The following is a 57,351-nucleotide window of genomic DNA, read 5'->3' on the forward strand; positions in this document are numbered from 1 at the left end:
GTCTCTACCCATCCTCCGTGCTGCCACTGCCATTCTCGGTGCCCTCCCGCACCCGGCGCTAGATTCTGAATGCGGGCGCCTGGAAAGCCCCGGAATGTCGGCCGGACGGTCCCCACCGAGGCTGCGACGGGGTGGGTGTGGGAATCCTCAGCGTGGATGTTCGTCAACGATCCAATAAAACCCCGCGTGTCCATCGTGCTGCCGACTTTTTGGTCGGCGATGGTCAAGCCGTCCACGATCATAGCGCCGGCGCCGAAGCACCGGAAAGCACTGTACCCCTCCGTACCGCCATCCAACAGCACCAGCCGCATACGCTGGATCGTCATCCGCCCGCCAAATTGAGTGGCCTGGAACGGTGTCCCACGCGACGTGCAGATCACGTTGCTGAAACTCCAGTTTCGAGCCGGCGTGGGTGAGGCGGACACAGCCACAGCGGTGAGGGATTTGGTGGCGAAGTTACAATCGGCGATATGCACGTCGTTGACGTAGTGAATGGTGTCGTTTGGGGAAAGGAGTGCATGCGCCGTCGCATCAGCGGCGACCCGCGCCCCGGTGATAGTCACTCCGCCGACCTCAGCGCTAGCGCCTTGCAACAAGATACCAGCCTTGGACGCCCCGGCGCATTGCACGCCCTCGACACGGACATTGGCCCCACTGCCGCGGATTCCGAGATAGAGGTCCGTCACGTTGTTGTTGAACGTTCCGCCTGAAATCACGACGTTTCGGACGCTGTTTATTGAGATCCCGGCCTTGGGCAATGTCCAGTCGGCGGTGCTGGTCTGTCCGCGCACCGCCGCGTTCTGGATGACCAGGCCGGAGCCGTTGGCCGCGTAGATGCCATTGTCACGCGGCGATATCAGAACGGGATCCGTGACGTGTATGTTGCGGTTGTTGGCGCCATAGATCTGCAGCGCGTAGCAGCCGGTGTCGTCATGGCCTCCCATCAGTCCGGCATTGTGGACGACGGCGCTGCGGATCTCGCTGTCGTGGACATTGTTGTCGAAGATGATGCCTTGCTTGATGTGCGTCGCTTCGGCGTAGAAGCCGGTGACGATGGCGTCACGAACGATCGCCCGGGCTGCATCGGCGGCTTCGGACGCCACGCTGCTGATGTTGACGACGGCTGAGTTGGCGCCACGGTTCGCCGGGTCGAGCGAGTTGCCCGGCCGCGAAATGCCCCGCACGCCGTTGATGCGTATATGCCGCACCTCGAGACTGGAAGGATTTTCATTGCAGACGAAGACCCACCACGGCGCCTTAAAATTCTGAAGTTCGACAGTGTCCATCGTGAACGTATCGATGCTGGCCGTTGCGGCCGGGCTAAGGGCGAACTTCATGAAGGCGCCGTTGTTGTAGCCGTTCGACATGCTATTGCCGATGACGGTCAGATCGGCGACGGAGACGTTGGAGACGTCGACAGCGCTAAAAACGTAGAAGGTATGTTCCGATCCGGTAATGTTGATGATCGATCCGTTGCCGTCGATGGTGCAGTTGGCCGGTATCGCGATCCCCGGATGGCCCAGCGCTTTCAGGTCCGTCGAGGACCAGTTATAGGCCCTGCGGCGGAACATTAGGGTGCCACCTCCCATGGATTCAATCCGGGCCATGGCGCGAACGCAAGCGGCGACGTCCGTACCATCGTCGCCGAAGACGACAAGGCCGCCGGTCGCTGTCGTGTTTCTGGCCCGGGGGTACCCGGTATTACCGACGGGCGAGGCGGTCGACCCGGCAGCAAAGACAGTCGCGGCACCAAGCGCCAAGGTTCCTGTCACGAGACGGCGGCGGGACAGGGAGAACTTTTCATTGGGAATCATGCGACGCCAATGCCTCTCTTCAATCGCGCTTTCATTCGTCATCTATGGTTATCAATTGAGGGGCTCTCATGGCGACGGTTGAGTCGACCGGTCCATCCGACGGAACGGCTGGGCCCGCGCTTCCTGCCGGCGAACCTTTCCCGGAAGGTCCCGAGATTGCGGCGAGCTGAAGGCTTGCGAATTGTCGCCACCGCTCGGTATCCGGTTTCGCCAGCGAGTTTTGTGGTCGAAATCACTCGGTTCGAATTCTCGTGATCTGAACTTGACGAGTCCGGAAACGGTAGCGTAGCTGAACGCTCAGAACAACCTCCTGACCAAAGCGTGATCGACGCGTTGCTGCAAAAGTGACAGAGGCTTGAGCCGTGCTTCTCACCGACGCTGAAAACTATCCTGGAACGGTGAAAGGGCGAAGCATGCGGGCTTATGACCGAAGCGCTATCTCACTCGTCGAGCTATGCCTTGGCGGTGGCCGTCGTGGGCAATCTGATCTGGCGGGAGAGCGAGATCATTGTGATCAAGAACGCGCCACCTCACGCAGATGTCGCCGGAAAATCAGGGAGATGATCCAGCATATGGTTTCTCTCGATGGCTGAAGCGGCCATGACTTGGGAAGACGCTGTCCGCTGGTGCATGAGCGAGCCTTCGATGAAAGAGCTCGCCCGCGCTGCCTATTTCGACGATCCGGTCGTGGCCGCGCAGCGCTATCACGAAAGCGCGGAGTTCGACGAGGTCCGCAGCATGATCCCGCGCAAGGCAGGCCGTGCCCTCGACCTCGGCGCTGGCAACGGTATCCTCTCCTATGCCCTGGCGCGCGAAGGCTGGTCGGTAACCGCCGTCGAGCCCGATCCAAGTGCACTGGTAGGTGCCGCTGCAATCCGGGCGCTTGCCGAAAAGACCGGCACGCACATCGATGTGATCGAAGCCTTCGGTGAGGCGATCCCGTTGTCCGCCGCAGGCTATGATTTGGTCGTCGCACGGCAGGTGCTTCATCATGCCCATGACCTGCCGGCTTTCTGCAGCGAAGTTGCGCGGCTCTCCCGCGATGGCGCGACGTTCCTGTCGTTGCGCGACCATGTGATTTCCGGACCGGAACAGCTGGAGCCGTTTCTGCGCGCTCATCCGTTGCATCATCTCTACGGCGGGGAGAATGCCTTCACGCTAGCAGACTACCGCGCTGCGCTCGAAGGGGCGGGGCTGACGATTGATCGTGAAATGAACTCTTTCCAATCAGTTGTGAATTATGACCCGATGACAGCATCCGAAATTCGCGAGAGGCTCGCCAAAGTCTTTGGTCGGTTTTCCTCGCTTGTTCGCTTGGCACTTACGCCTGTGCCTTTTGGTGCAGTCGCCAGTGTCGCGGCATCACTTGATCGTCGGCCTGGGCGCCTGGTCTCTTTCCTTTGCCACAAACACGGGAAGGACTGACTTCTTGACGCAATCAAAAGAGTCTAAGCCTGTCTGGGTGACTGGCGCCGGCGGCTTCATCGGCCTGCATCTGTCGCGATTTCTTGCCCAGCAAGGCCAGCTTGTCCTCGGCTTCGGCCGAAGCGAAGCGCCTGGCTTCGCCATGGCAACTGGCGGAGCTTTTTTCGCCGGCGGCGTGACCAAGCAAACGATGGGCGCTGCTCTGTCCGCATATGGTCGCCCGGCGGCCGTATATCATCTTGCGGGCGGTGCAACGGTTGGCCAGTCGATCGCCGAGCCGCTGAAAGACTTTGAACAAAGCGTCGGCTCCACGGCTTGTGTCCTCGATTTCTTGCGCCGTCACGCACCCGATGCACCTGTCGTTCTTGCATCTTCCGCTGCGGTCTATGGCGGCGGGCATATCGGCTCGATCAGGGTCGACGCCACGCTCGATCCGTACTCCCCCTACGGCTACCACAAACGCATGGTGGAGGAGCTCGGCCGGTCATATTGCGCGGCATACGGGCAGCCGGTCTCGGTAGCCCGGCTTTTCTCTGTCTACGGCGAGGGGCTGCGCAAGCAGCTTCTCTGGGACCTCTGCGGCAGGCTCGCGGCCGGCGAAACCGACATTGTGCTTGGTGGCACCGGAGCGGAAATGCGGGATTGGCACCATGTCTCGGATGTCGTGCGATTGATCCATCGCGTCTTGCCCGCCAATGCAGCAAGCTTCGCCGTCTATAATGGCGGTGCCGGCGCCGCTGCATCCGTCAGAACGATTTCCAGCATGGTCCTGAAGGCCTGGCGAGGGAACCATCGCCTCTCGTTTTCTGGAGAGTCCCGGCCCGGCGACCCTGTCAATCTGATCTCCGATCCCTCCGGCGTCCCGGACGGGCTCCAGTTGCAGGTGCCGCTCAGCAGGGGCATTGCTGGCTACGTCGATTGGTATCGTGCTGAAATTCTCGCCGAACCGGTCGACCGTCTGCGACGCGCCGCGCCTTGATTACCGTCGGCTTCACGCTCATTGGCCGCGGATCCTGGTCAGGCGGCGAGTCCTATCTGCGCAACATGTTGAGCGTCATCGCCTCCGAGTTGGGCGGTAAGGTTCAGGCGAAGCTGTTTTTGACGCCCGAGCAGCACGCGAGCGTCGGCGCATCCTTTGATCACATGTTGGCCGCGCCGGCTATCGTCGACGACCGGGTCACTGGCGCTGGGCTCGGCAAGCTAGGGCTGATCGCACTTGCTGGCGGAAGTGACCGGGCTTTTGCCGATCTTGTGGTCGCACACGCCGTCGATCTCGTATTTGAAGTCGCTCAATGGTTCGGCAACCGATTTCCGCTGCCCGTCATTTCCTGGATACCTGACTTTCAGCACCGTCGCCTGCCGCATCTCTTTCCGCGTCGGGCCTGGTGGCGCAGAGATCTCGGCTTCCGTCTGCAGACGTCCGGCAATCGCACGATAATGCTCTCGAGCGAGGACGCGCTCGCCGATTGCGAAACATTCTACCCGGCTTCGCGCGGCAAGACCGCCGTGGTGCGCTTCGCCATCGATCTCGATCCAGGCGCCGTCATGGCGCGCACCGAAGCCGCACGCCGGGCGCACGATCTGCCCGAGCGCTTCTTTTTCCTGCCCAACCAGTTTTGGATGCACAAGAATCACAGGCTTGTGGTCGACGCGTTGAGGCACATAGACCGGCTTGGGGCGTTGGGTTCGTTGCCACCGATAATCCTCACGGGGCGTACGACCGACCCACGCGACCCGACCTTGTTCAAGCGTCTGATGGGCCTTGCGCAAACGTATCGGGTTGAGAGCCATTTTCGACACCTCGGATTGATCCCCTATGACGACGTCGTCGCCCTGATAGGTGCAACGGAATGTCTGATAAACCCCTCCCATTTCGAGGGATGGTCGACCGCCGTTGAAGAGGCGAAGTCGCTGGGCGCGCCCATGTTGCTGTCCGACATCCGGCTGCATCGCGAACAGGCTCCGGACGCGCTCTTCTTCCCGCCGGATAACGCAGAAATCCTGGCGCAGCATCTCCTTGAAATCGGGCAACGCCCGACTGTTGTCCGCGACAGTGTCACCGTGCTGAAAGGCCGGCAACAGGTCCGCCGACGGGATTATGCGGCAGCACTGCTTGCCTTGTTTGAAAAGACCAAAACCGCCGCGCGTTGACTAACTGAATCGGCAGTGGGGAATTGTCGATCGGGAAGATGGCCGTATTTGCGTTCATAGCGCTGGCGTTTGCGGGCGGCTTTCTTTTCATCGTCATCAACAAGGGAACGAATATTCGCGCGCCGGCGCCGAAGCCGGTTGCAGTGCTCACATCGTTCAACGGCAAGCTCGCCGTCCAATCAATCGACGATCTGCGGGTCGGTGATCGCAAGATCGTGCTGCGCGGCGTCGCATTACCAAGCCCCCTCAATGCGCGCAATGGTCACCGAGCCCTGCGCCGGGACTATCAAGGACTTGCCTTGACATGCAAATCCGTAGGCTTGGGGACACCGTGCGACCGCAATGTCGCGCCGAAATTCCGTGACGCCGCCGTAGTGCAGTGCCTCATCTCCGACGGCACGGATCGGGCTGCAAAGCTCGTCGAGGCAGGCATTCTGTGCGGGTAGCCCGCGCAGGCGGGCTCGACCTACAAGTCTTACGCGCCGGGCTCGTAGCTCCTGCGGACCCCTGGCGTAGCCGTCGAAACGAAGCTGACGCCAGCGCCCCAAGGAACGCCGGATCGGCTCGCTGGCAAACGCGCTCTATTGTGGCCGACAGTAAAGATGATACATTTCGATATTCTAATGGTGTGTTCAATCAACCACACCGAAACCAAAAATTATCTCGCATTTGCGAAATGGGTTGGAATTGGCGCAGAAAGCTGTTACGCGCTTTTGAGTACCTTAGCGGTTGGGTGGGCCTCAGGTAACGTGGGACAGAAGGATTGATGCGGATGAACCTAGTTTTGAAAAGTGCGTTGGCCGGAGTTGTTGTGTTGGCCGGCTTCGCCCCGGTGTCGTCTTTCGCGCAGGATGGGTCGTGCACCTGTGCAACCGCCTATAACGGCGTAAATCCGATTGGATCGCTCGGCCACGTCAATGGCGACGTAATGATCTCGCAGGTGGCTGGCTATGGCCCGGCGCAAGCGGGCGGCGCGCTTGATTTCGGCAGCCGTATCGTGGTTGGCGCCAAGGGCTCGGCTTCGGTTCAGGTCGGTGGCTGTAATCTGAGCGTCCCGGCGAATTCGACGCTCGATATCTCGCGCGTCGAGAACAAGATTTGCCTCAATGTGCTCGGTTCTGAGAAGACCGCTCAGACGGGTAATGCTAACACAAACAACAACACGCCGCTCTTCATTTTTGGCGGTATGGCTCTTGGGGCTGGTGTTCTGGCTGCAACGGCGGACGAAGGTCACGGCGTCAGCAACTGAGCTGGCTGTAGATAGCGGGATAATGGCGGCGGAGGCGCAGAGTGCTTCTGCTGCGTGCCTGTTGTTGCTGACAGGGGTGCCTTGGGCTAAACGTTGGTGTAATGATCGGAGAGGCTTAGGCCTAAGGCGACGTGCGGATGTCTGAGGCCGGCGGATATGACGGGATGAGGACCGGAGCGCCTGTCCATCCGGGCATTTGTACGCGACCGGGCCGAGGTCTTCGGTTTTGCGGCGTGTCGGCGTGAACTGCAGGCTCGACATTGTGGCGACGATCAAAGTAGATCCAGTTGTAGGCGGCATGAGCGGAGCGCTGGATACCTCAGGCGTAAGGCTTGGCCTTGCTCCAGTTCTGTTGGGCGGCGCTGATGTCGGTGGTGCGGCGGTGATCATCGGCCTGCATGATGACGACTCTGTCAGCCAGTAGCTGGGACCTGGCATTCATCCTATTGCATGAGCTTGACAAGCGCGTCGCTCGCAGCCCTGCGGGTGACGCATTAGCGGTTTTTTGCGATGACGCCGCCATGTTGCTTCGTTGTAGTCACAAACGCCCATGATCGATCTGCATTCCCATATCTTGCCTGGCCTCGACGACGGCTCACCCAATCTTGCCGAATCGGTGGAAATGGCTCGATTGGCGGTGGCCGACGGAACGACCCACATGGCCTGCACACCGCACGTGACGCCCGGCGTATATGAAAACGGAACATCGAACATTGTTCGGGCGGTTCAAGAGTTACACCAGGCGCTGCGCGACGCCGCCATACCACTTGCTCTCTACATAGGTGCAGACGTTCACATAGCGCCGGATCTTCCGGACCAATTGGCGGCGGGCAGCGTGCCGACCTTAAACAGGTCCCGCTATTTTCTGTTCGAGCCGCCGCATCATATTCTACCTCCACGAATGGAGGATCTTGCCCTACGCCTGATAAATGCCGGCTTTGTCCCGATTCTCACTCATCCAGAGCGTTTGACCTGGATCAAAACGAATTACGACGTTATCGAGAGGTTGAATGCAGTCGGCTGCCTCATCCAGCTTACCGCAGACTCGATTGTTGGTGCTTTTGGACGCACGGCGCTTTACTATTCGGAAAAGCTGATTGACGAAGGCAGGGTGGATATTATCGCATCGGATACTCATAGCGCTACGCGCCGGCGTCCTGGGCTTTCGCAGGCGGTTGCTGCTGCTGCCAAGCGGTGCGGGGAAGACGAGGCCCGCAACATGGTGTTGAAACGTCCAGGCGAAATATTGGCGAACCGGCCCATCGAGCCGGTTGGAAAAGCGCGTCCGAAAAAGCCAAACGCCGCCAACAGTGGCCGTTTTGGAGGATTTGGTCGCTTGTTCAAGGGCGGGACAGCGTGATGGGCATTTTTCGTTTCGCAAGAAGCCATGTGGGCACTAAATTCGTCGTGCTCGCTTCTTTAGCAATGTCGGCCTGCACAAGTACCTCGTCGACGACACCGTCTTCGTCGAGTTCGGTCGATGCGCTGCAATTGACGTCATCGTCGACGCCACTTGGGAGCGGTGGCGCTCTGCAGGTGGTAAAAGACCTGCCTGCGCCACAAAACACCCAGAACGGCAGCGAGCAGCCTTTGTCTCCGAACGATGTGCTCGAGGTGAATGTGTTCCAGGTCGATAATCTAAACAGAACCGTTCAAGTTGACGCCGGCGGACAAATTTCGCTTCCGCTTATCGGGACTGTCACCGCGGCAGGAAAAACCGTCCGCCAACTAGAGCAGGAAATCGAAACTGCCTACGGTTCCAATTATCTGCAGTCGCCCGACGTGACGGTTTTCGTAAAGGAATCGATTGGGCAACGCATAACCGTTGACGGAGAGGTCAACAAGGCCGGCATATATCCGGTGTCGAGCAATTCTTCGCTTCTGGACGCAATCGCTCTGGCAGGAAATTTCAGTCCGATAGGAGACGCAAAGAAGGTCTTCATCTACCGTAACATCGGCACGAATACGCTGGTCGCCAATTACAATGTGGAAGCCATTCGTGCCGGCAAGGCCCGTAACCCGCGCATCTACGGTGGCGACAAGGTCGTCGTCTTCGCATCAAGCTCGAAGATAGCGGTGAACAATCTCAAGGACGCGCTCGGCATAGCCTCAAGTGCAGCCCGAATTGCCGTGGTCCCGGGGTTATAGGTCGCAGCCGAGCAGAATATCGTCGAAATCTAGGAACACCTCGCGCCATGCTCGATCGCAACAGGCAGCAAATTGCAGGTCCAGGACATGGCCAGGCTTTGTCCGCCGACCTCTATTATGACGGTGGGCAAAACTACAGCCCTTATGGCCGGGACTATTCGGAGCAGGAACAGGGTTTCAATCCGCTCAAGCTGCTCTTCTATGTCGTCCAGTATAGGTGGCTGTTCGTCATGATGGTGGCAGCCGGGCTGGTCGCGGGCCTCATTGTTACGATGATGCAGACGCCAAAATACCAGGCAACGACGCAATTGGAAGTGCTGGTCCCCTCCGCCAAGGTCTTCCAGGACATCGAGGTCGTTTCTGAAAATGCCGACGTGCGGGCTTTCCTGACCGCACGTGAAAAACTCAAAAGCCGCGCATTGGCGCAGCGTGTTGTGTTTCAACTGGGCCTGAGCGAAAAACCGGACTTCCTTTTCCCTACGCCGAACTTCTCGCTCTCCAATATCTTCTATCGCGCCTTCGGAATCTCCAAGTCACCTTCCATCGAACAGAAGACGCCCGAAGAACGTGAAGAGATCGCGATAAAGCGCATTCTGAATGAACTCACGGTCAATCTGGTCACCAACACGAGTCTGCTGTCGATCACTTTCGCCGATCAGAACCCGAAATACGCAAGCGATGTCGCCAATCAGGTCGCGCAAAGCTTTATAGATCAGCGCCTCGACCAGACCAGTGAAACGTCCGACCTGGCGCGCCAGTTCATCCAGGAGCAAGTCTTGCAGGTGAAGCAGAAGCTCCAGAAATCGGAAGAGGAACTGGTAGCCTACGCCAAGGATGCCGGCATCACGGTAACCGGCGACGACAAGTCCTTGATAGGCTCGAATATCGAGGCTCTGAACGAGGCACTTGCGAAAGCAATCCAGGACCGTCTCGATGCAGGACGGGCGGTGGACCAGATCGATAAAGGCCGCGGCTCAAGCCTCGGGCCGGTCTTGGAAAGCGAAGGCCTGCAGAAGCTGAGCGACAAGCTTGCGGACTTGACGAGCCAGTACCAACAGAAGCTGGGTATTTTGAAGCCCGGCTTTCCTGAAATGCAGCAACTTCAGGCACAGATCAAAGAGTTGCAGCGGCTCTACAACAATGGCGTTCTGGCCATTACGGATTCGCTACGCTTGAAATATCAGGAGGCGCAGAACAAGGAAGCTGACCTCAAGAGCAAGCTTGCTGAAATGGAAAAGCAACAGGTCGTGTTCAACGATAAGAACATCAAGTACACGATCTTGAAGCGTGAGGTTGATTCAAACCGGTCGCAATACGACAGTCTTATTTCCAAGCTCAACGAAGTCGGCGTCAGCTCGGAATTGAAGACGCAGAGTGCAGCCATCGTTGATTTTGCTGCGCTCCCAGATCGCCCATACTCTCCACGTCTCAGCATCAATCTTGCTATTGCGCTGTTTCTTTTCCTTGTCCTGACCGCGACGATAATTTACATCATGGAGCTGTTGAACAACACCTTCACCAATCCCGAGCAGATCGAAAAGGAACTCGGGCTGCCGATGCTCGGCATATTGCCGCTCGTCGACGACCGCGAACTCATAGCCAGCATCACCGATCAGAAATCCGGGCTCTCAGAGGCTTACCGCTCGCTTCGAACGTCATTGCAGTTCTCCGGCGCCGAAGGAGCACCGCGTTCATTGCTGGTGACAAGTTCGGAGCCCGCGGAGGGCAAGTCGACGACATCGTTCAAGCTCGGGCAGGACTTTGCAGCACTCGGTGCAAGGGTTCTCATTGTCGATGGGGACCTTCGGAAACCGAATCTTCATCGCCTGTTCGGTCTCGACAACACAATCGGCCTGAGCAATTTGCTGACCAACACTGTCCGCAAAGAGGATCTGGCGAGCATTTTCAGGGCGACAAAGTATCCAAACGTCACCGTTTTGACTTCTGGGACGATTCCGCCAAATCCCGCGGATCTGCTCTCGTCACCGAAGATGGCTCTGATCATCACCAATCTCGGGAAGCGCTTCGATGTTGTAATCATCGACGCGCCGCCGATCGTCGGCCTCTCGGACGCGCCCATCCTCAGCCGGCTTGCCGAGGGTACATTGATGGTCATCTCCACCAATCAGGTGACACGCAAGTCTGCGAAGGCAGCGTTGAAGCGTATGCGAGCCGCTGGTGCCAACGTTGTTGGAGCCGCGATGTCAAAATTCGCGGTAAACAAGTTCGACTACAACTACGCCTACAAGTACATGAACTACCAGTATTACGACTATGGGGCGGATACAGCGAAGATTGAGGGCAAAGTGGATGATGGAGCAGACCAGCCCGCTTATGCAAAATCTCCGGCGTTCAAGCGTTTGGTTCGTCGCATCCGTTCTAGTGTTAGCGGCTTCGTCGATCGGGCTAAGTCGGCTACTTGAAACGGAAACACCAGTCGTTTCTCTAGCGCTGGATCCGCTGAACGTCGATGCGCTGATAAGCGAGATTACCGATGATCTGAGCGATGCGAATAGCACTCCGGATCTCGAAGCCTTGCTTGCTGAGGCCAAGGATGCGCTTCGTTTCAACTTGGCCGACGCACGTCTCTACAGCCTGATCGGCGAGATCAAATATCGACAAGGCGAGAAAGACGAAGCCTATGAGTTGTTCGACCAGGCTCGTAAGTTATCCAAAACGGAAATCCATGCGCTCCAGAGGTCTATTGGCCATTCGACGGAGATGAGCGATTTGTCGAAGGCCGTCGGCGAAATCGACATATTGCTGCGACGATGGCCAGACCAATTTCCGGCGATCGCCGATGGCCTGCCGGCGATCCTTTCGAATCCCGACGGATATCAGGCCATGCTGACGGCTATTACGGCGGAGACGCCCTGGAGACCCAGCCTCTTCGTTGCACTGGCCAATAATCCCAAGGGACTCGACTACGCAAACCGACTGCTGCTCGATTTGACTGGATCGAACGCGCGACCGAAATTGGGTGAGTTAGCCATTGTGATCAACGGTTACATCCGGCAAAGGGAATTTGAACAAGCGTATCGGCTGTTTCTTTTCACCTTGTCTGACCAGGAGCGTAAGTTAGCCGGCTACGTCTTCAACAGCACATTCGAACCGATCCCCAGCGGCAGGCCGTTTGATTGGCAGGTCCATGATCAGTCCGGCCTGGAGGTGACGTTTGCGACATCCCAGGATGCGGTGGAGGGTGAGGGCGGGGCGACAGTCCGGTTCTTGAACACGCCGGTGAAGAATTCCGCTCTGCAACAGTATATCGAGCTGCCTCCTGGATCCTATAGGATTTCCCTGGTTGCATCAGCGAGAAATCTCAAGCTTCCGAAGGAATTATTCTGGTCAATTAGATGTCCCGGCAGTGAAATCGCGCGCTTCAATATTCCCGAAGGCACATTCAATCGCCAGACCATGAGCCAAGATTTTTCGGTTGGTCCGGACACATGTCGAATGCAAGTGTTGAGGCTGGAGACCGCCGCCATTGCCGAGAGCTGGCGATTTCGATATGTCGGCACCTTGATAATGCACAAATTGAGCGTTGAGAGACTTCCATCTTGAACGACCGGCCGTCGGAATGGGATAAATATCTCCTCGGCACGGTCTTGTTTGTATCGCTGCTGATCGGTGGTGGTACTGCGAGCGGCCTTTACACAGACACTCTGATCGAGGTCGCGGCGATAGTTTCGGCGGCGGCCGTCTTTTCGCAAACCGCCGACCAGAGAATCCCCCGGCCTGTTCTGTTGCTGCCGGTCTTCACCGTGGCGCTGGCGGTTTTGCAAATCGTCCCATTGCCGGCAGCCATATTCAATGGGTTGCGGCCGGAACTGCTGCTCGGACATCCCTGGGTTGGAGAAAGCCGTTTTCGCTTCATCAGCGTTGGGGTTGGCCGCACGGTCGAATGCCTGCTTTATCTGCTGGCCGCCGCAGCGTTTTTTTTGGCCGTATTGCGTTTGCGTGCCGAGCAGGTCAGCGCGCTCCTTCCGTTTTTCTTCATGGGTGTTATCTGCAATGGTTTGGCGGGAGCGATTCAATATTCGCTCTCCGACGACGTCGCTATTGTCGGGCTGTTGCCTTTTACGATCAATGCCGGGCTTTTTGCGAACCGGAATCATTTTGCGGCCTTGCTCTTTGTCTCGATTCCCTTCGTCGTTTATCATGGTCTCTTCCGTGGGCGACTTTTGTCCGGGTCGCTTGGACTGGTCACACTTTTGCTGCTGCTTTTGGCAGCTGGTTCGCGTGCCGGTGTTCTGATCGGGTTGGCGATCACCGTATTGTCCGTGGTCTTTCTCTCAGCTCGCTCGAAGGTGAGCGGGTTCAGCGTTCTTCTGATTTTTATCGGGCTTTCGATCTACACGATAGGCGCGTGGACGAAGATCGACGTGGAGGCAATCGATCCGGCGTTCGGGCGCGGTGAATTCGCCCGAACGACGATAGAGGGGATCAAGGACAATTGGGCGACGGGCGTCGGATTTGGGAATTTTCAAAAGGCCTATCAGATATACGAAAGGGAGGGCATGATTTTCAGGCAATACGTCAATCATGCCCATAATGAATATCTTGAAATAGCCTTCGAAGGTGGAGTTCTGGCTATCCTGCTGATGGCAGGTTATTTCGTACTGCTTTTCGCTGCATTGGCTAGGGTTCGCCGTGACCCACTGCAGAAAGCGGCATTCCTCTCGGTATCTTTTCTTCTCATTCACTCGCTGGTTGACTATCCGTTGCGAACCGGTGCGCTGGCGATGACCTTTGCCTATATGAACGCCATCATCTTCCACAAAGGATTTGCGGAACGCTTGAGCCGCAAGAGCGAGATGATGGAGATCGATCACAACGGTGACAAGTTGCTTGTCCCCATCGGCACTTCGTCTTAACGACATCGTTGCCACGGCTGGTGTCGCCAGAACGTGGCGGACCGCTGTGAGGGGAGCCGGTCCTGGCTCTCGGGTTCCGAGGCTCAGGCAACATTTTCCTGCCCCTACCAAGTGCAATCGCTCGCTGAGCAGAACTTTCCCGAATTTATCGGCTGTATGGAAAAATCATTCTCGAACCATCCGCCGCCGGCTTGTCTTGCATTGTTCTGGACAGGAACGATCTGCTAGAACGCCCGCACGAATAGATTGTCCGGAAGTGCAGTCTGGCCCTTCCGTGGATCGGTACGAAAGAACGCTCACAGTCCATGAACATCGCACTTACGCACCTTCAGCGGCTTGAGGCCGAATCCATCCATATTTTTCGCGAGGTGGCTGCGGCCTTTGCCAAGCCGGTCATGCTCTATTCCGTCGGCAAGGATTCGTCCGTGCTCATGCACCTGGCGATGAAGGCATTCTATCCAGCCAAGCCGCCCTTTCCCTTTCTCCATGTCGACACGACCTGGAAATTCCGCGAAATGATCGCCTTTCGCGACCAGATGCAGCAAAAGCTCGGCTTCGACCTGCTGGTTCATGTCAATGAAGACGGCGTGCGCGACAACATCAATCCGTTCGACCACGGCTCCAACACCCATACGCATGTGATGAAGACGGTGGCGCTGCGGCAGGCGCTCGACAAATACGGGTTTGATGCTGCTTTCGGCGGCGCCCGACGCGACGAGGAGAAGTCGCGCGCCAAGGAGCGTATCTTCTCTTTCCGCAACGCCCAGCATGTCTGGGATCCGAAGAACCAGCGGCCGGAGATGTGGAAAATTTTCAACACCCGCATCGCTGCCGGTGAATCGATCCGGGTGTTCCCGTTGTCGAACTGGACCGAGCTCGACATCTGGCAGTACATTCTCCAGGAAGACATCCCGATTGTGCCGCTGTATCTGGCCAAGGAGCGGCCGGTCGTCGAGCGCGATGGCATGCTTATCCTGAGGGATGATGAGCGCATGCAGCTGCGGCCCGGCGAGACGGTGGAGAACCGGATGGTGCGGTTCCGCACGCTCGGCTGCTATCCGCTGACCGGCGCGATCGACTCGGACGCCGACACTCTGGAGGCGATAGTCGGCGAAATGCTCACGGCGCGCACGTCCGAGCGGCAAGGTCGCCTGATCGACCGCGACGAAGCCGGCTCGATGGAAAAGAAGAAGCGCGAGGGGTATTTCTGAGCATGCGCCACATCATGGCCAAGAGCCTCGCCCCAACTGATGGCGTCCGCGACTATCTGGCGGCACAGGAACGAAAGTCGCTGCTGCGCTTCCTGACCTGCGGCTCTGTCGATGACGGCAAGTCGACGCTGATCGGGCGCCTGCTTTCCGACACCAAGCAGATTTTCGAGGACCAGCTGGCCACGCTCGAGCGCGATTCGCGCAAGCACGGCACCACCGGCGACGACGTCGACTTCGCGCTGCTGGTCGACGGCCTCGAGGCCGAGCGCGAGCAAGGCATCACTATCGACGTCGCCTATCGCTTCTTCGCCACGCCAAAGCGCAAGTTCATCGTCGCCGACACGCCCGGCCACGAACAATACACGCGTAACATGGCGACGGGTGCATCGACGGCGGATCTCGCCATCGTGCTGATCGATGCCCGCCAGGGCGTACTGCGTCAGACCCGCCGACATTCGATCATTGCGTCGTTGCTGGGCATCCGCCATATCGTGCTCGCCGTCAACAAAATCGATCTTGTCGGCTTCGATGAGGCGGTTTTTAAGCAGATCGTCGCGGATTACGGGCAGTTCTCTCGTGAGCTCGGCTTCCAGACGATCGTGCCCATTCCGATATCGGCCCGCTACGGTGACAACGTTACTGGCCGTTCCGATAGGACAGACTGGTATTCCGGCCCGACGCTGATCGAACATCTCGAAACCGTCTCGGTTGACGAGGCCGCGGTCGAACTGCCGTTCCGCTTTCCCGTCCAATATGTGAACCGTCCCAATCTCGATTTTCGCGGTTTCGCCGGCACCATCGCCTCCGGCTCGGTTGCGCCGGGCGACGAGGTGGTCGTCGCCAAATCCGGCAAATCCTCGCGTGTCAGGCGCATCGTTTCGCACGGCGGCGACCTTGAGCAGGCTATCGCCGGCCAGGCCATCACCCTTGTCCTCGACGACGAGGTCGAGGTCTCGCGCGGCAATATGCTGGTATCGCCGGCAGCGCGGCCACAGGTCGCCGACCAGTTCGCCGCCAATATCGTCTGGTTCGATGAACATGCTCTGCTGCCCGGCCGCTCCTATCTCCTGCGCACCGAGACCGACCAGACCAGCGCCACCGTCACCGACCTGAAATACCGCGTCAACGTCAACGACTTCGCCCATGAGGCGGCCAAGTCGCTTGAAATGAACGAAGTGGGCATCTGCAACATCTCGACGCGGTCGCCGATCGCCTTCGATCCGTTTGCCGAAAACCGCACCACCGGCGCCTTCATTCTGATCGACCGCATTACCAATGCCACGGTCGGTGCCGGCATGATCCTGCATTCGCTGCGTCGCGCCGAAAACATCCACTGGCAGTCCCTCGATGTCGGCAAGCGCGCCCGTGCCGATATGAAGAACCAGCGGCCGGCCGTGTTCTGGTTCACCGGGCTTTCGGGTTCGGGCAAATCGACCATCGCCAATCTGTTTGAAAAGAAGCTCTTCGCCACCGGGCGCCATACCTATATTCTCGATGGCGACAACGTCCGTCACGGCCTCAACCGCGATCTCGGCTTCACCGACGCCGATCGTGTCGAGAACATTCGCCGCGTCGCCGAAGTCGCGCGCCTGATGGCCGACGCCGGGCTGATCGTCATCGTGTCGTTCATTTCGCCGTTCAGCGCCGAGCGACGGATGGCGCGCGAATTGATGGCCGATGGCGAATTCATCGAGGTGTTCGTCGACACACCCTTCGAGGAATGTGCCAGGCGCGATCCGAAGGGCCTCTATGCGCGGGCATTGAACGGCGAAATCAAGAATTTCACCGGCGTCGATTCACCGTATGAGGTGCCGGAAAGACCCGAAATTCATCTCAAGACACTCGGCAAATCGGCCGAGGAGATGGTGGACGCCCTGGAACACTGGCTGAACGAGCGGGACATTGCCGAAGACCAATATGACAGCGGCGGCGGTATCTGACGACGAAGCAATGCTCGCCGTCTTCGAGCGCCTTGCCTTGGCGGCGGGACGCGAGGTGATGCGCGTTTTTCGTGCCGGCTGTGCGGTCGACAGCAAGTTGGACAGTTCGCCGGTGACGGAGGCTGACCGCGAGAGCGAGAAGATTATTCTTGCCGGGCTGCGCGCCGCATTTCCGGAGATTCCATGCGTGGCCGAGGAGGAAGCCTCTGCCGGCATTTTGGCGCCGGATCTCGGCGACGCCTTTTTCCTGATAGATCCGCTCGACGGCACCAAGGAGTTCGTCAACCGGCGGACCGATTTCACTGTCAACATCGCGCTGGTTCGCCATGGCGTGCCGGAGATCGGCGTCGTCTTCGCGCCTTGCACCGGCCGCTTCTTTTCCGGGCGGCCGGGCAAAGCGGAAGCGATCGAGATCAATGACTATGAGATCGTCGATCGCCAGCCGATTTCGGCGAGGGCCGGTATGGTGCCGCTGACCGTCGTTGCCAGCCGGTCCCACAACACGCCGGAAACCGACGCCTATATCCGCGCGCTTGGCGCGGCCGAGATCGTCTCGGTCGGCTCATCGCTGAAATTCTGCCTCCTCGCCGGGGCCGAGGCGGACGTCTATCCGCGCTTCGGCCGCACCATGGAATGGGACACTGCCGCGGGTGACGCGGTGCTACGCGCTGCCGGCGGCATGACGCGCACGCTGGATGGTGCGCCGCTCGCCTACGGCAAGCGCAACCAGAGCGACGACGAGGATTTCGCCAACCCGCATTTTATCGCCAGCGGCAAGGCTGCTGGGCCTGCCTAGACGATGACTGCGCAGTTTCCAGACCCGAACGAAAGTGCGAGTGTTACAAGTGAGTTATGGAAGCCACCTCAGATATTGCTCGAGATCTGTAAGCACAATGGGACGATCCCTATCCAGCCTGGCGTGGCCGATTCGCTTCGTGTCTGGTCGATGCTGCGGGGCCTTCACACGGTGTCTCCAAATTGCTCTATACCGATACACTTGAACGGCTATACGAGCGAGTGATGGCGTTCCACATCAAGAATCCCAAGACCGACGCGCTGGCCCGCCAGGTCGCCGCGCTTAAGAGGACTGGTCTGACAGGCGCCGTCCACGCCGCGCTGAAGCATGAGCTTGAGCGCGAACAGGCTAGACCGTCCCTGGTGGAGATCGGCCTCAGGTTCTGCCGTGATCTGCGAGCCCGGGGCAAGCCTGATCACGGCAGGCCCGCCGACAAGGCGTTTCGCGACAGCCTGTACGAGAATGACTGATGTTCATCGACGCCTCGTCCTGACGGCGCTGATGACCAAGAGGAGCGCGGACTCCTTGCACGCATGCAGCAGACCAGAAAGCGGCTGACGTCGCCACTTGCGGTATGGGAGGCTGCAATCGCGGTCGCGAGAGTCTTGGACTTGGCAATCAGCGAGGCGGCTGAGGCCGTCGAAAGCTATCTCTCATTGATGGAGATTGACATGGTCGCGTTGCCACTGACACGGCTCGCCTCGCGATTGATGCTTTCGATCGCTTCGGCAAGGGCCGGCACCGGCGCGGCTGAATTTTGGTGACTGCTTCGCCTATGCTTCTGCCCGGCATTTTGGACCAGTCATTAATGTTCAAAGGCGCCGACTTTCCGCAGATCGACATCGAGGCTGCGTGAGTGCCACAGTCTCGCGACGCAGGGCGCAAGCGTCGCTCACCGGCTTGTCGCGCTCCCCATTAGTACGACGGTTTAGCCGACTGTCACGAAACAATGCCAGGTTGCCCGTTCCACGGTCCAGATTGCATCACGGTTCAAGACCCTAAAATGCGGCGGGCTTGCTTCGGATGGATAAGGCCAGGAGCGCCTCCGAAAGTCGTTTCTTCGCCCGCTCGACCGCATTCTCGTCGATTGCCTCAACATCGAGGAACAAGTCGAGGCCAGTCGTGTGCTCGCTGATGACCTGAGGGCGCTGGGCGAGTTCACCCAGGAGGCCCTCGACTTCGTAGGGGACAACCTCCCGGCTGATCCCCTTCATCGCAATCGGTGCCAACGGACGCGCCCGGACAAGGTCGCGCACGAGCGCGTAAGTCTCATAGCTGAGGCAGATGCCGCCGGGCTCGGCAATCGACTGCAGCCGGGCCGCCAAGTTCGCTTCCGCCCCAATGATCGTGTAGTCCATCCGATCGTCGGAACCGAAGTTCCCAACATTGCAATAGCCCGTGTTGATGCCCATGCGAGCTCGGAAGGGCCGTTCAACTCCGCGGTCATGCCACACCCTGTTCAACTGCTCCACCCGACGCTGCATGTCGACAGCCATGCGCAAGCAGGCTCTCGCGTCTTCCTCGACGCCTCGCGTCTCGGGGTCGCCGAAGAACACAAGAAGCGCGTCGCCGATGAACTTGTCGACAGTGCCGCCGTGTTTGAGGGCGATCGCCGACATCTCGGTGAAGTACTCATTGAGGAGAAGCGTCAGGTCCTCGGGCTGGAGCCGTTCCACGATCGCGGTGAAATCCTTTACGTCGGAGAAAAAGATCGTGAGCTTCTTGCGCTCGGTCGCGATGGTGACGTCCTTCTGGCCGCTGAAGATGCTTTTATAGATTTGAGGCGAAAGGTATTTGGCGATCTTCAATGAAATCGCGGCCAGGAAGTCGTTTGCCTCCGAAAGCTCCTTGTTGATGCCCTGAATCAACGCGGACTGCCGACGCTGCAGGAGAATGAACGTCAGGCCCGCCGCCGCCGCGAAACCGAAATATACGAGCAGATACTTGAAAGTGAGGATGTTCGCAGCGATAGGCTGATTGACTGATATCTCCTGGATCCCTCGGACATCCCCTACCTTCCAATCCGTCTTGGGGCTGTCCGGGTGTGAGTTATGGCAGGTCACGCAGACTTGTCCCATTACAACAGGGGCCGCGGCGCGGACCTGCCGGTCAAACAGTGAACCCGAGACTTCGATGATCGGCTCCTTCGGGTTGGCGCGCAAAGCCAAGATTGCATTCCGCTCGAATACATCGAGCTGGTGGGGGGCGCGACCTTTGAAGGGCAGATCGGAGACGAACCGATATTTGACGGACCCGTCGTGAGCGCTGATGCGCTTGCCGAGTTCAATCGAGAGGGTTGCTGGAATAGGGATCGCACCCGGCACGTCCCGGTAGTTGTGCGTCGCAGTCACGGCGCCGTCTGCCTGCAGCACGCGTCCCACGACGTCGCTGCCGTAGAATCCGCGCATTTCGTCGATGATCCGGCTGATTTCGCTGGCTTGCCTGCGCAGCATCCGTTCCGACAGGTCTCGGAGGTCGAGCCAGGCTGCGACGGGCAGACCGATAAGGCCGACGACCACTGCCGCCACCAGGAGCGGTCCCATGGTGCGCTGCTGACGCGCAATTTGTTCGCCCAGTCCAGCCATTGTGCAAGCGCCCGGCCGTCATTAGCATCTGAACTATAGCTCATTCCCGGCACGGTACCAGAGTCAGTCTTGGCTTGGTGAAAACACGTCAGCCCTGCAACCTCGGACCGACCTTGAGCGGTTGCTGCTGAGCCCCGACCCTCACAGCAGATTTCGCATTCTGGCGCAGACGGACAGTGAATCAGTGAAGGGATGTCGCAACGTCGGTTGTGGCCGGAATGCGCTCCGAGATAACCGCTCAGGGATCAAAAATTCACCTCTAGCAAGGTCGAGACTTCGGTCGGAGAGCACGTCGGAAAAGAAAGCGTCCCGCGAAACGTGTCCGCGCTTCGGTCGCATTATGGAATGGGACACCGCGGCGGGGTGACGCGGTACTGCGCGCTGCCGGCAGCATGACGCGCACGCTGGACGGTCAGCCGCTCGCCTGCAGCGCAACCAGAGCGACGGCGAGGATTTCGCCAATCCGCATTTCATTTGCCAGTGGCAAGGGCTGCCACGGCCGCTTAGTCACCATGATGAACTCGGATCTCATCCCGGCTCGTCCCCCAAATGACACCGTCGCGCATGCGACGCCTCGGTGAAACATTTATTCTCGGTCGAACCGTTGCGCGAGGAATAACCCTACGGTGTGGATCGTGGCAGCGGCGCTTTCGCGTGTTAGACCGCTTGCATGGAGATCGACGCCGACAAGATCGACGATGCCGTTATGGGCCTGCTTTGGCTGACGCTGCATGACGAGAGGCGCGCCTGGAAGGGGTTGGATTGGAATGCTCTGGATCGCTTGCACCAGAAGGGGCTGATCGGGAATCCGGCAAACAAGGCGAAGTCAGTGGTTCTGACAGATGAAGGACTGCGGCGTGCTGAGGAGCTATTCCGAACCCTGTTCACTCGCCCGGCGCCCTGAGCCAGAGCGCTGGAGGGGCGCCTGCGAGCTGATAGCGCACATGGCTGAATTTCGACACCGGCGGCGCGCTGACCCCAGGCGGGACGGCGATGCACTCGCCATGGCGGCCAAATTCGTCACCTACGCCAACGGGGGCATCCTGTCTGTCAAGGTAGTGGCAGAGAACACCGCAGCCGCGACCTCAAACGTCAACGGCATTGGCGCGAAGTCCAGCCGCGAGATGCTCTCCCGGCGAATCGGGCGCCCAACGCGCTGAGTTGCAGCCAGCAGCGGGGCGCCGCCGCTGCTGACACATGGGATGTTAGTGGGGCAGATTGCCACTGGCGATGCGAAATCTCTATGGCTGCGGATTTCCGAAGGCAGGTTTCTCAAGCACGAGCACATGACTACCAAGGGGCGATGTGTGAGTGCTCTTGACCTGGAATCCCTCGTCAGAAAGCGTTTCGATGAATTCGCCATCCGTTCCAGGCGGAACGCGGGCAACGACGTTTGAGGTGCGCCTCACAATATTGGAAAGCACCCTTCGCGCCTTGCCTGGGCCGATGTTGCGCTGCATGTGCTGATAGACGGCCAGCAGCAGGACGATATCGTATTTCGGTAGAAGGATATTGCCGAGGCGCCGGCTGCCAAGATTCAGGCGATCGAACCGGGCATGCACCGGGGAGCCGCTCAATAACATTTTTGCAGTCTCGATGTGCGGCTTGGCAATGTCGATCCCGTGGATCGAGCTGGGTTTCAGCTTGGATATCTCATAGGCGACAACACCCATATTGCAGCCAACATCGAGAATGGATTTTCCGGCGTAGTCGACCTTTGCGGAGAATAGCCCGTCAAGTCTGTCGTCCCACGTTCCTGCAAAACCCCTTTTGAATCTTGACCACCACAAATCATCAGCTCCTTTGGGAAGAGCCCCCTTGAGCGCCTCCTACCACGAGAGAATTAACGGTCGATACCCTTTCAACTGGAATTGATCCCATTGACGAACCAAGGCAGGGACGTGTGCGGCGGCGTCACAACCCCATCACCTTGAGTGCCGCGGGAACCGCGTAGCGGCTGCCGTCATAGCGCAGCCGGTAGGTCCGCTTCACAGGCTTGCCGGGATGGGACTGGCATTCGCCATTCTGGTCGGGGGAGGGATTGTCGGTATTCGACCGCTCGACCGCAATGATGTCTCGATAGCCGTGGTGGCGCGCCGGACTCATCGCCAGGCTGACCTGGCTGGAATGAAAGGATCCGGCGCAACTGGCATCGCTATCGCCGCCAGAGGCGGCCACCACGAGGCCGTCGAGCACCAAGCGCAGCGCATCGCTGGCGACGGCATAGAGCCGCAGGTCGGTTTCACTGAAGGGAGTAGCCTGCGAATGGTTTGCCATTTCGATGCGCAGGCCGAAGGCGGTGACCTCGGGGGCCAGTGCAAAGCGGCCGGTGTCGAATTCCACCTTACGGATCGCGATGGCATCATCGGTCATCAGTCCAGGCTGGAGCAGGCGCTGGCGCACCCGCAGGCTCTTTCTATCGACCACCAGCAGCTCGATGTCGCCGACATGCAGGTGGTCGCCGTTAGCACTGTCGATCAGCGGTACCGCGACCAAAAGCAGGTCGTCATGAGCCGGCCAGATCTTGCAGGCCAGGCCGAATGGCGCATCGCTCTCCGGGAGCGTTGAGGCGATGCTCGTATGGGGTACAAGCGTGAACGACGCGCCGTCGGCGCTCTTTTGGGCCTTGGGATAGGCCTGCTGCACCAGGGCGGCGGCATCGCCGCAATCGCCCGACGCGGCTCGGGCGGGCGACAGGCTGGTCAGGCAGAGGAAGAACACAGGCAACAGGATTCGCATGAGGTTCTCACGTCGCAGCGCCGGATGCCGGCAGGCATGTCTACGCGAGATTGGTGGCGGCGCACAGGGGTGCGCGGAAACGACGGCCAAGACAGGTCGAATTCCACGGCAATCGTCACATCCCTACGGCGAGTCCTCACTGCCAATCACTTCATCAGCCCAACCACTTGTCTGAGGAGTGCCAAGTGCGAGCGGCTAAGCCGCCACGCTTTCTCGGCAATGCTGCCGGTTTCTGCGACGCATTGCAGCGATCGGAGCATTCTAATGTCGACGCTGATGAGGTTCATGTGCTCGATCCGGATCCGATGCGCTTGGTTTGAGACGCAAGATTCATTCCAAAGCTGGGTGTTGCCCGGGCCCGGTGGCTTTCGACATCTAGGGTGATGCTGGACACGAATATAGGCTCAGGTTGCCGGGCGATCGCAGCCTGGTTGGCGCACGTACGCGATACTTAAGAACTGAACCGAACGCAGAACCCTTAAATTATGAAGCTGTAATTCTTGCGGCATCTAATTTTCACGTCTATAGTTGATCGATAAAGGTCTAAGACTAGTCCGGGGGGATAGCTCATGGCCATTCATTTTGACGTCGTGCGTGACGGTAAGCATTTCTCCGCGCGGCCCGACAACGCTGGCGCGTTTGCCATTGGGTCGAAAGTCTCATATCGTAACAAAAAGGCTGGCTTAGAGCGATTTGGCCTATCCAATGACGGCGGCTACTTCGGGTCTGCTGAAGCGAAAAAGCAATGATACATCGCTTCCGATTACCAAGGTATTTACCCAACCTGGTGCGATTTCATTGAGCCGACCGCGATTTGCGAGGGGCAGAGCTTCATCTCGCTAAACACCTATGACCGGGCAAGGTTTACGTTCGGGTTTGGGCAATTTGCGGCCCATGTTCCTGACGGCGATTTCATTCGTTGGTTTCGCGATATGCTGCAGCGGCCAGAGGTGGTGGATTACTTTCCCAACCTTGAAGTGCGCGGCGGACGCATCGTGAAAGTCGAGGATACCAAGGTCATTGCCTTGGAAGACGCAGCGTCGACCGAACCACTGCAACTCTATTTCAATCCCACCCTGGACGAGGTCGAAGACGTGGAGGTCATAACTGCTGCCAAGCTCATTCATTGGACGGGGAGTCATCCGGAAGCACGGCTGCTTCAAGTCCAGCATATGATCAACACAGCACGCCGTTTGGTAAGGGAAGCGGATAAAAGGCTAGGATTGGACGGTCTTGGTGCCGACCTCTGTTGTGTGATTATGGATGTGCGGCACCAGGGTCGCGCAGGGTTTGATGAATTGCAGGCTGCGCTTCTCGCCAAAAGACCATTCGAAGCTCTGCTCGAAGTAGGCCGGCGCGGGCAGCCGGAGCGGGTCAAGAACCTGAAGGCAGCCTTGGCAACCCGCCGTGCCGGCCTTCGGCAGAAGAAATGGTCTCGCTCGATAGGCGATTTTGTCTGAGGAGGCGGGAATGGCATTCGTTGATGATCTGATAACGGTAGCTCGGCGCGAATGGACACGTTGGGGTGGACCGGTGGAAGGGATCGACGGAACTCTTGTTGGGTTCACCGACCCCCGCATGGAGGCCAAGCATCCGTTTTGGACTTACGTCGGCGGATACTGGCAATCGATCGGCAGCGAGCTTGATGGTAGAGACCCTCCAGCCTGGTCGGCTGCTTTTATCTGCTATTGCTTTAAAGAGGCCGGCGCAAAGAAGCGGTTTCCGTATCACGACAATCATTCGATCTATGTGTCGAAAATCGACTCGGGCAAATTTGTCGGATTATCGCTTGAGGATCCGGGGAGCACGCCAGTCGTAGCTGGCGACCTCTTATGGGCAAGCCGAAGCGGCGACACCTGTAGGACGCCGCCATCGAACTTCGCTGACGCGAAGAGGGAACTTAAGAAGATTCGTGAGAAGACCGCTGACAGTTTCTGTAGTCATTGCGACATTGTCGTGGCAACGCGGCCAGGTGAGGCTGACGTTATTGGTGGCAACGTCAAGCAGGCCGTAACTCGGACGACCTATAAGCTCGATTCGAATGACATAGTCAGGGATGGAAGACGAACCTTCGTGGGGGTCATTAAAAATTCGGTCTAAGCGATGGAGCTCCGCAAAAACGTCAGTGGAGCAGAAGACATCCACTTGTGATTAACTCGAGTTTCGATGGATCGAGCTCTGAAAGGTTTAACACGTGACAATCCTCGATGCGCAGTCAGCGGAACCGAGCGTCCCCGCATTCGTTTCTGTGAGCCCGTCTAGCACGACGATAGACGTTATCTCCGGGATAAGTCTCGGCTTTCTTACTGGGCTTCTGGTCGGATTAACAACAGCGAGTGTAACGTCTTCTGTGATAAGCTCTTTGCTAGCGCTGGTTGTTGCCATCGTTGGCCTAAGCAAGGATTCAAATGTTTTATTCTCCACAAACAACTCAATCCGGCTGTCGTCGTTTGCATTTGCAGCTATAATTTCCGTCTTACTTGGACTATATATGCGAACGCACGATCTTCTTTCGCCGAGCCCTGCGCAATTATACAACGAATTGAAACTGGCAAGTTACAGTGATGATGACGCCCGTTCGCTAGTGCGGTTCAAGATTTTTGGCATCTTGCCCTCCGATGCCAAGGCTGCCGATCCTGGCGACGGGGCAATCAATACCGTCAACGCTATTTAGTGGCACCGGCGAGAAGTGTACCGAGCTTAGACGCGATCGAAACTTGCCCATAGCCGATCGAATCGCACGCCTGACCGATTATGATGGCGGGTTTAGGGACGCCGCTCTGCGCATAAGTAAAATCAATACCAACCGACAACTAGGCGTGTTAGACGCGGCAGAATTTTATTTGTGCGGAACATAGATATGACGTCCCGGTTCATCAGTGCACTTCGTTTGTTTTGCATGGCGGGCGCCATGCTCGTGCCCTCCCAAGTCGGGCAAGCTGATGTTCCGCGGGAAGTGGCCGAAGCCGTTGCCTCGGCTGTTGTCGGAATTACAGCAACAAGGTGCGCTGGGTTGCCACACGAGCGCAGTGGCACTGGTTTTGCTTACCAGGCACCCGACCAAATCGTAACCGATTATCATGTCGTAGCAGGCTGTGGCAAAATTGAACTCTGGTACGAGCGCGTAGACGGTCAGCCGCGTCTGCCCGCGAGCCTTGTGCGTGTCTTGATTCGCGGCGATTTGGCGCTTTTGCAGGTTGATGCGCCTCCAACCCAAAGCGTCCTTACGGTGGCGGGCAATGTGAATAGAGGAGATGTGCTGAAAGCGATCGGCTACGTTGCCGGTCAGCCTACATTAGGCGATCTTGACCTTAGCATATCAATAGGAAGCGACGTACTTCGCGACATGCTGCCGCACGAGAACCTTGTGGAGATCAGCCGCGATACCGGAATTGACATAGACGCAAGAATATATCGTTTTTCCCGTCCGTTGTTTCCAGGGATGTCCGGCGGGCCAATTTTTGACGGCAATGGTGAATTAGTAGCAATCGTTGCAGGTGGTCTTAAGAACGGCGCCGTCGCTGCGAGCTGGGGCTGGCCAGCGAGTTTCCTGGCCGATCTGTCGTCCTCGCAAGACCCGATATCGGGGACAGCAAACACAAGCCCTACGCAGTTCGCATATCCGTCCAATCGAGGGACGGCTGACGTTATTCAGTGTGGAGAATTGGAATTCGAGAACACTGGGCGCCTTTCCTTCGGTGAAGTTGCAAAATCATCTGACAACTCGCTGCGACTTGATACGACCGTAGCGTTTTCCGGGAGTCCTCGCGCGGTAATCGAAGAATTAGAGTTTAATCGCTGGGTTCACGGCGGTAGCGGTGCCACGGTCTTAGTCCCTGCGGATGCGGAACTGGTTAGCGATGGGGATTCATGCTCCGCAAAAACAGACGACGGAATATTTCAGATGATCGTGTGGGGGACCGCAGCCACGAATCCTGCAGAAGTGCAGGAGGCCTCGCAGGCTTTTGAAACGCGGTTTATGGCGTCCCTAGCCGTCCCCAACATAGGCTTCTATCCAGATCAGGTACTAAGCTTTAACGGACCACAAAGTCGACAAGACGGACTCACGATCAATCGTAAGTCTTTTTTTATCGGCAAGAATAGTATGGGTCCGGGACGATTCAAGGCTATGCATCAATTCGAAACTATAATGGCTAGAGGAGGGTCGTTTGTTGGCGTTGCGAGCGTCAACAATGACGTCGAGCAATGCTTTAATCAATTTAATCAATTTGTCTTATGTAATCCAACTCCGCTTTTTCTAAAAAAGTGGGCGCATTTTGTGCTGGCAACTCAGCTCTCAACTTATCCATTTTACTAAGCATGTTCATAGGGCGCAGAGCCTGATTTGGATTCACATTGTGGGCCTAAATCAGGTCCACCACTCGACCTCGTCGAGGCTGCGTCCTTTGCTGCGCGGGTCGGCCTCGTAGTCGTGCCGGCGACGGAACTGACTTCTGCGCACGCCCCCTGAAGATCTCGCGAGGCGCCTCCTCGGCAGCCTCGCCGTAAGGCTCCCGCAACCGACGCTGCCCTTTTTTCAAGAAACCCATTAGGCTCGCTGGGCTTGCGAGACACCGAGAGGAGCTGATCTGAAACAGATGCCGGACGTGAAACAATTGAGATTGCTCGGCGTTCTGGCAGCCGCAGCGATCGGTCTATATGTCTGCTATCTGCTTGCGTGGCCTTTTTTGCCGGCATTGACCTGGGCTCTCGTCCTGGCAGTCATTCTGTCTCCGGCTCATCGGTGGGTTGAGAGACGGGTCGGAAATCGAAACCTGGCAGCGCTGATATCGGTAAGCGTCGCGGCGATTGCCGTCGGGCTGCCGCTAGCACTCGTCGCACAACAGCTCGTTCGCGAGGCGGTAAACGGAGCGACTTATCTGGAGGAGGTCATCCGTGGTTGGGATGCAGACGGCTTCATGTCTGGCTATCCTACGCTTTCGGTCATTGCCCAATGGATCGAGAACCAATTCGATCCGGCCGGCTCCGTCGCAGCATTCGTACAATGGCTGACGGGACAAAGCACATCGCTGTTGCGTGGCTCCATCTATCAGGTCGCGATGTTCGGGCTGACATTTTATCTTCTGTTCTATTTTCTGCGCGATCGCCAACATGCCGTGCAAGCCGTTGCTGGCCTTTCGCCCCTGCGCGCTCCGGAGACAGCATACATCTTGTCCCGCTTTGCGGAGACCGTCCATGCAACACTGCTCGGCACCGTGTTCGTCGCCGCCGTCCAGGGAACATTGGGTGGCCTGATGTTCTGGTGGCTCGGCCTGCCGACCCCAGTCTTTTGGGGCCTTGTCATGGGACTTCTTGCCATAGTGCCTGTGCTCGGGGCATTTGTGATCTGGGTGCCCGCAGCGGTCTATCTCGCGCTGGAGGCGGCTTGGGCCAGCGCGGCGATATTGAGCGTCTGGGGCGGCGTCATTGTCGGCGGCATCGACAATCTGCTCTATCCGATGCTTGTCGGGAATCGGTTACGCCTCCACACGGTCGTGGCCTTTGTCGGCTCGGTCGGCGGCATTGTCTTGTTTGGGGCATCCGGCCTTGTCCTCGGCCCCGCGGTGATCGCCATCACCATCAGCCTCATTGATGTTCTGAAGAACCGATTGACTGATCAGCCCGAGTCGGCGCCGCCGCGCCCTACCGAGCTACCGCATCAGCCCGTGACGGATTGACCACGAAGACAGGGCTGCTCATGAGTTCCGTGTTCTGACCGCACCGTACTCAAGATCAAGCGGGCGGAAGGGGCGGGCTGGCCTTCGAGCGGTAGCGAGAAACCTGAACAACTCTGGGCCAGACATTTCAATCAAGGCAAGCACATCAGCTCGGCTGCTGTATTGCGGCGAGCTTCCAGTCCCCGCTGTTCTGGCGCATGAAGGTCCACAGTTCGGTTGTCTCGGTCGGCTGATCGGCCTGGCCCTCAACGATTTTGTCGCTGATGCGATCGCGGGTCACGTCGCGAGACTCATAGCGCAAAGCAGCCGTCGCGTAGTCGCGGTCACCCTCCCGCCAACTTTCCGCAATATCGGCCTCCAATAGGTTGACGTCCGACACGTCGTTCCTGACGCCCTTTTTGGCATTGTCGGCAAGTTCCTCGGACAGATAGGACACCATCTCGGGCGTCGCCAACCGGCGCAAAGCAGCATGATCTTCGCGCCCGAATGCCTCCTGAACTTCCGTCAGCCGTTGCTGGAACGTGTCGAGGTCGGTTTGCGTGAGTGTGATCTCATCGGAAGCGTTGGCTTGGCTCGTTCCGCCAAATCCTGACCCGATGCCTGGAATGGGGAAAGCTGTAGCGTTGCTCGGCTCGGGCCCAGCTGCTGCGTTTCGCCCAAAGGTCCCGGTGCCCCGCGAGGCACCGGCCGTAGCGGGCGCTGGGTTGTATGCCGATTGCGAGCGGAAAAAGCGGATCGCCAGCATGATCACGCCGCCGATCAGCAGTACTTGGAGCAAAAGACCCAACATGCCGGCCAAGCCGCCGAATCCATGGCCCAGAAGAACGCCGATCAAACCGCCGAGGAGCAGCCCCCGCATCATCGATCCGCCGAGGCCGTTGAAGAAGCCTGGGCGCTGGAATGCCTGCGGCTGACCGGCCGCATTGTTCGTTGCCGCACTAGGCGTCATCGAGCGCTCGACCGGTGCGGCCGGTTGCGGCGCGACTCTGGTCGGCGGGACCGGCTGGAAAGTGCGCATGCCGCGACTGCCGAAGCTGCCGCCACGGCGCGCATCGGCGTGATCCACAGCGACTGTGGAAAATGCCAGGAACAATCCGGCGAACAAAACTGCAAACCGTCCCCAACGCGAAATCAGCATAGGCAAATCCTCAAGTGACACTCTGTCCACCCATATGGGGTGCGTCGATCGAAATATCAGTGAATAGCCCGCTGAGATATTTTCCGACGGCATGGTCGGGCGCCCGCCGGGGTTCACGATGAGACTGTCCAGCCTGCCCAAGCGAGATGATTGCCTGTCCGATCATGCAGGCGCGCCGCACCCGGCCGACCGCCGTCTGTGGCATCAAGAGCAGCGGATATGCAAGCGTCGGGTCATCGCTCTCCCGGCGACGATGCCGACGGTTGCCCGGCAATGACTTGAGCTTGACATACAGCTTTTCTAGGTATTATCAACACATCTGCAAAACCTGCCATACAGGTTTGCCTTCTGAACTGGAGCTCGCGTGAGCACGGTGGTAGCCGCAAAACATTCCGACGCAGCGAGCCTGGTCAGCAATACGATCGGCGAGATCACGCGCCACATCCGCACGCATGAACTCGGACCAGGCGACCGGCTGCCCAGTGAGGCCGCGCTTTCGAGGCAATTGAGCGTCTCGCGTACTGTGGTGCGCGAGGCCTTCAGCTCGCTCGCCGCGATGCGGCTTATCGACCTCAGGGCAGGCAGGCGGGCTACCGTCGCCGAGCTGGACTATGGCGCCATGTCGCTGGTGATCGAGCATGGTGTCCACACCGAGCAGATCACGGTGCAGCAAATCTACGACGTGCGCCGCACGATCGAGACCCGCACCGCCATGCTGGCGGCTTTGCGCAGAACCGCCGACGAAGTGGAAAGGATCAGGGCGCACGCGCTTGCCATGCGCGAGAATTTCCAGCGACCGGAACAGGTCATGGAGCACGATCTCGCCTTTCACCTCGAAATCGCGAAGGCGGCAAAGAATCCGGTTTTTAGCCTCATCGTAGGCGCGTTCGAGCGCGTATCGCGCCAGACCTGGCCGATCGGCTGGCGCAGCCGCCCTTCGGATGCCGAGCAGTTGGAGATGATCCAGATCCATATCGAGCTCGCCGAAGCAATCGAGACCGGTGATCCCCAGTCTGCTCGCGACCTGATGGCGAGGCATTTTGACGAGAGCGTCAAGGCCCTGCTGGCGGCCGGCATCGCCTGAGGACGGGGGCGCAATGAAGATCGCGAAACTGGAAACGCTGCGGCTCAAGGAGCGGCCGAACCTTCTCTGGGTCCTGGTTCACACGGACGAAGACCTCGTAGGACTGGGCGAGACCTTCTTCATGGCCGAGACCGTCGAGACCTATTTGCACGAATATGTCGCGCCGCGCGTGATCGGTCGCGACCCCTTGCAGATCGACCTGCTCGCCGCCGATCTTGTCGGCTATCTCGGTTTTCGATCGACGGGCGCGGAAGTCAGGGGCAATTCCGCTTTCGACATCGCGCTTTGGGATCTGTTTGGAAAGGCCACGGGTCAGCCGATCGCACAGCTCCTCGGCGGGTTCACCAGGCACGAGATCAGGACCTACAACACCTGTGCCGGACCCGAATACATCAAGAAGGCCACGGGCCAGACGACGGCCAACTACGGGCTCGATAAGCCCGGCGACGGCTATGATGATCTGAACGGCTTCCTTCACCGCGCCGACGAACTGGCGCATTCGTTATTGGAGGAAGGCATCACGGCCATGAAGATCTGGCCGTTCGACATGGCCGCCGAGAAAACGCGCGGCCAGTATATATCCCAGCCCGACTTGAATTCCGCGCTGACGCCATTCGAGAAAATCCGCAATGCGGTCGGCGACAAGATGGACATCATGGTTGAATTCCATTCAATGTGGCAGCTGCTGCCGGCCATCCAGATCGCTCGCGAGCTTGCCCCCTACAAGACCTTCTGGCACGAAGATCCGATCAGGATGGACAGCCTGTCCAGCCTGAAACGCTATGCCGAGGCTTCGCTGGCGCCGATATCGGCTTCCGAGACGCTCGGTTCCCGCTGGGCCTTCCGCGACCTTCTCGAAACTGGAGCGGCCGGTGTCATCATGCTCGATATCAGCTGGTGCGGCGGGCTCTCGGAGGCGCGCAAGATCGCTGCCATGGCTGAGGCATGGCACCTGCCGGTCGCGCCACACGACTGCACCGGTCCAGTGGTGCTCGGCGCATCGACCCACCTGTCGCTGAATGCGCCGAACGCGCTTGTCCAGGAGAGTGTCAGGGCCTTTTACAAGACCTGGTACCGCGACCTTGTGACCGCTTTGCCGCAGGTGAAGAACGGCATGATCACCGTGCCTCCCGGACCGGGCCTCGGCATGGAACTGAACCCGGAGATCGATCGCGCCTTCACGGCGCTTCGACGGGTGACTGACGCATCGACTCTCTGAAAATGAACCTGAAGCAGCTTTCTACGGAGGAGGAGAACCATGAAGAAGCTACTTATCTCGGCAGCCTTGGGAGCAGTACTGGCTGGAGGCTCGACAATCGGCTCACGCGCACAGGAGCCGATGAACATCGTCTTCACGCATCATTCGTCGGCGTCGAACCCGTTCTGGCAGGCGGTGAAGAAGGGGTTTGACGACGCCTGCGCCAAGATCCAGGCCAATTGCCAGATGGTCTTCACGCAGACCGAAGGCTCGATCGAGCAACAATCGGCCAACATGCAGGCGGCACTCGCGGCAAAACCGGACGCGCTGATCACCTCGATCGTCGACAACAATGCTTTCGACCAGATCATCGCCGACGCCCGCGCTGCCGGCGTCACGGTCATCGCGTCCAACGTCGACGACACCGAGGGTGCAGCCGGCAATGCCCGCCAGGCCTTCATCGGCCAGGGCTTCATTCCCGCCGGCTACGAACTCGGCAAGAAGATGTCTGAGTTCTTCCCCAAGGAAGGCAAGATCAGGGCGCTCGTCGGCGTCTCCGCGCCCGGTCAGAACTGGTCGGAACAGCGCGCTGCCGGTGTCATGAAGTTCCTTGAGGAATACAAGGCCGCGAATGGCGGACGCGACGTAGTCATCGAACGGCTCGACACCGGCACAGATGGCGCCGTCGTCGCCGATCGTGTGGGCGCCTATCTGTCTGCCCACCCGGACACCACGGTGTATTTCGACACCGGCCTTTGGCATGCTTACGTGGCCCAAGTGCTGATCGATCGCGGCATCGAGCCGGGCAAGGTGCTGATGGGCGGCTTCGATATCGTCTCGGAAGTCCTGCAACAGATGGAAGCGGGTTATATCCAGGTCCAGGTCGACCAGCAGCCCTACATGCAGGGCTTCATGCCGGTGATGGAATCCTATCTCGCCAAGAACGTCGGTTTGCTGCCGGCAGACATCGACACCGGCAAGGGCATCATCGTCAAGGAAGACGTGCCGAAGCTCAAGGAACTGGCCGCAAAAGGCGTGCGGTAGGCGGCGAAGCCGGCGTCCTCTCCTCGTTCTTTACGGGAGGGGGGCAAGGGTGGGGGCAGGCCGCGTGGCCTTTGGGCGTTTTAGCTCCACCCCTCATCCTGGCACCGCATCTCCCCGTCAAGGGCGGTAGAAGACAGACTGCCGTCATCCCCTTGCCGAGCGGCAAGCCAGGGCAAACAATCCCAAGCCGGAGCGAATGATGAAGCGCTTGATGAAGATTTATCTGGAGAAGCCGGAGCTTGCCGCGGTCGTGTTCCTGCTTCTCCTCCTTCTCGTCTTTCAGATACGCTCGAACGGCGTATTTCTGAACACACAGAACGTGCGCGGAATGCTTGGGCTGCTGCCTGAAATGGGGCTGGTCGCGATCGGCGTGACCCTGCTGATGATATGCGGCGAGTTTGATCTTTCCGTGGGCTCGGTCTTTGCGCTGACCCCGATGACGATGGCGGTGATGCTGGCGGCCGGCGTGTCGTTCGCGCCGGCCTTTGCCGCCGGCCTCGCGATCGCCGCCCTGATCGGCTTCTTCAACGGATTCATAACGATTCGTTTCGCGATACCAAGCTTCATCACCACGCTTGGCATGCTGTTCATCGCGCGTTCGCTGACGGTGGTAATCTCCGGCGGCTTCCCTCCTGTCATCCCGGCCAACGCTCTGCCCAAATGGCTGTTTACGATCTATGTGGGGCCGGGCGACCTCTTTCGCATGTCGTTCTTCTGGTTTGTCGCCGTGGCAATCCTGGCGACGGTGCTTCTGTCGCGCACGAATTTCGGCAACTGGGTGCGCGCCACCGGCGGCTTTCTGCCTGCCGCGCAATCGATGGGCATCCCGACGGCCCGGGTAAAGGTCGCCTGCTTCATGATATGTTCTGTGCTCGCCGGCTTTGCCGGCACCATTCAGGTGATGCGGCTCGGCGCGCCGCTGCCCTCGATCGGCGAGGGGCTGGAGTTGCAAGCCGTGTCGGCTGCCGTCATCGGTGGCGCGTCGCTGGCTGGCGGCATCGGCACTATCTTCGGCGGCATCATAGGGGCTGCCCTTATCCGCGTCATCGACAACGGACTGGTGCTGAGCCAGGTTGACGCCAACTGGTTCAAGATGGCAATCGGCTTCCTGACTATCTTCGCGGTCGTCGTGAATGCCTGGCTGCGAAAGCGGGGCAGGGCAATGAAGGTGGAGACCTGATCATGGCGGCACCCATCATCGCGATCAAGGGACTCCAGAAATGGTATTCCGGCGTCCACGCCTTGAAGAACGTTACACTGGACATCTACCCAGACGAGGCACTGGGCCTCGTCGGCGACAACGGCGCCGGCAAATCGACGTTGATCAACATCCTGTCAGGTACCCAAAAGCCCGATGGCGGCGAGATCAGGATCGAAGGTGAACCGGTCCGATTCTCTAACCCGCGCGACGCCATGGATCGCGGCATCGAGACGATCTACCAGTACAATTCGATGGTGCCGACCATGACCATCGCCCGCAACGTTTTCATCGGACGCGAGCCGGTGAAGGGCTCGGTTTTCGGCATCGGCATCCTGGACCAGAAGCGCATGCGTGACGAAAGTGTCAAGGCGATCGCGGACGTCGATCTGCATCTGAGGTCGCCCGACGCGCTGGTCGGCGAACTGTCGGGCGGCCAGCGCCAAGGCGTGGCGATCGCCCGGGCCATGCACTTCAAGTCGAAAGTCATGATTCTCGACGAGCCGACCAATCATCTTTCGGTGAAGGAGACGCGAAAGGTGATTGGCTTCGTTCGCGCGCTCAAGGCCCAGAACATCACCAGCGTCTTCATCAGCCACAACATGCATCATGTTTTCGAATGCTGCGACCGGGTCGTGGCCATGGCGCGTGGAGAGATCGTTCTCGACAAGCGGATCGGCGAGACTTCGATCGAGGAAATCCACGAGGTTCTGTGACGCGAAGAAGCAATCAGTCGCGAGCCGCTCTACTGGTAGAGATCAGTCTGCGCTACGGCTTTTGCGCAAGGATCGCCTCAGCGGTTTTCTCGTCGGTGATCAGCACATCGACGACTCCCAGACGCAACACGGCGCGCAGCACCGGAACCTTGTCGAGGCCACCGGAGGGCAGGATCACAGTGTCGACGTCGCGCAGATGTTCGGGCGCGAGGCCGATTACGCGACTGTTTAGCGGGTGATCCACGAGTTGTCCGTCGGCGCCGATCCAGTGGCCGCAAATATCGCCGACGGCTCCCGCTTCGCGGAGCGATTTGAGATCATCGTCGCCTACCAGTCCGATCCGAAAGATGGTGGCGTCCTTGTGCACCGCGCCCACCGAAACGAAAGCGGCGTCAACGTCGCGGGCATGGGTGAAGGCGTCTTCCAGAATGGACTGGCGCATAAGCAGATCGCGCGTGGCCTCCGTGTCCGTGAACACCGGTGCTGCGATGTAGAAGCATTCCGCATCGAAAAGCGCGGCGAGCCGCGAAGCGATCTCATAGATGTTGATCGCCGATCCGCGCGTGAGCCCACCAAGCAGGGAAACGACCGACATTCCTTTGACCGGGCGTACGGTCACTGACCGCAGACTAAGCTGGAGCGTCCGTCCCCATCCCACGCCCACCGATATCCCGTCGCGGATTCTGAGCGACAGGGCCTCACCGGCGGCGGCTGCGATGACCTGTGGCACCAGCGCGGGATCGGGTGGTGTCGGAACCACGATTGGATCCGAGACACCATAGGCGTCCCGCAGCCGGTGCTCCAGCTCGATGCAGTTCGCCACCTTCGAATTGATGCGAATCTGAACGATCCCCCGCTGGCGCGCGTGCGCCAGCATCCGGTTGACGCGAAGGCGGGTCAGGCCAAGAGACTTGGCAATTTGCGCCTGCGTGAGGTCACCGACGTAAGCAAGCCAGGCGGCGCGCACGAGCAGCCCTTCCTCACGATCAGCCGTGACCGAACTCGTTACAGCTTGGCGGCCGTCGCGTTTCTTTCGTGCGGGTTTCTCCATCAGATCATCCTGTCCACTCCGCGGCAGCGGGTCCAGAGCGGGCTCGGCCGAGCCATGTGCTCATCGATATGAGGCATCAATCGAGTTTCCCCGGCTCCGCTAGCCTCGATGATAGCGGTCGAAGGACAAAACCAGCGGAGCATCGTGACAAACCGCGTCGATGATGGCGGTCGTCAGCGGCAGGCGATCATGGGGAAGTACACCCCGGGCCATCATATTCTTCAAAGTCGGACCAAGGTCCAGCGCCAGTTGCGCTCCCTCGACCGTGTCCGAACTCATATGTTCGCGCTTCGCCACGGAATAGGGCAGGCCGCGGCCAAGCAGGCGCCCCATGCGACCGTTACGGCCCGCCTGGCAGGTCACATAAAGATCGCCGGAGCCTGCCAGCCCCAGCACTGTTTCGATTTTTCCGCCCAGAGCATCGACCAGAATCGCCATCTCCGCGAGGGACTGCGAGAAAAGTGACGAGGCAAGATTGTGCATGAGCGCACCATTGGGCGCCTTGCCGTCGCGCTCCAGCAGTCCGACGGGAGCCCCAACGGCTAGTGTGTAGAAATTCTTGAAAGCAGCGCAGATCTCGACGCCGACGAGATCGGATGACGATCGCGCGTGATAGAAGGGCGCGCGCAGAAGGCGGGAGGCCGCGGCCACCTGGTCGGGATCGTGTCCGGCAACGATCACAGACGTATCGCGCTGTGCCGCCAGTTCGCCGGCAATACACGGTCCGCCGACGGCCATCACCGGGACTGACAAGCCGGTGCGTTGCTCGATCTCGCGGGCAAGCAGATGTGGCAGGATTTCCACGCCTTCGTCGCTTGCGGCAAGTCCTTTCGTAATCATCAGTATCGGCAGGGGCGACTTGATGCTTTCTGCAATTCGCTCGATCGCCCAAGGAATGCCGGCCGACGAGACGCCGAGTACAAGCAGATCGGGTCCATCGTTCATCGCTGCCCCGAATTCGGTCCAGGAACAGGCGGTCACCACATCAGGCAGAGTGATGCTGAGGCGTGGGTGATGACTTGTGCTGGCCACCGAGCCGACGATCTTCTCATCGAGATGGGTCCCGACAAGAGTGATGCGGTTACCAGCGTAAGCGGCCGGAAGCGTCATGGCAGAGCCCATGACGCCGGCGCCGAGGATGATGATCCGCGCCATTCAGGTTCTTCCCTTGTCCAGCCGCTCGCCGCTATCTTCGTCGAACAGGTGGATTCGCTCAGGCGCCGGCTCCAAATGGATCACAGCTCCAGGAGAGGGCTCCATGCGGTCATGCAGCACCGAGCAGATCGCGGTGTTGCCCATGCTGGCAAAGATGTGGATTTCGGGGCCGGTCGGCTCGACAACCGTAATCCTGGCCGGGATGCCGCGCCCGTCGGCCACGGGTCGGAGGTGTTCGGGGCGAATGCCGTAGATCACCTTTTGGCCGGGCCGGACCGCAGCCCCTGGCGGCAGCGGGAGGGATAGCTCGTCGGTCCGCACCACCCAGGCATCGCGCTCGGAAGCCACCTCGCCATGGAACATGTTCATTGCGGGCGAGCCTATGAAGGAAGCGACGAACAGGTTTGCCGGGTGATCGTAGACATCGAGCGGGCGCCCGATCTGCTCGATACGGCCGTCGCGCATGATGACGATGACATCGGCCATGGTCATGGCCTCGATCTGGTCATGCGTGACATAGACCGTGGTGGTCTTCAGTCGCTGGTGGAGTTCCTTGATTTCGGTGCGCATCTGCACCCGCAGCTTGGCATCGAGGTTGGACAGCGGCTCGTCGAACAGGAACACAGTTGGGTCCCGCACGATGGCGCGGCCCATGGCGACGCGCTGCCGCTGGCCGCCCGAAAGCTGGCGAGGGTACCGTTCCAGATAGGGAGTCAGGTTGAGGATCGATGCCGCCCACCCGACCTTCTGTTTGATTTCTTCGTTGGGGCGCTTCTTCAACTGCATGGAAAAGGCCATGTTGTCGAAGACGGTCATGTGCGCATAAAGCGCGTAATTCTGGAAGACCATCGCGATGTTGCGGTCTTTGGGGTGAAGCGTGTTGACGACCCTGTCGCCTATGGCGATCTCACCGGACGTGATGGGCTCGAGACCGGCTATCATGCGCAACAACGTGGACTTGCCGCAGCCGGACGGCCCCAACAGAACGACGAACTGGCCATCCTCGATCGAGAGATCTAGTCCATCGATAATCGAGAGGGCGCCATAGTCCTTCTTTATGTTGCTGATGGTGACAGACGCCATAAATTCCTACCCTTCGATTGCCCTTGCCGGTTGGATCTCATTTTCGCCATGCGAGCCATTGGCGATCGGATGCGCTCTCACCATTGGCTGTCCAGAAATTCTTCCAGGAGTCCTGCATCGGCGGCCAGATTGACAAAGGACCAGCGGCCGCGGATTTCTCGCGAATAGCGAATGGCATCGTGCCAAAGCGCGCGCGGCAGGCCTAGTTCCGCGCCGGTGACCGGCCCCCCCGCAGCCTTCAGGGCTGCCTCCATGCGGGCAACCGGCATTGCCATTGGCCGAACCTCCTGGCGCAGGGCCGGCCAGATTTCCGCGAGTTTCCGGTTGAAGATTTCCGTCTGGCTGGCGTCGAGTGCTGTCTTCCTCATCTCGGCAATGCAAAGTGGTCCAAGCTGCGCTCCATAGCGGGCCAGCATCGCCGCCTCGTCGATGACGGTTGGCTTTGCCTGCGGCGGCTCTTCCATGTCCAGCAGCAGCGTTTGCAGACGCGCCATGACCAGAGAGGCAACCCCGACCTGCTGGCCGTGCGTGGTGCCTGGATGATGTGCTTGCGCGAACATGTCGACCCAATGGGAGATCTGGTGCTCCCCCATGGACCCGGGATGGGAAACGCCAGCAAAGCACACGCCCATCGAGCACAGCGTCAGGACGCGCTGGAGATGCCCGACGGCGGTGATGTCGTGCCTGGCAAGGCCAGGCGCATGGGCCAGCATCGGTTCCTCATCGCCCGCCTGAAGCAGATAAGGCACCTCGGAATAATAAGTGCCGAACAGCCGATGCGAAGCCCACCAGTCGATCTGGGCGGTGGAGCGGCAGAGGCTGTCGCCAAGCCCGGCGGCGCTGAGCCAACTGGGTGCTGCAGCCGACACGCCAAGGTCCAGGAAGATGCCTCGCGGAGCATGCGAGGGCAGCGAGAACTTGAGCCCTGAAGCCAACGTCACCGACGCTGTCGAGGCGCCATAGCCATTCATCGAGGCCGCCGTGCCGAAGACGGCATAGGGCCGCTGGTCGAGGAAGGTTGCATGCTTGCAGCTGTCGTTGAGGACGCCGGACCCGACGGCCACGACGCCTTCGGCGTGACGCGTCTTCTCCCTGACCATCTGGATCGTTGCCTCATCGCAGTCGAGGCCGTCAGGCAGCACGATTTCGTCGATTTCGGCGATGGCACGCAGCGCCTTCGCGACGCGCCTGCCCATCACATCGACGGTGTTGATATCGGAGACCACGGCGATGCGGCTGCCTAGCGCCAGAGGCGCAACGAGATCCCCCTCGCGGCCCTCCGTCGTCTCCAGCAATTCGATTGTCTGGAACGGCAGGACCGCGGCTGCGCCTGTCTTGGGATCTGTCCAGCGTCCTGCGACAACGTCCTCGATCAAGGCGTTCCAGTTGCTCGCTTCAGCCATGATCGGTCTCCATGAAGGCCGCGAGACGCTGGTTCCAGGTTGAAAGCGTTGGCCAAAGATCGGCATGGATCGCAAGAAGTTCGGCGTAGAGCGCGGCCCGTTTCTCGTCTGGTTCGAAGGTTTTGGCCGGCTCGCTGGCCATTGCGAGCGACGCTTCGGCGATGGTGGAAAACCAGCCCACGCCCTTTGCCGCCGCCATCGCCGCGCCAAGCGATGAGGCTTCGACGGTCGTCGAACGCTTTACGGGGTGATCGAGCGCATCCGCCAGAATCTGCATCCACAGGTCCGACTTCGCTCCTCCGCCGATGGCTATGAATTGGCCGATGGTCTGGGCGGCAGCTGCGGCGGCCCGCTGACTTGTCGCGGCCTGATGCAGCGCTATGCCTTCCAGCACGGCACGATAGATGTCGCCGCGGCTGCTCGAGCCGGACAGCCCGGCAATCACACCACGGGCCCTACTGTCCCAGTGCGGGTCCATGACGCCCTGCCAGTAGGGAAGAAGCATTATGCCGCCTGCGCCGATCGGGCTGGCAGCGGCTTCGGCCTCGAGCGCTGCCAGGCCGCTTGCGCCATGCAGATCGACGCCAAGCATTTCGCGCGCCATCCAGTCGACGAGAAAAGTGCCGGCGCGAAGGCACGTCTCGTAGATATAGCCGTCATCGGCGACCGCCGTCTCGGTGCGGAAGGCCTGGTCATGGACGTAGTCCGTGCCAAAGCTGCCGGAGACGACCGCCGTGCCGAGATTGATGTAAGCGCATCGCGGCTGCAACACGCCAGCGCCCGTTCCGGCGCATTGACCGTCGCCGCCGCCGGCGACGATCGGCGTGCCCTCCCGCAGGCCCGTCAGTATGGCGGCTTCCGAAGTCAGTTGGCCCAGAACCGTGCCGGGCCTCGCCAGGTCCGGCATCATTCCCCGCGCGACGCCCGCGGCGTCCAGTATTTCGTTCGACCAGTCCATAGCTCGCATATCGAGTATGCCCATCGGGTCGGCGGATGCGGTGGATGTCACCCACCGGCCGCTCAAGCGAAAGACCAGATAGCCATGGACTTCGGCCATTCGCTCCACGCGGGCAAAAATCTCGGGCTCTTCCTCGCGAAACCAGATCATGCGGTAAAGGCAGGGAATGACGTCGAGCGGCTTGCCGGATATTGCGTGGACGCGTGCCGCGCCGAAATTCTCGCCGAAGCGCCGTGCTTTCCCACGGGCGCGCTCATCGAGCCAGAGCGTCGCCGGCCCGACCGCCTGGCCCTGCTCGTCGAAAAGGCCGAAGCTTTCGCGCTGGCTGGCAATCGCAAGGGCAGCAATGCGTGCCGGCGAAACTGTTGCCACGACAGCACGAAGCGCCGTCACCGTCGAGGCCCACCACTCGGCCGGATCCTGCTCGAAATAGCCCGGACGCGGGTTGGACATTGCAAGCGGTGCACGACCTTCAGCCACGGCCAGCCCATTGCGGTCCCAGGCGATCGCCTTGGTTGCCGAGGTCGAGGAATCGATGCCGATGACGAGATCCGGAACCATTGCCGCCACATTGCCAAAGGGCGAGGGCGGTGGAAGCCGCCTTCGCCCAAATCACCGACGAGTCGCTAAAGACCGGCGTCCTTGACTTTGCCGTCGACAATGCCGGCAATGGCATCGAGGCACGCCTTGGCATTGCCGCCATAGTCTTGGCCCGTAAGCAATTTGCCGAGCTCAACCGGAATGTCGTTGTTCGACAGATCCGCCCAGATCGGCATGTCCGGCTCCGATCCCATCTGGTTGTCGATCGTGTATTTGATCGCGTCGAAGTGGCGTGTCGTTCCAGGCCCGACAACGGCCTTCGCCTTCACGCGAGGATCGGTGAAGGAAGAATTGCGCATCGGCGAGGCGCCGCCGCCGAGCGTCGATACCCGCGCCATCACATCCTTCGAGCAGACCCACTGCATGAACAGCCATGCCGCTTCCTTGTTCTTGGAATATTGCGAGAGCGAAATCGTCGAGCCGCCCTGGTGACCAACGGCCGGGATTTCGTTGAAGCCGCAATCGGCGGCGGCGCGACGACCGGGAACTTCCTTGGGCGCGGGCAGGGCCTCGAACAGGCCTTTGACCTTGGAATCGTTGGCGTCGAAGCCGGGGAAATCTTCGCCCCAGGTGATTGCCATCGCGGCCTGCCCCTGTGTCAGTGCCTGTCCCTGACCGTCCCAAGTCCATGTCGTCGCAGAGGGCGGCGAGTTCTTGACCAGCTCCTGATAGAATTGCAGCCCGGCCACGCCGCGCTCGTCATTGCCGACAAACTTCTTGTCTTTGTTGAAGATCGAACCGCCATGGCCCCACAAGGCGAAGGTCCAGTCGCATTCGAGCGAATAATGGCCGGACTTCGCCTGGCACGCGGTGCCGAAGATGCCGTTGCTTTTTTCTGCCTCAGTGAGCGCCTGCACGGCCTTGAGGTAGGCGTCGAGGTCTGTCGGAAGCGCAATGTTGTGTTTGTCGAAAAGATCCTTGCGGTACATCAGGATGAAGATCGGAATATCGAATGGGATTCCGCACTGTTTGCCGTTGTACATGGCAATGCCGTCGACCAGCGGCTTGGAGAAATCGTCCCAGTCGAAGTTGGGCATCGCCAGGTCTTTGTTCTGGTCATAGTACTCGCGCGGATCGACGACGTCCTGTGCAAACGTCGCCATCCAGGACTGGTCGAGATAGTAGACGTCGTAGGTGCCAAGCTGGCCCTGCACGTCTTGCGTCGCCTTGGCGAGAACCTGCTCCAACGGCACGATCTCGACTTCCACCTCAATGCCGGTGGCCTTGGTGAATTCACCCGCGACAAGCTGGTTGGCGACGATCGTTGGCGGCGTCGCTTCCGAAGTGTAGCGGATTTTGGTGCCGGCATACGGTTTGCCGACATCGGCCAGCCACTTCAGCATATCAGCGTCCTGGGCGCGGGCCTCTTCAACCCCGAGGCCCAGGATCCCGCGATTGGTGCGGCCGCCACCTAGCATGGCTGATCCGAAGGCAGAAAAGCCGACACCGGCGAGCGCCATCTTCCTCATGAAGTCGCGTTTGGTTATTCGGCGCGCCGTAAAGTCGTTGCAGGTATCGGCGACGAATGTCTTCTTGTCGTGTTCTCTGAAGCTCATGATCGTTCCTCCGTTGCTTTTTTGTCGTCGTTCTTCTCGCCTGCGCCTCACTCCTTCAGGGACCCGAGGGTGAGGCCGCGGACCAGATGCCGTTGAACCAGCAGGATAAAGATGAAGCTGGGTATGATCGCGGACGTGCCGAGCGCTGTGATGTAGCCCCACTCGGTTGCGGTCGAGGTGACAAAGGTCGAGATCTTCACCGGCACGGTGCGGATCGACGTTGTCAGGAACAGTGAGAGCAGGAACTCGGTCCACGAAAAGATGAAACACAGCACAGCCGTCGCGGCGATGCCGCCCTTGACCATGGGAAGGACCACGCGCCGGAACGTCTGCCAGCGCGTCGCGCCGTCGATCAGCGCCGCCTCGTCGACCTCGCGCGGGACGTCGTCGAAGAACGACTTCAAAAGCAAAACCGCCAGCGGCAGATTGATCAAACTGTGAACGAGGATGAGCCCCGTATAGGTATCGCGCAAGCCGAGATCGCGGAACATGAAAACGATCGGAATGACGATCGCGATTGGCGGCATGAAGCGCTGCGAGAGAATCCAGAACAGGAAGGACTGCTGGCCGCTGAACTGCATTCGCGACAAGCAGTAGGCGGCCAGAGTTGCCAGCAGCAGCGTCAGCGCCGTCGATCCGACGGCTATGATGGCACTGTCGAGCAACGACTGGCGGGAATCGTAGGAACTGGCGCCCCCCTTGATGACCCCGGCCGCTTCGCCGCCCTGTTCCATGCCGATGTCGACGCGCGAAACGCCTAGCAACGTCACGCGGTAATTGTCCGGCGTCGGCGCGAAACCGGTGTAGACCGGTCCGCTGCGATCGAAGATCGCCGAATAGGGTTTGATGGACGACAGGGCCCACCACGCGATCGGGAACATGAAGATCGCCACCACCAGGACGGCGAGCACGTCACGGGCGATCGTTTGGGCGCGCGACGACTCCATCAGAACCTCACCTTGAACAGCCTGACGAAGACGTTCGACACGACGATCAAGGCGACGAGCACGATCAGCGACAGGGTCGCGGCATAGGGGAAGTCTCCGGTGAAGTAGATTCGCCCCGCGTAGAATGAAAGCGTCTCGGTGGCCGTGCCAGGCCCGCCAGCGGTGATGATGTAGACGTAGTCGTAGATGCGAAAGAGATCGACGCCGCGGATCAGCACCGCAACCGCTATCACCTTGCGCAGCATCGGCAATGTGAGCCGCCAGAACGTCTGGATGCCGGTGGCGCCGTCGATCGCCGCGGCCTCGAAAGGTTCCTTCGGCAGTGCCCTGAGCCCTGCCAGGATGATGAGCACCATGAACGGCGTCCACTGCCATATGTCTGCCAGCAGGATCGCCGCCAATGCGGTTCCGGGCTGCGTCAGGATCGGCTGCGCCGGCGAGATCAGGTCGAGGGCATAGAGGTAGAACGACAGCACCCCGAAAGAGCCGTCCTGCATCAGCAGGAACATCATTCCGGTCACCGCAGGCGGCACCACCAGCGGCAGTGTCATCAGCGCCCGAAGCACCCCGTAACCTTTGCGATCGGTGTCAAGCAGAAGCGCGATGAGGATGCCGAGCGCAAGCTGAACCGCAAGCGCGACGAAGGTGTAGATCAGCGTGGTCTCCAGCGAATGCCACATACGCGCGTCCGAGAAGGCACGCGTCCATTGGTGGAGCCCGGCGAAGTCAAGTTGCCGGGAGACGACATTGCGTTTGTGGAACGACAGCCAGACTGAATAGGCGAGGGGGTAGATACCGAAAACGAGAAGCATCACCGTGATCGGCGCGAGCCAGGGGAAAGGATGCTCGGCCGTCATGAACCGGGGCAGGGCCCATCTGGGCGTTTCGCGGGTCACGGTCACCGTGCTCACGCGCAAATCTCCGCTCGGTCACAGAGACGCATCGGCCTTCTCCCTATCGGCCAGATTGTGCCAACTTGAACTTTTGTAAGTTTGTTGTGCCTTTTGTTAAGAGCGTGTCGGACGGCCGCCGATTTGTCAAGTGTCCGGTCCCTCAGCGCTCAAGGGATTTGCTCGTGGTCCCTGAGGATGCCGTCCTCGCCGGGCATAGAGTTGGTTTGGAGGCAACGCCCGCAGTCAATGCCGTGCACCAGCATCAAAAGTGCTTAGGGCCGCCGCCAACTTTGGCAGCCCAAGGAACGCTACGATCGGGAGGACAGCCCGGAGCTTTGGAACTCGCCTAATCCGGCAATCGGATCTGAAGCTTTACGTCCGCCGGCCGGGCTTCGACAGCGCGATCAAATGCGGTGATGGAGTCTTCGAAGGGGAAGGTCGCCGAAATCAATGGTTTGAGATCGACCCGGCCCGATCCCATCAGTGCGATCGCCCGGTCATATTGGTGGGCATAGCGGAATACCGTCTCGATGCGGATTTCCTTGGTAGAGGCCGTGGCGATGTCGAACGCCACCGGCGCGACCGGCAGGCCGACCACCACCAGGGTACCACCGGGCCGCGGCAGATCGAGCAGGGTCTCCCATGCCTTGGACGAGCCCGAGCATTCAAACACCACGTCGGTGCCCCAGCCGTCGGTCAGGCGCTTGACCTCCGCCGGCAGGCTCTTGTCGCGGATGTTGACCGGGATCACACCCTGGTAGCCGGCGGCAATGTCGAGCTTGGGTTGGGCGAGATCTGCAACAACGGCGCGGGCGCAGCCGCCGGCGAGCGCGGCGATCGCCACCATCGTGCCGATCGGCCCGGCGCCAATCACCACCGCGGTGTCACCCGGCGCAATCTTCGCTTTGGCCGCCGCCTGCATTCCGACAGCGAAGGGCTCCACCATCGCGCCTTCGGCGAAGCTGACATTGTCGGGCAGTTTGAAAGTGTAGTTGGCGGGGTGCACGACATAGGGCGTCAGCACGCCGTGGATCGGCGGCGTCGCCCAGAACCTGACCGCTGGATCGATGTTGTAGAGGCCGAGCCGGCTCGCCCGCGAATTGGGATCGGGGATACCCGGCTCCATGCAGACGCGGTCGCCGACCTTCAGATGCTCGACGCCTTCCCCCGTTTCGACGACGGTGCCGGCGGCTTCATGGCCCAAGACCATCGGCGCTTCGACCACGAACGGGCCGATGCGGCCATGGGTGTAGTAGTGCACGTCGGAGCCGCAGATGCCGACAGTGTGGATTTTGATGCGAACTTCGCCCGGGCCGACGGTCTGTGGCAGATCAATATCACGCAGCTTGAGTTCGTGTTGGCGTTCGAGGACAAGGGCGCGCACGTTCGTCATCGACGTAGTCTCCTCTAAAGCCGATCGTATGGGCCTTTAACCCTCTACGGGTATACACACCGTCCATCTATGCATCATTGTTCTCCAGGCTGGCGCTGTGGCCCCGATAGACGCGATCGGTTCAGTTGGTGCTGGTTGTGGGGGTGAACCCGCACTGCTTCTGTTCCATATCGATCTGTTTCGTGATGCGGACGGCGTTCTGCGCGTAGGCCTCCGTCACGGAGCCACTATTCACGGTCTTGCCCTTCAGCGGACTCACGCCTGCGCAGAGGTGGAAAACATGCGGCTCGGCGGACTTCGCGGCTCCGTTTTCGGGCGCGATCCAGTAGACGACATCCTGACCGGCGGGGTGGCTCGCGTCCCGCGTCGCCGTCGTTACCGCGGCGGTGTCCGTCGCGATCGCCTGCGCCTGGGCGGCGACATCGGGCGAACAGGCGGTGGTGGGCTGCCCCGACTTGATCTGGGCTGCGCATGCGTTCATATCCTGGGTGTACTGTTCGACCGACGGGGGGTTGAAACTGATCCCCATGACCGTCGCGAGCACGGCCAGCGCAGCGCCGACGCCGCCGGCAACCTTCTTGGTCCGCGGATCCATGTTTTTGTCGGTGAGGATCAGGAAAACCAGCGGGAGGAAGGCAATCAGCGTGATGATTGCGCCGAGCTGGTTTTGGAAGAAGAACCTGGCCGCGTCGGATGCACGGGCCGGATCGTGCCTGTTGGCCGCCTTCCACAGCAAGTTGCCGGCGATTGCGAAAATCGCGATGCCGACCAGAAGGCCGATGACCAGCGGCAGGTGTGCCTGGTCGAACTTGTTCTGGCGAAGCAGCATGATTCCGTAGATCTCGCCGCCAATGGCGACGATCCACGAGAGTGCGGCGAAAAGGCGAAGACGCGTGGCGGAGGACTTCTGGCCCTGCGTCGCTTGCCAATCCTTGGTAACGTCTGGCTTGTTGTCGGTCATTGACCAGATCCCCTGATATCGACACTTCTGCGGGCGGCGTTAGACCAGAAGGCCAACCGCCCGGCGCAGCAGCATTGAACGAGCGCCACCTGCTTTAGCGACGCGACGAAAATGTGAGCGCCACGGCAGGCCTCATCTCCATTCATAATTCATATTGCGCATGAGTGAATCCGTCCAGACCCACGCAGGCAGACGCCTATGCGGCGATGGCTCCGTTCTTCTTAATCTCTGGCTTGAACTTGACGTAGCGGACTGACAACTTAGGGCCACATAAGCGCGACGTAGGGTATCTGCTCGGCAAAGATCGCTCCTGTGCAACTCCGACGTCGCATATCTGCGGTACGGATGTCAGATCAGAATGGCGGGGTGAGAGCCGATAATCGCCGATAGGTGGTTGTGGAAATCGTTAGAATTCCTCAACTACCAGGCCGACTTGGTCGCGCAGATCGCGTAGCGATGCTGCGTCGAGCGTTCCAGCGCCCTGAGGAAGTTCATGTGCCGCGCCTGCGCACGATGAATTGCGCCGAGCCGGGTGTCGACCACAGGCATCTCGAAGCCAGCCTCCACGAGAAGCGCGCAGACCTCGTCCGCTTTGGCGCCATGCGAAAAGTGCAACCGTGACAGGATGCTGCCATGGCGGTCCGCCATCACCTGATCCAGTTCGTGGACCGGCCCGACTGTCCGGCCAACGGCCCTTTCCAGGACTTGTCGCAGAGAGGTTACCCAGGTCTTACTGACGAAATCACCATCTATGATCAGCAGCCGTCCGCCAGGCTTGAGCAGCGAGAACCATTCGGCGAATGCTGCTCGCGGATCCACCAACGTCCAGACGAGATGACGGGTGACGAGGACGTCATAGCTTTCTCCGTTTTCAAGGGTGCGCTCGGCGTCGCCGAACAGAAACCGGATGCCGCTTTCCCTCTGTGTCGCCTTTGCACGCGCGCGGGCAAGCATCGCCTCTGACCAATCGAGCCCGGTCACGGCATAACCCAGGTCGTGCATGAGATGGGATATGACCCCGGTGCCGCAAGCGAGGTCGAGCGCGCGACGCCCATCCCCGCGCCCCAAGTGCTTGAGTATCAGCCTGTGCCAGGCCAGGCGTTCGCGCGGTGAGAAGATTTCATGCCCCACCGAAAGGTCGAATATTCCGGCGCGCGTCGACCAATAGTCGCGTATCTCGTCCCGCAGCGAATAATTGGGCTCGCCCGCCATTCCAGACCCCTTGTCGTCGTACCAGTCTGGAATGGCTCTAAAAGATATTTCTTGAGAATTGAAGTCATCTTTTATAAGCCACCTCCGGCTGATCCATTTCAAGAGAGGGCGCGATGAATTTCGGAAAGATCCCAGCAGCGACGATGGCGGCCGCTATCGTCGCTCTGTCGATGACGCTGGCCGCCAGGGCCGAAATGGTTGCAGTGACTGACATCACGGGCCGCCAGGTCAAGGTGAACGTGCCTGTCGAGAGGGTAATCCTGGGTGAGGGCCGGCAGGTCTATCTCGTCGCGGCGCTCGACACCGAGGATCCGTTCAAGCGCATCGCTGGCTGGCGCGAGGATTTCAGCCAAGCGGATCCGGACAACTACGCCGCCTATCTGGAACAATTCCCAAGGATGGCGAATATCCCCACATTCGGCGGTTTCAAGGACGGCACTTTCGACGTCGAGCAGGCGATATCGCTCAAGCCCGACGTCATCGTGATGAACATCGAGTCGAAGCAGGCCACGGAAGACGCCAAGTATATCGAGAAGCTCACCACTGCCGGCATTCCGTTGGTTTATGTCGATTTCCGCGAGCGTCCCTTTACCAACACCGAACCCAGCATGCGCCTGTTTGGCAGGCTGTTCGGCAAGGAGGAGCGCGCCGAGGAATTCATCACCTGGCGCGCCGCCGAGATCGCGCGCGTTACCGACGTAATCGAGAAGGCCAAGCCGAAAAGGCCCAAGGTCTTCATCGAACGCGCCGGCGGCTATTCAGACGATTGCTGCATGAGCTTCGGCGACGACAATTTCGGCAAATTCGTTGAGATGGCAGGCGGTGACAACATCGCCAAGGACATCATCCCCGGCACCTTCGGCACACTCAATCCCGAACAGATCATCGCCTCCGACCCGGATCAGATCATCGTCACCGGCGGCTCGTGGGACGCCTATGTATCGGGCGGTGCCTGGGTGGGCGTCGGCCCCGGCCGTGATGAGGCGGAGGCGGTGCGCAAGCTGAAGGCGCTGACCGAGCGGCCGGCTCTGACCGGCGTGAAGGCCGTCGAGGACGGCGCGGTGCATGCCATCTGGCATCAGTTCTACAACAGTCCTTATCAGTTCGTGGCCGTCCAGCAGATGGCGAAGTGGCTGCATCCCGATCTTTTCGCCGACCTTGATCCTGAGGTGACCTTCAGCGAGTTGCACAAGAAATTCCTGCCCGTCGCATACAGGCCCGGCCACTGGGTCTCGCTGACCGATGTCGATTGAATCGGCGGCCGTCAGCACCGCGCTCGACAGCACCGATGGACGAGGGCGTTACCGCGCTCTCGTCTGGCGGCGGCAGTTGATCCTTGCCGGCCTCGGCGCTGCTCTGCTCTTCAGCCTGTGCGTCGACCTTGCGGTCGGTCCCGCCCGCTACGACCTCGGTGAGGTCGTGCGGGCCCTTGTGTTCCCCGACACCGTGCCGCAGCAGGTGCGCGTGGTGCTCTGGGACATCCGCATGCCGGTGGCCCTGATGGCGATTGTCGTAGGGGCGGCGCTCGCCGTGGCCGGCGCGCAGATGCAGACCATCCTCAACAACCCGCTGGCGAGCCCCTTCACGCTCGGCATATCCGCCGCCGCGAGCTTCGGCGCCGCGCTTGCGCTTGCCTTCGCGGTGAGGCTTGTCCCCGCCGCAGTCGAGTATGTAGTGCCGATCAACGCCTTCGTGATGGCGATGCTGGCGGCCTTCCTAATTCACGTGCTGAGCGTCAAGCGCGGCGTCAGCGCGGAGACCATCGTGCTGCTCGGCATCGCGCTGGTTTTCACCTTCAACGCCCTGCTCGCGCTCGTCCAGTTTTTCGCGTCGGCGGAAGCGCTGGCGGCGGTCGTCTTCTGGACAATGGGCAGCCTCACCAAGGCCACCTGGCCTAAGCTTGCGGTCACCACATTCATTCTCCTCGCAGTCTTACCCATTTTCGCCCGGCGCGCCTGGGCGCTGACTGCGTTGAGGCTCGGTGAGGACAAGGCGGCCAGCTTCGGCGTCAAAGTCGGTCGCCTGCGGCTCGAGACGCTCATCCTGGTGAGCCTCCTCGCCGCCATTCCCGTCGCCTTCGTCGGCACCATAGGTTTTATCGGCCTCGTGGGCCCGCACATCGCGCGCATGGTCATCGGCGAGGACCAACGCTTCTTCCTGCCCGCATCGGCCCTCGCGGGCGCGCTCATCCTGTCGGCCAGCTCGGTCGTCAGCAAGTCGCTTATCCCGGGGACGGTCTTCCCGATCGGGATCGTCACCTCGCTGATCGGCATTCCCTTCTTCATCTCGCTCATCCTGTCCAGCACGAGGCGCTCATGGTGACGATCCGGCTTGAGGCGCTCGGCGCGCGCTACGGCACGAGCCTCCGGCTTCGGGATGTGACGACGCCAGCGTTCGAGGGCGGAGACATTGTGGCCGTGATCGGTCCGAATGCCGCCGGGAAGTCGACGCTCTTCAGGCGAATCGCCGGCCTCCTGCACGGACCGGGAGCAATGCATGTCGAGGGGGCCATTCGCGGGACGAGCGGCATCTGCTACATGCCACAGGAAACGTCCGCCAACGCGGTGCTCACCGTCTATGAGTCAGTGTTGCTCGCCCGCAAGCAGGGTATGGGCTGGTCCGTGGGCGACGATGATCTGGCTCGCATCGACGAGATCCTTGCGGCGCTCGGCATCGCCGACATCGCTTTCCGCAACATTGGCGAGCTTTCCGGCGGCCAGCGGCAACTCGCCAGCCTGGCACAGACGCTGGTGCGCGAGCCGGAGGTCCTGCTGATGGACGAACCGACATCAGCACTCGATCTGTCGCGGCAGGTGGAAGTGCTCGGTCTCATGCGCGAACTTGCCAGGGCGCGAGGCATGGTCGTGCTGATCGCCCTGCACGACCTCAATCAGGCCCTGCGCTTCAGCGATCAGACAATGGTCATCGCGGACAGCCGGCTGGTCGCATGCGGGCCAACGCGGGACATCATCACCTCACATCTGCTGCGGGACATTTATCATCTCAACGCGCGCATCGAGCCGTGCTCGCGCGGCATCGGCCATGTCATCGTGGATGGCGTGGCGGATGGGCGTCGGACGCTCACAATGCCGGCAGCGGAGACCGATCCGGGCTTCGGAGCAGATTCGAGGCGGCAGCCGTTCCGGCCGCGTGACGGCAACGGCATTAAGCCGGTTGATCGACGCCCGCACTGATCGACCTGGTCCTCTAACCGCTGGTTGAAGGCGACAGCGTGCTTGCATTCAACTCAAGGCGTGGCCGGCCAATCCATAGACCCAAGGCCCATTGTCTTCCCGGTTCAGAAAGCGGCGCCCCTTGGACATGGTCGTAACGGTCTCGGCAATGCCGAGGCCGCACTGCTGGAGAAACGCGGCAAACACGCCATCCTTCTCGCGGGTGTCGACACGGGCAAATCGTCCTGCCAGTCCGTTCAGATGCACGGCTGTAAGATGGACCGCGTCGAGATCATTTCGCGCGACCATCGGGCCGATCACGTGACCACGCCCGAACTCGCGACACATGGAATAGCCGACGATCTCGCTGCCGCGGCTCAAAGTGCAGATTGAGGCATCGGCCGCGAGCAACGTGAGCAGCCTCTCGCGGTTTGTCCCAAACGCGCGGGTGTCCAGCGCCGTGATTTCCTTCAGCCTGTCGCTCGACAGCGCCTGCAATTGACCGTCCAGGGACGGCACTGTTGGGAGGATCGGTGGGACTTCACCCTGGCGCATGTATACAGTCGCCTCGGTCGTGAAACCGAGTGAGACATAAAGAGGATAGGCAGCATGGGTAGCATTGAGTGCCAAGTTGCGATCGCCGCACTGCTCGAGGACTAGGTCCATGAGCCACCGGCCGCCTCCTTGCGCTTGCGTGCGGGGCGTTGTGATCACTACGCCGATGGTGGCGAAATCGTTCCCGTGAGGAAACCACATCGCGCTGCCGAAAACGCGTCCAATACCATCAACGGCAACGATGCCCTGGCCGGCGCGACGCAGTAGGTTCCAATCCTTCGGCCGATGAGGCCAGCGGACTGAGATCGACAGCGCGTGCAGCAGCTCAACGTCGACATCATTGATGTCCCGCGCGACCAGTTCGAAGGATTTCAGGCGTACTGATCTCTGCATCTCAGTCGATCCTTCAACAAATGCGCAAGGCACGCGGTGTGACGTTGTGATCGATCGCCGTGTCGCGACATGCCTCTTTTGCCGTAGCATTATACGGGAAAGCCAGCAGGTTTCGCTGGTTCGAGGTGCTTTTTCGCAATCTTCGGCCAAAGCATGACGCAATTCGGCAGCGAACTCTGCTGCCTGCGGATACGCTGGTTGCACCCGGTGATGATGTGCGATTAGAGCGGACCGCCATGAACGTGGAAGAAATCCTCGCGACGCTGATTGCCGGGGTTTTCAACCTCGTGCAAGGTGATGGTCCAGGCGTGGGTATGGGTCTCGCTTCCATCCGGATGTCGACATGATCTCCATTACCGGGTCCACCCGCGCGGGCATTGCAGTGGCCCAGGCGGCAGCGACGACTGTCAAGCGTGTCGCGCAGGAGCTGGGCGGCAAGTCGCCGAACGTGATCTTGCCGGACGCAGATCTCGATCGCGCCGTTTCTCTGGGCGTAGCCGCCGCCTTCCGCAATCTCGGCCAGTCATGCAGTGCCCCGACGCGCATGATCGTGCCACGCCCGCGGCTCTCCGAGATCGAGGCAATCGCCAAAAGGGCCGCAGCCCAGATTGTCATTGGCGATCCTCTTTGCGAAGCCACTACTCATGGTGCAATCGCAAACCGTGCCCAATTCGACCGCATCCAAACCATGATCGGCGTCGGCATTTCTGAGGGCGCCAGGCTCCTCACCGGCGGACCGGGCCGTCCGCACGATCTGAACGTCGGGTTCTATGTGAGGCCGACCATCTTTTCCGACGTGCGCACGACCATGCGCATTGCCCAGGAAGAGGTCTTCGGGCCGGTTCTCTGCATCATCCCTTACGACACAGTCGAGGAAGCCGTCACCATCGCCAACGACACGGTCTACGGTCTGGGGGCTCATGTGCAGGGCCAGGATGTGGACGCCGTCAGGGACGTGGCCTCGCGGATCCGCTCCGGCCAGGTGCATCTCAACTACCCGGCCTGGGATCCGCACGCCCCGTTTGGCGGTTTCAAGCAGTCTGGCAACCGACGCGAATATGGGATCGAGGGCATGTTGGAGTATCTCGAGGTAAAATCCATCCTCGGCTATTTCTAGGCGACATCTTCGCCCAGCGCAGGGGCGCCCGTGGGCCGAGCCGAGCTCCTGGACGGGCTCGCGTACGTACCTGGCAATTTGACATGGCTCTGCAGCGCGCTAGCCATCTGCTGAGAAACCGGTGGAGGCCGCTAGCCAGGCTTGGTCGATCCCGAATGCCGTCGAAATTAGAGATGTCTGGCCGTAGCGGTCCAGCCGATCGAGTGTGTACGTTTTCGTACATCGATTTGGAACACAACCACGGATAGAGTACCATCCCTATGGGCAGCTATGGGGAGGGTTGGATGAGTAAGGTGCAGAGGGTCAGTCCGGTAGTAGAGCAGGCAATCGCCGCAGTCCTCAATAGGGAGGATCGTGGTGACACCATCTCGGTCACAGCGACATTAAACGCAGCACGGCAAGCCGCCCCTTATCTGGTCGCATCCGACGAAGAGCTGACCGAGGCGATCGTGGAGGCAGCAACTGCCCTGGGCCTGTCCGTGGCTTTCGACGGTCGGAAATAGCCGTCGGCTCACAGGGTGGCTAAAAGTCGGAAAGTTGGTGTCGTGCTTAGGAGCCCTCCTATTAGGAGGTAACTATCACCCGCAACACTTTCTTGCTCGGTCCCTGGTCACGCATGCTGCGAACCCACGCGATGACGCGTGCGTGCTCGTCCGCCATGGCCGCGTCGAACCTGCTGTCGCCGCTGAAAGCCACGGTGCATTTGCGCAGAGCTCGTCCTCCCGGAATCATTGCTGAGGTACTGGGCAGTGTTGGCCATCCCGGCTCCGATCAAGAGCCCTGCGCGCCAGCCAGCCCACCAAGGTTGCCGCGACCGCCCACGACGTCGTAGAGGCTATGGTCGGCGGTCAAAAAATTGGCGGAGAAGGATATATGCCAGAGCACCTGAAACTCGTCTCGACTGCCAAGTCGCATGGCGGTGCCCAGCACGTTTACTCTCATCTGTCGACGAGCTGCTCGTGCGAAATGACGTTTGCCATTTTCGTGCCTCCCCAAGCGCGGGGAAGGCGTTGCCCCGTGGTGTGGTACCTCTCCGGACTCACCTGCACGCATGCGAATGTAATGGAAAAAGGCGAATACAGACGTATTGCCGCCGAACTTGGCTTCATCGTCGTTTGTCCCGACACCAGCCCGCGTGGTGCCGGCATTCCAGATGAAAAGGACAATTGGCAGTTCGGCACCGGCGCCGGTTTCTACCTCGACGCCACGCAAGAGCCGTATGCCAAGAACTATCGCATGTATTCCTATATCGTCGAGGAACTGTCAGCCGTGATCGGGCGCGAATTTCCCGCCGATATGGCGCGCCAGTCGATCTTCGGCCATTCGATGGGCGGGCATGGCGCGCTGACGATCGCACTGAAAAATCCCGCGCGTTTCAGAAGTTGCTCGGCCTTCGCGCCGATCGTGCAACCAAGCACAGCCGGCTGGTCGAAGCCGGCTTTCCAAAAATATCTCGGCCTGGATGAGGCCTCGTGGCGGCGCTACGATGCCACTTCGCTCATCGAGGATGGATACCATTTCCCGGAATTCCTGGTCGATCAGGGAACGTCAGACGGTTTCCTCAAGGAGGGCCTCAGGCCTTGGCTGTTCGAAGACGCGTGCTCCAAGGCAGGCATTCCGTTGAAATTGCGGATGCAGGATGACTACGATCACTCCTATTTTTTCATTTCGACATTCATGCAGGACCATATGACGTGGCATGCCGAACGGCTTTCACGAGGCTAGGGCCGTAGGAATAGGTCGGCAGTCAGGCCGGCTCGGTGACGACGCCGATACGCCGGTAGACGAACAGTTCGTCCTTCGAAGGAACCGTCGCAGCGCGCTGGGCTTCGTCGATCAGCATTGCCATGCGCGCATGGATCGGCGATTTCGCGCAAGCCGGGTCCGTCGCGGCGGCGTCGCCGGCGATTGCCGTCGCCTGGCAGCGGCAGCCGCCCCAGTCGATCTCGCGCCGCTCACAGTTGCGGCAGGGCTCCTGCATCCAGTCCGTGCCTCGAAAGGCATTAAATGCCGGGGAATCGGTCCAGATCGCGGCCAGGCTGCGAGGTCCAAAACGCTCGAAGCTGAGCGACGGGATGGTCTGGGCGGCATGGCATGGCAGTACGGTGCCGTCTGGCGTCACCATGAAGGCGTCGCGCGCCCAGCCGCCCATGCACGGCTTGGGATAGATGGCGAAATAATCCGGCGTGACGAAATCGATGTTCATGATGCCGGTGAGCCGTTCGCGCGCCGCCGCGACGATCTCCGCCTGCCGATCGACGGCAGCACGCTCGGGCATCAGTTGATCGCGATTGGTCAGCGCCCAGCCGGCGTACTGCACGTTGGCTATCTCGAGACGCTCCGCATCCAGCGAAAGGGCCAGATCGATGAATTCCGGTACCTCCTCGATATTGTGGCGATGGATCGGCGCGTTGATGGTAAGCGGCAAGCCGGCCGCGCGGGCGCGGCGTGCCGTTTCCAGCTTCTTTTCGTGGCTGCCCCTGTGATTGCCGATGCGCTCGGTGGTCGCCGGCCGTGCGCCTTGAAAACTCAGTTGCAGATGGTCGAGCCCGGCTTCGGCAAATGCCTCGATACGGCCATCCGCAATGCCGACGCCGGCAGTGATCAGGTTGGTGTAGACGCCGCGCGCCGAAAGCCCGGCGATCAATTGCTCAAGATCGCGACGCAGCGTCGGTTCACCGCCAGACAGATGCACCTGGAGAACGCCAAGATCGGCCGCCTGCGAGAACAAGTCGAGCCAACTCTGCGTGTCGAGTTCGCGATTGGCCTTCAGCAATTCGAGCGGGTTGGAGCAATAGGGGCATTGCAGCGGGCAGCGATGCGTCAGTTCCGCCAGCATGCCGATCGGGGGGAGAGGGGGCTCGCTCATAGCTTCACCAGCAGCTTGTCCGACCATTCCTGCAGGAAGGCAATGACATCGGCCGCCACAGCCTCCTGTTCGGCATCATAATCTGCGGCAAGGCCGGCAATGATGTGGCCGACCGTGGACCGCCCATCGCAGCGGCGCAATATGTCGAGGCTGATGTCGTTTGGCCAGAACACCTTTTCAGGCGAAAGCACGGCGAACGCCTGGCGCCCGGGGTCATACTGTATGCGCACGTGCTTAGGTAGCGATGGAACCGACAGCGGCGACACCATGGCTCTTTCGCGCAGTGCCATCATGGGGCCTCCGGACGGAAGGCGCCGGGCGGGATATTGCCCGGCTCGCCATAGGCGTTTTGAAGCGCGTCGAGCATGGCCCAGAGTATATCGCATTTGAACACGAGTGCATCGATCGCCCGCTGCTGGCGTTCCGCCGTGTCGGCATGTTCGAGCACATAGGCAAGAGCGAAGTCGGCGTCGCGTGAGGCCTGTTCGGGCCGTCGGCTGAAATAGGCCAGCGTGTCCTCGGTGATATAATCGTACCTGGCCAGCATCGCGGGTACCCGCTCGCCGATGATGAGCGGCGAGAACATCTCGGTCAGCGACGACGCGACCGCCTCCAGCAGGGTCCGGTTCGTGCAAAAAGAGAGGTAAGCGCCAACCGCAAAACGTGTCGCCGGCAGGGCCAGCCTCTCGCTCTTCACCGCTTCGGCATCCAGACCGAGCGAGGTCGCCAGGTGCAACCAGCGCGCAATACCGCCGCTCCAGCCGTCCTCGCCGTCATGATCCTCGATGCGTTTGCGCCAGGCGGCGCGAAACGCCGGATCCTCGGCATGCGCGAGGATCATGGCATCCTTGCGCGGAATGACAGCCTGATAGCAATAGCGGTTCAGCGCCCAGGCCTGCATCTCGGTCCTCGACAACGCACCGCTGGTCATCCTGTGATGGAAAGGATGGCGGTTGTGATAGCGTTCGGCACCGACCTGCCGCAGCACGGCTTCGAGCTCTCTGGAGGACAGGCCGTTGCTGGCGGCGTCGTGGAAATCAC

52 protein-coding genes and 2 pseudogenes (2 of these 54 running past the window's edge) are annotated in these 57,351 nt (G+C 60.0%); 33 read left to right on the plus strand and 21 right to left on the minus strand.

Features of this window, described 5'->3' with window-relative positions; genetic code table 11:
* Window positions 1-1,856, minus strand: partial view of a right-handed parallel beta-helix repeat-containing protein gene (locus NKJ35_RS08225; protein ID WP_352646159.1) — the 5' portion only. It extends 7 nt beyond the left edge of the window; 1,856 of the gene's 1,863 nt are visible here — the first part of the coding sequence; its start codon is at window positions 1,854-1,856; its stop codon lies off the left edge, out of view.
* A gap of 543 nt (window positions 1,857-2,399) precedes the next feature.
* Between NKJ35_RS08225 and NKJ35_RS08230 the strand changes: the two genes are divergently transcribed.
* The 5 genes from NKJ35_RS08230 to NKJ35_RS08250 all read left to right on the plus strand — a co-directional run bounded on the left by NKJ35_RS08230 (window position 2,400) and on the right by NKJ35_RS08250 (window position 6,639).
* The gene (locus tag NKJ35_RS08230; RefSeq protein ID WP_352646161.1) at window positions 2,400-3,239 is read left to right on the plus strand and encodes a class I SAM-dependent methyltransferase; all 840 of its coding nucleotides are present in this window, start codon (window positions 2,400-2,402) and stop codon (window positions 3,237-3,239) included.
* A 4-nt stretch (window positions 3,240-3,243) separates the two neighbouring features.
* On the plus strand, window positions 3,244-4,218 hold the full coding sequence (locus NKJ35_RS08235; RefSeq protein WP_352646164.1) for an NAD-dependent epimerase/dehydratase family protein: 975 nt from the start codon (window positions 3,244-3,246) through the stop codon (window positions 4,216-4,218).
* Window positions 4,215-5,390 (plus strand): glycosyltransferase family 4 protein, encoded by a 1,176-nt coding sequence (locus NKJ35_RS08240; protein ID WP_352646166.1) that lies wholly within the window; start codon window positions 4,215-4,217, stop codon window positions 5,388-5,390. The genes NKJ35_RS08235 and NKJ35_RS08240 overlap by 4 nt, the downstream gene beginning before the upstream one ends.
* 23 nt (window positions 5,391-5,413) lie before the next feature.
* Window positions 5,414-5,836 carry a hypothetical protein gene (locus NKJ35_RS08245; protein WP_352646168.1) on the plus strand — a complete coding sequence of 141 codons (423 nt, stop codon included), beginning with the start codon at window positions 5,414-5,416 and terminating at the stop codon, window positions 5,834-5,836.
* A gap of 326 nt (window positions 5,837-6,162) precedes the next feature.
* Entirely contained in the window at window positions 6,163-6,639 is a 477-nt protein-coding gene (locus NKJ35_RS08250) for a hypothetical protein (protein ID WP_352646170.1), read from the plus strand.
* A 319-nt stretch (window positions 6,640-6,958) separates the two neighbouring features.
* Here the strand turns inward: NKJ35_RS08250 and NKJ35_RS08255 are convergent, their stop codons facing one another.
* Window positions 6,959-7,081, minus strand: a complete 123-nt coding sequence (locus NKJ35_RS08255; RefSeq protein WP_352646172.1) for a hypothetical protein — start codon at window positions 7,079-7,081, stop codon at window positions 6,959-6,961.
* 108 nt (window positions 7,082-7,189) lie between these two features.
* Here NKJ35_RS08255 and NKJ35_RS08260 point away from each other — a divergent pair, with 108 nt between their 5' ends.
* The 9 genes from NKJ35_RS08260 (at window position 7,190) to NKJ35_RS08300 (ending at window position 18,081) form a co-directional block, all read left to right on the plus strand.
* A complete protein-coding gene (locus NKJ35_RS08260; RefSeq protein WP_352646174.1) occupies window positions 7,190-7,999 on the plus strand; it encodes a tyrosine-protein phosphatase in 810 nt (269 codons plus the stop codon).
* Window positions 7,999-8,787 (plus strand): polysaccharide biosynthesis/export family protein, encoded by a 789-nt coding sequence (locus NKJ35_RS08265; protein ID WP_352646176.1) that lies wholly within the window; start codon window positions 7,999-8,001, stop codon window positions 8,785-8,787. The genes NKJ35_RS08260 and NKJ35_RS08265 overlap by 1 nt, the downstream gene beginning before the upstream one ends.
* A gap of 47 nt (window positions 8,788-8,834) precedes the next feature.
* A complete protein-coding gene (locus NKJ35_RS08270; protein ID WP_352646179.1) occupies window positions 8,835-11,210 on the plus strand; it encodes a GumC family protein in 2,376 nt (791 codons plus the stop codon).
* Window positions 11,098-12,351, plus strand: a complete 1,254-nt coding sequence (locus NKJ35_RS08275; RefSeq protein WP_352646181.1) for a tetratricopeptide repeat protein — start codon at window positions 11,098-11,100, stop codon at window positions 12,349-12,351. Before NKJ35_RS08270 ends, NKJ35_RS08275 begins: the two co-directional genes overlap by 113 nt.
* On the plus strand, window positions 12,348-13,664 hold the full coding sequence (locus NKJ35_RS08280; protein WP_352646182.1) for an O-antigen ligase family protein: 1,317 nt from the start codon (window positions 12,348-12,350) through the stop codon (window positions 13,662-13,664). The genes NKJ35_RS08275 and NKJ35_RS08280 overlap by 4 nt, the downstream gene beginning before the upstream one ends.
* A gap of 305 nt (window positions 13,665-13,969) precedes the next feature.
* Complete coding sequence (gene cysD, locus NKJ35_RS08285) at window positions 13,970-14,875, plus strand: sulfate adenylyltransferase subunit CysD (protein ID WP_352478514.1); 906 nt, start codon at window positions 13,970-13,972, stop codon at window positions 14,873-14,875.
* 2 nt (window positions 14,876-14,877) lie between these two features.
* Window positions 14,878-16,815, plus strand: coding sequence for a sulfate adenylyltransferase subunit CysN (gene cysN, locus NKJ35_RS08290; protein WP_352646184.1), 1,938 nt, complete (start codon window positions 14,878-14,880; stop codon window positions 16,813-16,815).
* Between the two features lie 10 nt (window positions 16,816-16,825).
* Complete coding sequence (gene cysQ, locus NKJ35_RS08295; RefSeq protein ID WP_352646312.1) at window positions 16,826-17,611, plus strand: 3'(2'),5'-bisphosphate nucleotidase CysQ; 786 nt, start codon at window positions 16,826-16,828, stop codon at window positions 17,609-17,611.
* Window positions 17,612-17,835: 224 nt separating this feature from the next.
* Complete coding sequence (locus NKJ35_RS08300) at window positions 17,836-18,081, plus strand: type II toxin-antitoxin system VapB family antitoxin (protein WP_352646186.1); 246 nt, start codon at window positions 17,836-17,838, stop codon at window positions 18,079-18,081.
* A 528-nt stretch (window positions 18,082-18,609) separates the two neighbouring features.
* Here the strand turns inward: NKJ35_RS08300 and NKJ35_RS08305 are convergent.
* Window positions 18,610-20,196, minus strand: coding sequence for an adenylate/guanylate cyclase domain-containing protein (locus NKJ35_RS08305; RefSeq protein ID WP_352646188.1), 1,587 nt, complete (start codon window positions 20,194-20,196; stop codon window positions 18,610-18,612).
* A 670-nt stretch (window positions 20,197-20,866) separates the two neighbouring features.
* Between NKJ35_RS08305 and NKJ35_RS08310 the strand changes: the two genes are divergently transcribed.
* Entirely contained in the window at window positions 20,867-21,100 is a 234-nt protein-coding gene (locus NKJ35_RS08310; protein WP_352646190.1) for a DUF6429 family protein, read from the plus strand.
* Window positions 21,101-21,200: 100 nt separating this feature from the next.
* On the plus strand, window positions 21,201-21,356 hold the full coding sequence (locus NKJ35_RS08315; protein WP_352646191.1) for a hypothetical protein: 156 nt from the start codon (window positions 21,201-21,203) through the stop codon (window positions 21,354-21,356).
* Window positions 21,357-21,437: 81 nt separating this feature from the next.
* On the opposite strand, the gene NKJ35_RS08320 is transcribed toward NKJ35_RS08315, so the two are convergent.
* Together NKJ35_RS08320 and NKJ35_RS08325 are read right to left on the minus strand one after the other, a co-directional pair.
* On the minus strand, window positions 21,438-21,986 hold the full coding sequence (locus NKJ35_RS08320; RefSeq protein WP_156948240.1) for a class I SAM-dependent methyltransferase: 549 nt from the start codon (window positions 21,984-21,986) through the stop codon (window positions 21,438-21,440).
* A 124-nt stretch (window positions 21,987-22,110) separates the two neighbouring features.
* Entirely contained in the window at window positions 22,111-23,025 is a 915-nt protein-coding gene (locus NKJ35_RS08325) for a PA3715 family protein (protein ID WP_352646193.1), read from the minus strand.
* 479 nt (window positions 23,026-23,504) lie between these two features.
* On the opposite strand from NKJ35_RS08325, the gene NKJ35_RS08330 reads away from it, so the two are divergent.
* The 6 genes from NKJ35_RS08330 to NKJ35_RS08355 all read left to right on the plus strand — a co-directional run bounded on the left by NKJ35_RS08330 (window position 23,505) and on the right by NKJ35_RS08355 (window position 28,613).
* Entirely contained in the window at window positions 23,505-23,684 is a 180-nt protein-coding gene (locus tag NKJ35_RS08330) for a hypothetical protein (protein WP_352646195.1), read from the plus strand.
* A 183-nt stretch (window positions 23,685-23,867) separates the two neighbouring features.
* The gene (locus NKJ35_RS08335; protein ID WP_352646197.1) at window positions 23,868-24,395 is read left to right on the plus strand and encodes a hypothetical protein; all 528 of its coding nucleotides are present in this window, start codon (window positions 23,868-23,870) and stop codon (window positions 24,393-24,395) included.
* A 10-nt stretch (window positions 24,396-24,405) separates the two neighbouring features.
* Window positions 24,406-25,035 carry a DUF2272 domain-containing protein gene (locus NKJ35_RS08340; protein WP_352646199.1) on the plus strand — a complete coding sequence of 210 codons (630 nt, stop codon included), beginning with the start codon at window positions 24,406-24,408 and terminating at the stop codon, window positions 25,033-25,035.
* 94 nt (window positions 25,036-25,129) lie between these two features.
* Window positions 25,130-25,609, plus strand: coding sequence for a hypothetical protein (locus NKJ35_RS08345; protein ID WP_352646201.1), 480 nt, complete (start codon window positions 25,130-25,132; stop codon window positions 25,607-25,609).
* 186 nt (window positions 25,610-25,795) lie between these two features.
* Window positions 25,796-27,253, plus strand: a complete 1,458-nt coding sequence (locus NKJ35_RS08350) for a S1 family peptidase (protein WP_352646203.1) — start codon at window positions 25,796-25,798, stop codon at window positions 27,251-27,253.
* Between the two features lie 280 nt (window positions 27,254-27,533).
* Window positions 27,534-28,613: an AI-2E family transporter gene (locus tag NKJ35_RS08355; protein WP_352646205.1), complete on the plus strand. Its 1,080-nt coding sequence runs from the start codon at window positions 27,534-27,536 to the stop codon at window positions 28,611-28,613.
* A 145-nt stretch (window positions 28,614-28,758) separates the two neighbouring features.
* Here NKJ35_RS08355 and NKJ35_RS08360 read toward each other — a convergent pair whose 3' ends face one another.
* Window positions 28,759-29,748 (minus strand): Tim44 domain-containing protein, encoded by a 990-nt coding sequence (locus NKJ35_RS08360; protein WP_352646314.1) that lies wholly within the window; start codon window positions 29,746-29,748, stop codon window positions 28,759-28,761.
* Window positions 29,749-30,115: 367 nt separating this feature from the next.
* Between NKJ35_RS08360 and NKJ35_RS08365 the strand changes: the two genes are divergently transcribed.
* The 5 genes from NKJ35_RS08365 (at window position 30,116) to NKJ35_RS08385 (ending at window position 34,991) form a co-directional block, all read left to right on the plus strand.
* Window positions 30,116-30,835, plus strand: coding sequence for a FadR/GntR family transcriptional regulator (locus tag NKJ35_RS08365; protein ID WP_502895628.1), 720 nt, complete (start codon window positions 30,116-30,118; stop codon window positions 30,833-30,835).
* Between the two features lie 13 nt (window positions 30,836-30,848).
* Window positions 30,849-32,054, plus strand: coding sequence for a mandelate racemase/muconate lactonizing enzyme family protein (locus tag NKJ35_RS08370; RefSeq protein ID WP_352646208.1), 1,206 nt, complete (start codon window positions 30,849-30,851; stop codon window positions 32,052-32,054).
* A gap of 39 nt (window positions 32,055-32,093) precedes the next feature.
* Window positions 32,094-33,077 carry a sugar ABC transporter substrate-binding protein gene (locus NKJ35_RS08375; RefSeq protein ID WP_352646210.1) on the plus strand — a complete coding sequence of 328 codons (984 nt, stop codon included), beginning with the start codon at window positions 32,094-32,096 and terminating at the stop codon, window positions 33,075-33,077.
* A 199-nt stretch (window positions 33,078-33,276) separates the two neighbouring features.
* Window positions 33,277-34,257 (plus strand): ABC transporter permease, encoded by a 981-nt coding sequence (locus tag NKJ35_RS08380; RefSeq protein WP_352646212.1) that lies wholly within the window; start codon window positions 33,277-33,279, stop codon window positions 34,255-34,257.
* A 2-nt stretch (window positions 34,258-34,259) separates the two neighbouring features.
* Window positions 34,260-34,991, plus strand: a complete 732-nt coding sequence (locus tag NKJ35_RS08385; protein WP_254819755.1) for an ATP-binding cassette domain-containing protein — start codon at window positions 34,260-34,262, stop codon at window positions 34,989-34,991.
* Between the two features lie 52 nt (window positions 34,992-35,043).
* Here the strand turns inward: NKJ35_RS08385 and NKJ35_RS08390 are convergent, their stop codons facing one another.
* The 11 genes from NKJ35_RS08390 to NKJ35_RS08440 form a co-directional block, all read right to left on the minus strand.
* Window positions 35,044-36,042 (minus strand): sugar-binding transcriptional regulator, encoded by a 999-nt coding sequence (locus NKJ35_RS08390; protein WP_352646214.1) that lies wholly within the window; start codon window positions 36,040-36,042, stop codon window positions 35,044-35,046.
* A 99-nt stretch (window positions 36,043-36,141) separates the two neighbouring features.
* Window positions 36,142-37,197 carry a hypothetical protein gene (locus NKJ35_RS08395; RefSeq protein WP_352646216.1) on the minus strand — a complete coding sequence of 352 codons (1,056 nt, stop codon included), beginning with the start codon at window positions 37,195-37,197 and terminating at the stop codon, window positions 36,142-36,144.
* Entirely contained in the window at window positions 37,198-38,280 is a 1,083-nt protein-coding gene (locus tag NKJ35_RS08400; protein WP_352646218.1) for an ABC transporter ATP-binding protein, read from the minus strand. It lies immediately after the preceding gene.
* Window positions 38,281-38,357: 77 nt separating this feature from the next.
* Complete coding sequence (locus tag NKJ35_RS08405; RefSeq protein WP_352646220.1) at window positions 38,358-39,683, minus strand: iron-containing alcohol dehydrogenase; 1,326 nt, start codon at window positions 39,681-39,683, stop codon at window positions 38,358-38,360.
* Entirely contained in the window at window positions 39,676-41,202 is a 1,527-nt protein-coding gene (locus tag NKJ35_RS08410; protein ID WP_352646221.1) for a xylulokinase, read from the minus strand. The genes NKJ35_RS08405 and NKJ35_RS08410 overlap by 8 nt, the downstream gene beginning before the upstream one ends.
* Before the next feature lie 65 nt (window positions 41,203-41,267).
* Window positions 41,268-42,797: an ABC transporter substrate-binding protein gene (locus NKJ35_RS08415; protein ID WP_352646222.1), complete on the minus strand. Its 1,530-nt coding sequence runs from the start codon at window positions 42,795-42,797 to the stop codon at window positions 41,268-41,270.
* A gap of 47 nt (window positions 42,798-42,844) precedes the next feature.
* Entirely contained in the window at window positions 42,845-43,744 is a 900-nt protein-coding gene (locus NKJ35_RS08420; protein WP_352646224.1) for a carbohydrate ABC transporter permease, read from the minus strand.
* Complete coding sequence (locus NKJ35_RS08425) at window positions 43,744-44,655, minus strand: carbohydrate ABC transporter permease (protein WP_352646226.1); 912 nt, start codon at window positions 44,653-44,655, stop codon at window positions 43,744-43,746. The genes NKJ35_RS08420 and NKJ35_RS08425 overlap by 1 nt, the downstream gene beginning before the upstream one ends.
* Window positions 44,656-44,983: 328 nt before the next feature.
* On the minus strand, window positions 44,984-46,030 hold the full coding sequence (locus NKJ35_RS08430; protein WP_352646228.1) for an NAD(P)-dependent alcohol dehydrogenase: 1,047 nt from the start codon (window positions 46,028-46,030) through the stop codon (window positions 44,984-44,986).
* 121 nt (window positions 46,031-46,151) lie between these two features.
* Window positions 46,152-46,991 carry a succinate dehydrogenase/fumarate reductase transmembrane subunit gene (locus tag NKJ35_RS08435; RefSeq protein ID WP_352646230.1) on the minus strand — a complete coding sequence of 280 codons (840 nt, stop codon included), beginning with the start codon at window positions 46,989-46,991 and terminating at the stop codon, window positions 46,152-46,154.
* Window positions 46,992-47,411: 420 nt separating this feature from the next.
* The gene (locus tag NKJ35_RS08440; protein ID WP_352646316.1) at window positions 47,412-48,203 is read right to left on the minus strand and encodes a class I SAM-dependent methyltransferase; all 792 of its coding nucleotides are present in this window, start codon (window positions 48,201-48,203) and stop codon (window positions 47,412-47,414) included.
* Between the two features lie 143 nt (window positions 48,204-48,346).
* On the opposite strand from NKJ35_RS08440, the gene NKJ35_RS08445 reads away from it, so the two are divergent.
* From NKJ35_RS08445 to NKJ35_RS08455, 3 genes and pseudogenes are all read left to right on the plus strand, one after another.
* A complete protein-coding gene (locus NKJ35_RS08445; RefSeq protein ID WP_352646318.1) occupies window positions 48,347-49,456 on the plus strand; it encodes an ABC transporter substrate-binding protein in 1,110 nt (369 codons plus the stop codon).
* Window positions 49,446-50,525 carry a FecCD family ABC transporter permease gene (locus NKJ35_RS08450; protein WP_352646232.1) on the plus strand — a complete coding sequence of 360 codons (1,080 nt, stop codon included), beginning with the start codon at window positions 49,446-49,448 and terminating at the stop codon, window positions 50,523-50,525. The genes NKJ35_RS08445 and NKJ35_RS08450 overlap by 11 nt, the downstream gene beginning before the upstream one ends.
* Window positions 50,519-51,268, plus strand: a pseudogene (locus tag NKJ35_RS08455) (ABC transporter ATP-binding protein); the annotation flags it as partial. The gene NKJ35_RS08450 and the pseudogene NKJ35_RS08455, both read left to right, overlap by 7 nt.
* 177 nt (window positions 51,269-51,445) lie before the next feature.
* Here the strand turns inward: NKJ35_RS08455 and NKJ35_RS08460 are convergent.
* Entirely contained in the window at window positions 51,446-52,324 is an 879-nt protein-coding gene (locus tag NKJ35_RS08460) for a GNAT family N-acetyltransferase (RefSeq protein ID WP_352646234.1), read from the minus strand.
* Between the two features lie 272 nt (window positions 52,325-52,596).
* On the opposite strand from NKJ35_RS08460, the pseudogene NKJ35_RS08465 reads away from it, so the two are divergent.
* The 3 genes and pseudogenes from NKJ35_RS08465 to fghA form a co-directional block, all read left to right on the plus strand.
* A pseudogene (locus NKJ35_RS08465) lies at window positions 52,597-53,441 on the plus strand (aldehyde dehydrogenase family protein); the annotation flags it as partial.
* Between the two features lie 284 nt (window positions 53,442-53,725).
* Window positions 53,726-53,944 (plus strand): hypothetical protein, encoded by a 219-nt coding sequence (locus tag NKJ35_RS08470; RefSeq protein WP_352507733.1) that lies wholly within the window; start codon window positions 53,726-53,728, stop codon window positions 53,942-53,944.
* Window positions 53,945-54,314: 370 nt separating this feature from the next.
* Window positions 54,315-55,166, plus strand: a complete 852-nt coding sequence (fghA, locus tag NKJ35_RS08475) for an S-formylglutathione hydrolase (RefSeq protein WP_352646236.1) — start codon at window positions 54,315-54,317, stop codon at window positions 55,164-55,166.
* A 22-nt stretch (window positions 55,167-55,188) separates the two neighbouring features.
* Here fghA and pqqE read toward each other — a convergent pair whose 3' ends face one another.
* The 3 genes in view from pqqE to pqqC are tightly spaced (each overlapping or abutting the next) and all read right to left on the minus strand, a layout consistent with a single transcriptional unit that may run on beyond the window.
* Window positions 55,189-56,310, minus strand: coding sequence for a pyrroloquinoline quinone biosynthesis protein PqqE (gene pqqE / locus NKJ35_RS08480; RefSeq protein WP_352646238.1), 1,122 nt, complete (start codon window positions 56,308-56,310; stop codon window positions 55,189-55,191).
* Window positions 56,307-56,603: a pyrroloquinoline quinone biosynthesis peptide chaperone PqqD gene (pqqD, locus tag NKJ35_RS08485; protein ID WP_352646240.1), complete on the minus strand. Its 297-nt coding sequence runs from the start codon at window positions 56,601-56,603 to the stop codon at window positions 56,307-56,309. The genes pqqE and pqqD overlap by 4 nt, the downstream gene beginning before the upstream one ends.
* A protein-coding gene (gene pqqC, locus NKJ35_RS08490) for a pyrroloquinoline-quinone synthase PqqC (protein WP_352646242.1) crosses the window boundary here: on the minus strand, window positions 56,600-57,351 show its 3' portion. 4 nt of this gene lie beyond the right edge of the window; only the last 752 of its 756 coding nucleotides appear in the window; the start codon falls outside the window, past its right edge; it ends in the stop codon at window positions 56,600-56,602. Before pqqC ends, pqqD begins: the two co-directional genes overlap by 4 nt.

The organism is Mesorhizobium sp. M0136, from assembly GCF_040322515.1.
Taxonomy (GTDB): Bacteria; Pseudomonadota; Alphaproteobacteria; order Rhizobiales; family Rhizobiaceae; genus Mesorhizobium.

Excerpts from the sequence above, each read along its gene's own strand:
- NKJ35_RS08300 (WP_352646186.1), top strand. The coding sequence starts at position 17,836 with ATGGCGTTCCACATCAAGAATCCCAAGACCGACGCGCTGGCCCGCCAG.
- NKJ35_RS08260 (WP_352646174.1), top strand. The coding sequence starts at position 7,190 with ATGATCGATCTGCATTCCCATATCTTGCCTGGCCTCGACGACGGCTCA.
- NKJ35_RS08275 (WP_352646181.1), top strand. The coding sequence starts at position 11,098 with ATGATGGAGCAGACCAGCCCGCTTATGCAAAATCTCCGGCGTTCAAGC.
- cysD (WP_352478514.1), top strand. The coding sequence starts at position 13,970 with ATGAACATCGCACTTACGCACCTTCAGCGGCTTGAGGCCGAATCCATC.
- cysQ (WP_352646312.1), top strand. The coding sequence starts at position 16,826 with ATGCTCGCCGTCTTCGAGCGCCTTGCCTTGGCGGCGGGACGCGAGGTG.
- NKJ35_RS08420 (WP_352646224.1), bottom strand. The coding sequence starts at position 43,744 with ATGGAGTCGTCGCGCGCCCAAACGATCGCCCGTGACGTGCTCGCCGTC.
- NKJ35_RS08375 (WP_352646210.1), top strand. The coding sequence starts at position 32,094 with ATGAAGAAGCTACTTATCTCGGCAGCCTTGGGAGCAGTACTGGCTGGA.
- NKJ35_RS08445 (WP_352646318.1), top strand. The coding sequence starts at position 48,347 with ATGGCGGCCGCTATCGTCGCTCTGTCGATGACGCTGGCCGCCAGGGCC.
- NKJ35_RS08440 (WP_352646316.1), bottom strand. The coding sequence starts at position 48,203 with ATGGCGGGCGAGCCCAATTATTCGCTGCGGGACGAGATACGCGACTAT.
- NKJ35_RS08305 (WP_352646188.1), bottom strand. The coding sequence starts at position 20,196 with ATGGCTGGACTGGGCGAACAAATTGCGCGTCAGCAGCGCACCATGGGA.
- pqqE (WP_352646238.1), bottom strand. The coding sequence starts at position 56,310 with ATGAGCGAGCCCCCTCTCCCCCCGATCGGCATGCTGGCGGAACTGACG.
- NKJ35_RS08355 (WP_352646205.1), top strand. The coding sequence starts at position 27,534 with ATGCCGGACGTGAAACAATTGAGATTGCTCGGCGTTCTGGCAGCCGCA.
- NKJ35_RS08385 (WP_254819755.1), top strand. The coding sequence starts at position 34,260 with ATGGCGGCACCCATCATCGCGATCAAGGGACTCCAGAAATGGTATTCC.
- NKJ35_RS08405 (WP_352646220.1), bottom strand. The coding sequence starts at position 39,683 with ATGGCTGAAGCGAGCAACTGGAACGCCTTGATCGAGGACGTTGTCGCA.
- NKJ35_RS08340 (WP_352646199.1), top strand. The coding sequence starts at position 24,406 with ATGGCATTCGTTGATGATCTGATAACGGTAGCTCGGCGCGAATGGACA.
- NKJ35_RS08310 (WP_352646190.1), top strand. The coding sequence starts at position 20,867 with ATGGAGATCGACGCCGACAAGATCGACGATGCCGTTATGGGCCTGCTT.
- NKJ35_RS08410 (WP_352646221.1), bottom strand. The coding sequence starts at position 41,202 with ATGGTTCCGGATCTCGTCATCGGCATCGATTCCTCGACCTCGGCAACC.
- NKJ35_RS08430 (WP_352646228.1), bottom strand. The coding sequence starts at position 46,030 with ATGACGAACGTGCGCGCCCTTGTCCTCGAACGCCAACACGAACTCAAG.
- NKJ35_RS08315 (WP_352646191.1), top strand. The coding sequence starts at position 21,201 with ATGGCGGCCAAATTCGTCACCTACGCCAACGGGGGCATCCTGTCTGTC.
- NKJ35_RS08265 (WP_352646176.1), top strand. The coding sequence starts at position 7,999 with ATGGGCATTTTTCGTTTCGCAAGAAGCCATGTGGGCACTAAATTCGTC.
- NKJ35_RS08270 (WP_352646179.1), top strand. The coding sequence starts at position 8,835 with ATGCTCGATCGCAACAGGCAGCAAATTGCAGGTCCAGGACATGGCCAG.
- NKJ35_RS08470 (WP_352507733.1), top strand. The coding sequence starts at position 53,726 with ATGAGTAAGGTGCAGAGGGTCAGTCCGGTAGTAGAGCAGGCAATCGCC.
- NKJ35_RS08450 (WP_352646232.1), top strand. The coding sequence starts at position 49,446 with ATGTCGATTGAATCGGCGGCCGTCAGCACCGCGCTCGACAGCACCGAT.
- NKJ35_RS08335 (WP_352646197.1), top strand. The coding sequence starts at position 23,868 with ATGCTGCAGCGGCCAGAGGTGGTGGATTACTTTCCCAACCTTGAAGTG.
- NKJ35_RS08370 (WP_352646208.1), top strand. The coding sequence starts at position 30,849 with ATGAAGATCGCGAAACTGGAAACGCTGCGGCTCAAGGAGCGGCCGAAC.
- fghA (WP_352646236.1), top strand. The coding sequence starts at position 54,315 with ATGCCAGAGCACCTGAAACTCGTCTCGACTGCCAAGTCGCATGGCGGT.
- NKJ35_RS08350 (WP_352646203.1), top strand. The coding sequence starts at position 25,796 with ATGACGTCCCGGTTCATCAGTGCACTTCGTTTGTTTTGCATGGCGGGC.
- NKJ35_RS08435 (WP_352646230.1), bottom strand. The coding sequence starts at position 46,991 with ATGACCGACAACAAGCCAGACGTTACCAAGGATTGGCAAGCGACGCAG.
- NKJ35_RS08250 (WP_352646170.1), top strand. The coding sequence starts at position 6,163 with ATGAACCTAGTTTTGAAAAGTGCGTTGGCCGGAGTTGTTGTGTTGGCC.
- NKJ35_RS08255 (WP_352646172.1), bottom strand. The coding sequence starts at position 7,081 with ATGAATGCCAGGTCCCAGCTACTGGCTGACAGAGTCGTCATCATGCAG.
- NKJ35_RS08330 (WP_352646195.1), top strand. The coding sequence starts at position 23,505 with ATGGCCATTCATTTTGACGTCGTGCGTGACGGTAAGCATTTCTCCGCG.
- cysN (WP_352646184.1), top strand. The coding sequence starts at position 14,878 with ATGCGCCACATCATGGCCAAGAGCCTCGCCCCAACTGATGGCGTCCGC.
- NKJ35_RS08395 (WP_352646216.1), bottom strand. The coding sequence starts at position 37,197 with ATGGCGCGGATCATCATCCTCGGCGCCGGCGTCATGGGCTCTGCCATG.
- pqqD (WP_352646240.1), bottom strand. The coding sequence starts at position 56,603 with ATGATGGCACTGCGCGAAAGAGCCATGGTGTCGCCGCTGTCGGTTCCA.
- NKJ35_RS08230 (WP_352646161.1), top strand. The coding sequence starts at position 2,400 with ATGGCTGAAGCGGCCATGACTTGGGAAGACGCTGTCCGCTGGTGCATG.
- NKJ35_RS08415 (WP_352646222.1), bottom strand. The coding sequence starts at position 42,797 with ATGAGCTTCAGAGAACACGACAAGAAGACATTCGTCGCCGATACCTGC.
- NKJ35_RS08380 (WP_352646212.1), top strand. The coding sequence starts at position 33,277 with ATGAAGCGCTTGATGAAGATTTATCTGGAGAAGCCGGAGCTTGCCGCG.
- NKJ35_RS08460 (WP_352646234.1), bottom strand. The coding sequence starts at position 52,324 with ATGCAGAGATCAGTACGCCTGAAATCCTTCGAACTGGTCGCGCGGGAC.
- NKJ35_RS08390 (WP_352646214.1), bottom strand. The coding sequence starts at position 36,042 with ATGGAGAAACCCGCACGAAAGAAACGCGACGGCCGCCAAGCTGTAACG.
- NKJ35_RS08400 (WP_352646218.1), bottom strand. The coding sequence starts at position 38,280 with ATGGCGTCTGTCACCATCAGCAACATAAAGAAGGACTATGGCGCCCTC.